Annotated in this window: 56 protein-coding genes and 1 riboswitch (2 of these 57 running past the window's edge); of the genes, 25 read left to right on the top strand and 31 right to left on the bottom strand. The window is 71.8% G+C overall.

The genetic code is table 11. From position 1 onward, the window contains the following. On the top strand, positions 1-990 hold the 3' portion of the coding sequence (locus ACH4RC_RS10300) for an S-adenosylmethionine:tRNA ribosyltransferase-isomerase (protein ID WP_398197773.1). Its footprint begins 93 nt before the window's first position; 990 of the gene's 1,083 nt are visible here — the last part of the coding sequence; its start codon lies off the left edge, out of view; its stop codon occupies positions 988-990. 322 nt (positions 991-1,312) lie between these two features. Next, the gene (locus tag ACH4RC_RS10295; RefSeq protein ID WP_398197770.1) at positions 1,313-2,065 is read left to right on the top strand and encodes a transglycosylase SLT domain-containing protein; all 753 of its coding nucleotides are present in this window, start codon (positions 1,313-1,315) and stop codon (positions 2,063-2,065) included. 104 nt (positions 2,066-2,169) lie between these two features. On the opposite strand, the gene ACH4RC_RS10290 is transcribed toward ACH4RC_RS10295, so the two are convergent. After that, positions 2,170-4,716 (bottom strand): FHA domain-containing protein, encoded by a 2,547-nt coding sequence (locus ACH4RC_RS10290; RefSeq protein WP_398197767.1) that lies wholly within the window; start codon positions 4,714-4,716, stop codon positions 2,170-2,172. A gap of 289 nt (positions 4,717-5,005) precedes the next feature. Between ACH4RC_RS10290 and ACH4RC_RS10285 the strand changes: the two genes are divergently transcribed. Further along, positions 5,006-6,883: a streptophobe family protein gene (locus tag ACH4RC_RS10285; RefSeq protein WP_398197910.1), complete on the top strand. Its 1,878-nt coding sequence runs from the start codon at positions 5,006-5,008 to the stop codon at positions 6,881-6,883. A gap of 380 nt (positions 6,884-7,263) precedes the next feature. Then, the gene (serB, locus tag ACH4RC_RS10280) at positions 7,264-8,535 is read left to right on the top strand and encodes a phosphoserine phosphatase SerB (protein WP_398197764.1); all 1,272 of its coding nucleotides are present in this window, start codon (positions 7,264-7,266) and stop codon (positions 8,533-8,535) included. Positions 8,536-8,727: 192 nt separating this feature from the next. Here serB and ACH4RC_RS10275 read toward each other — a convergent pair whose 3' ends face one another. From ACH4RC_RS10275 to ACH4RC_RS10260, 4 genes are all read right to left on the bottom strand, one after another. Then, positions 8,728-9,246: a SixA phosphatase family protein gene (locus ACH4RC_RS10275; protein WP_398197762.1), complete on the bottom strand. Its 519-nt coding sequence runs from the start codon at positions 9,244-9,246 to the stop codon at positions 8,728-8,730. Positions 9,247-9,319: 73 nt separating this feature from the next. After that, positions 9,320-9,526, bottom strand: coding sequence for a hypothetical protein (locus ACH4RC_RS10270; protein ID WP_398197759.1), 207 nt, complete (start codon positions 9,524-9,526; stop codon positions 9,320-9,322). Positions 9,527-9,726: 200 nt separating this feature from the next. Next, the gene (locus ACH4RC_RS10265) at positions 9,727-9,846 is read right to left on the bottom strand and encodes an SGM_5486 family transporter-associated protein (protein ID WP_361068298.1); all 120 of its coding nucleotides are present in this window, start codon (positions 9,844-9,846) and stop codon (positions 9,727-9,729) included. Positions 9,847-9,875: 29 nt separating this feature from the next. After that, on the bottom strand, positions 9,876-11,219 hold the full coding sequence (locus tag ACH4RC_RS10260; protein WP_398197756.1) for a CynX/NimT family MFS transporter: 1,344 nt from the start codon (positions 11,217-11,219) through the stop codon (positions 9,876-9,878). Positions 11,220-11,321: 102 nt separating this feature from the next. On the opposite strand from ACH4RC_RS10260, the gene ACH4RC_RS10255 reads away from it, so the two are divergent. Continuing rightward, positions 11,322-12,014, top strand: a complete 693-nt coding sequence (locus tag ACH4RC_RS10255; protein ID WP_398197754.1) for a FadR/GntR family transcriptional regulator — start codon at positions 11,322-11,324, stop codon at positions 12,012-12,014. On the opposite strand, the gene ACH4RC_RS10250 is transcribed toward ACH4RC_RS10255, so the two are convergent. The 3 genes from ACH4RC_RS10250 to fabG all read right to left on the bottom strand — a co-directional run bounded on the left by ACH4RC_RS10250 (position 11,963) and on the right by fabG (position 14,010). Continuing rightward, positions 11,963-12,391 (bottom strand): hypothetical protein, encoded by a 429-nt coding sequence (locus ACH4RC_RS10250; protein ID WP_398197753.1) that lies wholly within the window; start codon positions 12,389-12,391, stop codon positions 11,963-11,965. The two genes, ACH4RC_RS10255 and ACH4RC_RS10250, sit on opposite strands and share 52 nt — an antisense overlap. Positions 12,392-12,508: 117 nt before the next feature. Continuing rightward, positions 12,509-13,285: an enoyl-ACP reductase FabI gene (gene fabI, locus ACH4RC_RS10245; RefSeq protein WP_398197750.1), complete on the bottom strand. Its 777-nt coding sequence runs from the start codon at positions 13,283-13,285 to the stop codon at positions 12,509-12,511. Between the two features lie 5 nt (positions 13,286-13,290). Further along, positions 13,291-14,010: a 3-oxoacyl-[acyl-carrier-protein] reductase gene (fabG, locus tag ACH4RC_RS10240; protein WP_398197747.1), complete on the bottom strand. Its 720-nt coding sequence runs from the start codon at positions 14,008-14,010 to the stop codon at positions 13,291-13,293. Positions 14,011-14,299: 289 nt separating this feature from the next. On the opposite strand from fabG, the gene ACH4RC_RS10235 reads away from it, so the two are divergent. From ACH4RC_RS10235 to tyrS, 3 genes are all read left to right on the top strand, one after another. Next, a complete protein-coding gene (locus tag ACH4RC_RS10235) occupies positions 14,300-15,835 on the top strand; it encodes a TldD/PmbA family protein (RefSeq protein WP_398197745.1) in 1,536 nt (511 codons plus the stop codon). Beyond that, positions 15,832-17,226, top strand: coding sequence for a metallopeptidase TldD-related protein (locus ACH4RC_RS10230; protein WP_398197743.1), 1,395 nt, complete (start codon positions 15,832-15,834; stop codon positions 17,224-17,226). Before ACH4RC_RS10235 ends, ACH4RC_RS10230 begins: the two co-directional genes overlap by 4 nt. A 64-nt stretch (positions 17,227-17,290) precedes the next feature. Next, positions 17,291-18,562: a tyrosine--tRNA ligase gene (gene tyrS / locus ACH4RC_RS10225; protein WP_398197741.1), complete on the top strand. Its 1,272-nt coding sequence runs from the start codon at positions 17,291-17,293 to the stop codon at positions 18,560-18,562. Between the two features lie 85 nt (positions 18,563-18,647). Here tyrS and ACH4RC_RS10220 read toward each other — a convergent pair whose 3' ends face one another. Next, complete coding sequence (locus ACH4RC_RS10220; protein ID WP_398197739.1) at positions 18,648-18,923, bottom strand: GlsB/YeaQ/YmgE family stress response membrane protein; 276 nt, start codon at positions 18,921-18,923, stop codon at positions 18,648-18,650. Between the two features lie 226 nt (positions 18,924-19,149). Between ACH4RC_RS10220 and ACH4RC_RS10215 the strand changes: the two genes are divergently transcribed. Together ACH4RC_RS10215 and ACH4RC_RS10210 are read left to right on the top strand one after the other, a co-directional pair. Continuing rightward, on the top strand, positions 19,150-19,500 hold the full coding sequence (locus ACH4RC_RS10215; RefSeq protein WP_398197737.1) for a DUF3099 domain-containing protein: 351 nt from the start codon (positions 19,150-19,152) through the stop codon (positions 19,498-19,500). Between the two features lie 256 nt (positions 19,501-19,756). Next, complete coding sequence (locus tag ACH4RC_RS10210; protein WP_398197908.1) at positions 19,757-19,990, top strand: hypothetical protein; 234 nt, start codon at positions 19,757-19,759, stop codon at positions 19,988-19,990. Between the two features lie 26 nt (positions 19,991-20,016). Here ACH4RC_RS10210 and moaA read toward each other — a convergent pair whose 3' ends face one another. From moaA to ACH4RC_RS10195, 3 genes are all read right to left on the bottom strand, one after another. After that, complete coding sequence (gene moaA / locus ACH4RC_RS10205; protein WP_398197734.1) at positions 20,017-21,024, bottom strand: GTP 3',8-cyclase MoaA; 1,008 nt, start codon at positions 21,022-21,024, stop codon at positions 20,017-20,019. 156 nt (positions 21,025-21,180) lie between these two features. After that, positions 21,181-22,806, bottom strand: a complete 1,626-nt coding sequence (locus ACH4RC_RS10200) for a cation acetate symporter (protein WP_398197731.1) — start codon at positions 22,804-22,806, stop codon at positions 21,181-21,183. Then, on the bottom strand, positions 22,803-23,174 hold the full coding sequence (locus tag ACH4RC_RS10195) for a DUF485 domain-containing protein (protein WP_398197728.1): 372 nt from the start codon (positions 23,172-23,174) through the stop codon (positions 22,803-22,805). The genes ACH4RC_RS10200 and ACH4RC_RS10195 overlap by 4 nt, the downstream gene beginning before the upstream one ends. 316 nt (positions 23,175-23,490) lie before the next feature. Here ACH4RC_RS10195 and ACH4RC_RS10190 point away from each other — a divergent pair, with 316 nt between their 5' ends. The 3 genes from ACH4RC_RS10190 (at position 23,491) to ACH4RC_RS10180 (ending at position 27,624) form a co-directional block, all read left to right on the top strand. Continuing rightward, positions 23,491-25,029, top strand: coding sequence for a S8 family serine peptidase (locus ACH4RC_RS10190; protein ID WP_398197725.1), 1,539 nt, complete (start codon positions 23,491-23,493; stop codon positions 25,027-25,029). Between the two features lie 11 nt (positions 25,030-25,040). Next, the gene (locus ACH4RC_RS10185) at positions 25,041-26,546 is read left to right on the top strand and encodes a S8 family serine peptidase (protein WP_398197722.1); all 1,506 of its coding nucleotides are present in this window, start codon (positions 25,041-25,043) and stop codon (positions 26,544-26,546) included. Between the two features lie 88 nt (positions 26,547-26,634). Next, positions 26,635-27,624, top strand: coding sequence for a CopD family protein (locus ACH4RC_RS10180; RefSeq protein ID WP_398197719.1), 990 nt, complete (start codon positions 26,635-26,637; stop codon positions 27,622-27,624). 34 nt (positions 27,625-27,658) lie between these two features. Here ACH4RC_RS10180 and ACH4RC_RS10175 read toward each other — a convergent pair whose 3' ends face one another. The 8 genes from ACH4RC_RS10175 to ACH4RC_RS10140 all read right to left on the bottom strand — a co-directional run bounded on the left by ACH4RC_RS10175 (position 27,659) and on the right by ACH4RC_RS10140 (position 35,265). Further along, positions 27,659-28,705 (bottom strand): zinc-dependent alcohol dehydrogenase family protein, encoded by a 1,047-nt coding sequence (locus ACH4RC_RS10175; protein ID WP_398197715.1) that lies wholly within the window; start codon positions 28,703-28,705, stop codon positions 27,659-27,661. A gap of 41 nt (positions 28,706-28,746) precedes the next feature. Continuing rightward, positions 28,747-29,412 (bottom strand): lysoplasmalogenase, encoded by a 666-nt coding sequence (locus tag ACH4RC_RS10170; RefSeq protein ID WP_398197712.1) that lies wholly within the window; start codon positions 29,410-29,412, stop codon positions 28,747-28,749. Beyond that, the gene (locus ACH4RC_RS10165) at positions 29,409-30,296 is read right to left on the bottom strand and encodes a sterol desaturase family protein (protein ID WP_398197709.1); all 888 of its coding nucleotides are present in this window, start codon (positions 30,294-30,296) and stop codon (positions 29,409-29,411) included. The genes ACH4RC_RS10170 and ACH4RC_RS10165 overlap by 4 nt, the downstream gene beginning before the upstream one ends. A gap of 83 nt (positions 30,297-30,379) precedes the next feature. Beyond that, positions 30,380-30,847 (bottom strand): hypothetical protein, encoded by a 468-nt coding sequence (locus ACH4RC_RS10160; RefSeq protein ID WP_398197707.1) that lies wholly within the window; start codon positions 30,845-30,847, stop codon positions 30,380-30,382. Between the two features lie 198 nt (positions 30,848-31,045). After that, positions 31,046-32,281: an amidohydrolase family protein gene (locus ACH4RC_RS10155; RefSeq protein WP_398197705.1), complete on the bottom strand. Its 1,236-nt coding sequence runs from the start codon at positions 32,279-32,281 to the stop codon at positions 31,046-31,048. Continuing rightward, complete coding sequence (locus tag ACH4RC_RS10150; protein ID WP_398197702.1) at positions 32,278-33,561, bottom strand: amidohydrolase family protein; 1,284 nt, start codon at positions 33,559-33,561, stop codon at positions 32,278-32,280. Before ACH4RC_RS10150 ends, ACH4RC_RS10155 begins: the two co-directional genes overlap by 4 nt. Positions 33,562-33,583: 22 nt before the next feature. Further along, positions 33,584-34,468 carry an SDR family NAD(P)-dependent oxidoreductase gene (locus tag ACH4RC_RS10145; RefSeq protein ID WP_398197701.1) on the bottom strand — a complete coding sequence of 295 codons (885 nt, stop codon included), beginning with the start codon at positions 34,466-34,468 and terminating at the stop codon, positions 33,584-33,586. After that, the gene (locus ACH4RC_RS10140) at positions 34,468-35,265 is read right to left on the bottom strand and encodes an acetoacetate decarboxylase family protein (RefSeq protein ID WP_398197699.1); all 798 of its coding nucleotides are present in this window, start codon (positions 35,263-35,265) and stop codon (positions 34,468-34,470) included. The genes ACH4RC_RS10145 and ACH4RC_RS10140 overlap by 1 nt, the downstream gene beginning before the upstream one ends. 168 nt (positions 35,266-35,433) lie before the next feature. Here ACH4RC_RS10140 and ACH4RC_RS10135 point away from each other — a divergent pair, with 168 nt between their 5' ends. From ACH4RC_RS10135 to ACH4RC_RS10110, 6 genes are all read left to right on the top strand, one after another. Then, complete coding sequence (locus ACH4RC_RS10135; RefSeq protein ID WP_398197696.1) at positions 35,434-36,072, top strand: TetR/AcrR family transcriptional regulator; 639 nt, start codon at positions 35,434-35,436, stop codon at positions 36,070-36,072. Positions 36,073-36,139: 67 nt separating this feature from the next. Continuing rightward, positions 36,140-37,141, top strand: coding sequence for a DEDDh family exonuclease (locus ACH4RC_RS10130; protein WP_398197694.1), 1,002 nt, complete (start codon positions 36,140-36,142; stop codon positions 37,139-37,141). Between the two features lie 63 nt (positions 37,142-37,204). After that, positions 37,205-37,438: a hypothetical protein gene (locus ACH4RC_RS10125; protein ID WP_398197691.1), complete on the top strand. Its 234-nt coding sequence runs from the start codon at positions 37,205-37,207 to the stop codon at positions 37,436-37,438. A gap of 87 nt (positions 37,439-37,525) precedes the next feature. Beyond that, entirely contained in the window at positions 37,526-38,323 is a 798-nt protein-coding gene (locus tag ACH4RC_RS10120) for an SURF1 family protein (RefSeq protein WP_398197905.1), read from the top strand. Between the two features lie 107 nt (positions 38,324-38,430). Next, positions 38,431-40,224: a glycoside hydrolase family 15 protein gene (locus tag ACH4RC_RS10115; RefSeq protein ID WP_398197688.1), complete on the top strand. Its 1,794-nt coding sequence runs from the start codon at positions 38,431-38,433 to the stop codon at positions 40,222-40,224. A gap of 5 nt (positions 40,225-40,229) precedes the next feature. Then, the gene (locus ACH4RC_RS10110) at positions 40,230-40,985 is read left to right on the top strand and encodes an SDR family oxidoreductase (RefSeq protein WP_398197685.1); all 756 of its coding nucleotides are present in this window, start codon (positions 40,230-40,232) and stop codon (positions 40,983-40,985) included. A 54-nt stretch (positions 40,986-41,039) separates the two neighbouring features. Here ACH4RC_RS10110 and amaP read toward each other — a convergent pair whose 3' ends face one another. The 5 genes from amaP to ACH4RC_RS10085 are packed head-to-tail and all read right to left on the bottom strand — an operon-like array spanning position 41,040 to position 43,311. Then, a complete protein-coding gene (amaP, locus tag ACH4RC_RS10105) occupies positions 41,040-41,618 on the bottom strand; it encodes an alkaline shock response membrane anchor protein AmaP (RefSeq protein ID WP_398197682.1) in 579 nt (192 codons plus the stop codon). A gap of 4 nt (positions 41,619-41,622) precedes the next feature. Further along, a complete protein-coding gene (locus ACH4RC_RS10100; RefSeq protein WP_398197680.1) occupies positions 41,623-42,267 on the bottom strand; it encodes a DUF6286 domain-containing protein in 645 nt (214 codons plus the stop codon). After that, positions 42,264-42,605: a hypothetical protein gene (locus ACH4RC_RS10095; RefSeq protein WP_398197677.1), complete on the bottom strand. Its 342-nt coding sequence runs from the start codon at positions 42,603-42,605 to the stop codon at positions 42,264-42,266. The genes ACH4RC_RS10100 and ACH4RC_RS10095 overlap by 4 nt, the downstream gene beginning before the upstream one ends. Before the next feature lie 3 nt (positions 42,606-42,608). Continuing rightward, positions 42,609-42,794: a hypothetical protein gene (locus ACH4RC_RS10090; RefSeq protein ID WP_394435127.1), complete on the bottom strand. Its 186-nt coding sequence runs from the start codon at positions 42,792-42,794 to the stop codon at positions 42,609-42,611. 40 nt (positions 42,795-42,834) lie between these two features. After that, positions 42,835-43,311 carry an Asp23/Gls24 family envelope stress response protein gene (locus tag ACH4RC_RS10085; RefSeq protein WP_398197675.1) on the bottom strand — a complete coding sequence of 159 codons (477 nt, stop codon included), beginning with the start codon at positions 43,309-43,311 and terminating at the stop codon, positions 42,835-42,837. Positions 43,312-43,422: 111 nt separating this feature from the next. Between ACH4RC_RS10085 and ACH4RC_RS10080 the strand changes: the two genes are divergently transcribed. After that, positions 43,423-44,157 (top strand): nucleopolyhedrovirus P10 family protein, encoded by a 735-nt coding sequence (locus ACH4RC_RS10080; RefSeq protein ID WP_398197672.1) that lies wholly within the window; start codon positions 43,423-43,425, stop codon positions 44,155-44,157. Between the two features lie 187 nt (positions 44,158-44,344). On the opposite strand, the gene ACH4RC_RS10075 is transcribed toward ACH4RC_RS10080, so the two are convergent. The 6 genes from ACH4RC_RS10075 to ACH4RC_RS10050 all read right to left on the bottom strand — a co-directional run bounded on the left by ACH4RC_RS10075 (position 44,345) and on the right by ACH4RC_RS10050 (position 51,389). Then, on the bottom strand, positions 44,345-45,136 hold the full coding sequence (locus ACH4RC_RS10075; RefSeq protein WP_398197670.1) for an enoyl-CoA hydratase/isomerase family protein: 792 nt from the start codon (positions 45,134-45,136) through the stop codon (positions 44,345-44,347). A gap of 138 nt (positions 45,137-45,274) precedes the next feature. Then, positions 45,275-45,496 carry a helix-turn-helix domain-containing protein gene (locus tag ACH4RC_RS10070; protein ID WP_324772334.1) on the bottom strand — a complete coding sequence of 74 codons (222 nt, stop codon included), beginning with the start codon at positions 45,494-45,496 and terminating at the stop codon, positions 45,275-45,277. Between the two features lie 369 nt (positions 45,497-45,865). Next, complete coding sequence (locus tag ACH4RC_RS10065) at positions 45,866-47,464, bottom strand: ABC-F family ATP-binding cassette domain-containing protein (protein WP_398197667.1); 1,599 nt, start codon at positions 47,462-47,464, stop codon at positions 45,866-45,868. 279 nt (positions 47,465-47,743) lie between these two features. Next, complete coding sequence (locus ACH4RC_RS10060) at positions 47,744-49,132, bottom strand: hypothetical protein (RefSeq protein ID WP_398197664.1); 1,389 nt, start codon at positions 49,130-49,132, stop codon at positions 47,744-47,746. A 101-nt stretch (positions 49,133-49,233) separates the two neighbouring features. Next, positions 49,234-50,361, bottom strand: coding sequence for an alpha/beta hydrolase (locus tag ACH4RC_RS10055; RefSeq protein ID WP_398197661.1), 1,128 nt, complete (start codon positions 50,359-50,361; stop codon positions 49,234-49,236). Between the two features lie 386 nt (positions 50,362-50,747). Continuing rightward, a complete protein-coding gene (locus ACH4RC_RS10050) occupies positions 50,748-51,389 on the bottom strand; it encodes a class II aldolase/adducin family protein (protein ID WP_398197660.1) in 642 nt (213 codons plus the stop codon). 93 nt (positions 51,390-51,482) lie between these two features. On the opposite strand from ACH4RC_RS10050, the gene ACH4RC_RS10045 reads away from it, so the two are divergent. The 5 genes from ACH4RC_RS10045 to ACH4RC_RS10025 all read left to right on the top strand — a co-directional run. Continuing rightward, positions 51,483-52,226 carry a lysozyme gene (locus ACH4RC_RS10045; protein ID WP_398197658.1) on the top strand — a complete coding sequence of 248 codons (744 nt, stop codon included), beginning with the start codon at positions 51,483-51,485 and terminating at the stop codon, positions 52,224-52,226. 235 nt (positions 52,227-52,461) lie between these two features. After that, entirely contained in the window at positions 52,462-53,757 is a 1,296-nt protein-coding gene (locus tag ACH4RC_RS10040; protein WP_398197656.1) for an anion permease, read from the top strand. Positions 53,758-53,770: 13 nt separating this feature from the next. Continuing rightward, complete coding sequence (locus tag ACH4RC_RS10035) at positions 53,771-53,992, top strand: hypothetical protein (RefSeq protein ID WP_398197653.1); 222 nt, start codon at positions 53,771-53,773, stop codon at positions 53,990-53,992. Between the two features lie 159 nt (positions 53,993-54,151). Continuing rightward, positions 54,152-54,222, top strand: a riboswitch (cobalamin riboswitch). 80 nt (positions 54,223-54,302) lie between these two features. After that, a complete protein-coding gene (locus ACH4RC_RS10030; protein ID WP_398197902.1) occupies positions 54,303-55,265 on the top strand; it encodes a cobalamin biosynthesis protein in 963 nt (320 codons plus the stop codon). A gap of 8 nt (positions 55,266-55,273) precedes the next feature. Then, positions 55,274-55,925, top strand: partial view of a cobyric acid synthase gene (locus tag ACH4RC_RS10025; RefSeq protein WP_398197899.1) — the start only. The gene runs 860 nt beyond the window's last position; only the first 652 of its 1,512 coding nucleotides appear in the window; the start codon lies at positions 55,274-55,276; its stop codon lies beyond the right edge, outside the window.

Here is a 55,925-nt window from a genome sequence, read left to right as displayed (position 1 = left end):
CTGGTGTCGCGGGGGACCGAGGTCGCGCACCGCCGGTTCGCCGAGCTGCCGGGCGAGCTGCGGGCCGGGGACGTGCTCGTCGTGAACACCTCCCCCACGCTGGCCGCCGCCGTGGACGGAAGGCTCGGGCACGCGCGCGTGGTCGTGCATTTCTCGACCCGGGGCGATGACGGCCGCTGGGCGGTGGAGCTGCGGGAACCGGACGGGCGGGGCACCACGCGCCCGCGCGCGGGCGGACCCGAGGGAGCGGTCGTCTCGCTTCCAGACGGCGTGGAGCTCGTATACGAGGAGCCGGTCGCGGCGGGTTCGGGGCGGCTGTGGTGGGGGCGGGTGGCCGGGGACGTACCGGTGCTGCTGCGGCGGCACGGGCGGGCGATCCGGTACGCCTACACGGAGCGGGACCAGCCGCTGTCCGCCTACCAGACGGTGTTCGCGCTGCCGTACGCGGACGGGGCGGGCAGTGCGGAGATGCCGAGCGCGGCGCGGCCTTTCACGGCGCGGACGGTGGCGCGTCTGGTGAGCCGGGGGGTGCAGTTCGCGCCGGTCACGCTGCATACGGGGGTGGCGTCGGCGGAGGCGCACGAGCCGCCGTACGCGGAGCGGTACGAGGTGCCGGACGCGTCGGCCCGGCTCGTCAACGCGGCGCGGGCGGGCGGCGGGCGGGTCGTCGCCATCGGGACGACCGCCGTACGGGCCGTCGAGTCGGCGGCCGGTGCGGACCGGGTGGTGCGGTCGGCGGGCGGCTGGACCGGGCTTGTCGTGACACCGGAGCGCGGGGTGCGGGTGGTGGACGGGCTCCTGACCGGGCTGCACGAGCCCGCGGCGTCGCACCTGCTGATGCTGGAGGCGATCGCGGGGCGGGCCGCGGTGGACCGTGCGTACGAGGAGGCGGTGCGGGAGTTCTACCTGTGGCACGAGTTCGGCGACGTGCACCTCATCCTTCCGGAGGAGAACGCTCACGCAATGAGTTGCAGTGGCAACCACGCGTGAGAACGACAGTGAGGTGATGTGACGCCGCACATAGGGTGCGCGTCACGTACGAAGCGCCGTAGTGGGCTATAGCGGAGAGCGTTTGCCGAGGCTGTGCGGGGGCTGGGGGTCGAATGTCGACTTTCTGCCCCCTTTGGCATGCCCGTCCGCCACTAGGCGGCTTCGTACGTCACACCATTGCCACAGATTTTTGCGCCCGCTAACAATGGCCTCCGTCGCTCAACGCCGACCGGTTCTACCCACGGCGTCCGTGTTCGAAACACAAGCCCGTCCGGTTCGGTCGGCGAGCGGCTTCCCGTTCTTCGAGAGGTCCCCGTCTCCCATGCGCAAGTTCACCCTTCCCGGCCATAGTCAGCTGTCCCGTCCCCACAAGGTCTCGATGGCCGGTGTCGCCGCTCTCGGCGCCGCCGCTCTCGCCGTGACCCTCGTGCCGGGCCAGGACACGCAGGCACAGGCGTCCGAGACGGTCTCCGCCGCCCCCGTCGCGTTCACCACGGACGCCGGTGCGCAGCAGATCAAGGACGTGCAGGCCAGCGTCACGAACCAGCAGGCCACCGCGTCGGAGAAGGCCAAGCAGATCGCCGCGAAGCTCAAGGCGCAGCAGGACGCCGAGGCCAAGAAGAAGGCCGACGCCGAGGCGAAGGCCAAGGCCGACGCGGACGCCAAGGCGAAGGCCGAGGCCGACGCGAAGGCGAAGCAGGAGCGCGAGGCCAAGGAGGCCGCCTCCCGCGCCGCCGCCCGCAAGCCGGTCTACGCGAACAACCTGGACGGCTGGATCAAGCAGTCCCTGGACATCATGAAGGCCAAGGGCATCCCCGGCTCCTACAACGGGCTCTACAGCAACATCATGCGTGAGTCCACGGGCAACCCGAGCGCCATCAACGGCTGGGACATCAACGCCCAGAACGGCACGCCGTCGATCGGCCTGCTCCAGGTCATCCAGCCGACGTTCGACGCGTACCACGTCGAGGGCACCTCGTCGAACATCTACGACCCGGTCGCCAACATCACGGCCGCCGCGAACTACGCGGCCGACAAGTACGGCTCGATCGACAACGTGAACAGCGCGTACTGACACTCATTGACGGGACCTCTGGGTCCGGAACACGCTGAACCCCCATGCCAGTGAAGGGCGGCACCCGACAGGGTGCCGCCCTTCACTGGTTCACCAGAACACCGCTACTTGCGCATGACCTCGGGCTCGTGGCGGCGCAGCAGGCGGGCGACCACGAAGCCGCAGGCCACGCCGAGCAGGACCAGGATCGTGAGGTTGATGCCCCACTGGGTGGCGGAGTGCTCCCACAGCGGGTCGAGGTCGTTCGGGTTCTTCGGGTCCCACGGCGGCATCAGGTGGGAGAGGTCGAGCGTGGCACCGGCCGCGCCGACCGCCCAGCGGGACGGCATCAGATAGGCGAACTGCTCCAGGCCGATCGATCCGTAGATCTGGAAGAGGACGCCGGTGAAGACGACCTGCACGATCGCGAACATGACCAGCAGCGGCATCGTCTTCTCGCTGGTCTTCACCAGCGAGGAGATGACCAGGCCGAACATCATCGACGTGAAGCCGAGCGCGATGATCGAGATGCACAGCTCCGCCGCCGGCGGCATCAGCAGACCTTCCGCGGGAAGGTCGCGCGGGGCGAAGGCGATGGCGCAGATGATGACGCCCTGGATGGCCGTGATGAAGCCGAGGACGATGACCTTGGACATCAGGTAGGCGGAGCGGGAGAGGCCGGTTGCGCGCTCCCGCTCGTAGATGACGCGCTCCTTGATCAGCTCACGGACCGAGTTGGCCGCGGCCGAGAAGCACATGCCGACCGCGACGATCAGCATGATCGTTCCCGCGTCGCCGTTGAACTTGACCGGCGGTTTGGGCGGAGCAAGACCGAAATCGGCCGGAATGACGACGGAGACGATGCCCAGGACCGCGGGCAGGATCACCATCAGGCCCATGAAGCCCTTGTCGGAGGCGATCACCGAGACGTAGCGGCGCATCAGCGTGATGAGCTGGGCGGCCCACGGCTGCGGTTTGGGCGGCTTGATCGCGGCGGGGGGTGGCATCTGTATCGACTGCGCGGCCACGGCGTCGATGTCGGCCGCGTACATCTGGTAGTGCTGCGAGCCCTTCCAGCGGCCCGCCCAGTCGTAGTCGCGGTAGTTCTCGAAGGCGGAGAAGACGTCGGCCCAGGTCTCGTAGCCGAAGAAGTTGAGGGCTTCCTCGGGCGGACCGAAGTACGCGACCGAGCCGCCCGGGGCCATCACGAGGAGCTTGTCGCAGATCGCGAGCTCGGCCACGGAGTGGGTGACGACGAGGACGGTGCGGCCGTCGTCGGCGAGGCCGCGCAGGAGCTGCATGACGTCGCGGTCCATGCCCGGGTCGAGGCCGGAGGTCGGCTCGTCGAGGAATATCAGCGACGGCTTCGTCAGCAGTTCGAGGGCGACGGAGACGCGCTTACGCTGGCCACCGGAGAGGGAGGTGACCTTCTTCTCCTTGTGGATGTCCAGCTTCAGCTCGCGCAGCACCTCGTCGATGCGCTGCTGGCGCTCCTGCTCGCTGGTGTCCGCGGGGAAGCGGAGCTTGGCGGCGTACTTGAGCGCCTTCTTGACGGTCAGCTCCTTGTGCAGGATGTCGTCCTGCGGGACCAGACCGATGCGCTGGCGCAACTCGGCGAACTGCTTGTAGAGGTTGCGGTTGTCGTAGAGGACGTCGCCCTGGTTGGCGGGGCGGTAGCCCGTGAGCGCCTTCAGGAGCGTCGACTTCCCGGAGCCCGACGGGCCGATGACGGCGATCAGCGACTTCTCGGGGACGCCGAAGGAGACGTCCTTGAGGATCTGCTTCCCGCCGTCGACGGTGACCGTCAAGTGCCTTGCGGAGAAGGAGACTTCACCGGTGTCGACGAACTCCTCGAGGCGGTCGCCGACGAGGCGGAACGTCGAGTGGCCGACACCCACGATGTCGTTCGGGCCGAGCAGCGCCGTGCCGCCCTTGGCGATCGGCTGGCCGTTGACGTACGTGCCGTTGTGCGAGCCGAGGTCACGGATCTCGAAGCGGCCGTCGGGCGTCGCGTGGAACTCCGCGTGCAGCCGCGAGACCTGGAGGTCGGAGACGACCAGCTCGTTCTCCAGGGCGCGGCCGATGCGCATGACGCGGCCGAGCGCGAGCTGGTGGAACGTGGTCGGGCTGCGGTCGCCGTAGACCGGCGGGGCCCCCGCGACGCCGCCGGGTCCCTGGGGTCCTTGCTGGCTCGGCACCTTCTGCACGGGCGGCTGCTGCTGTTGCTGTTGCTGCTGCCATGCCTGCTGTTGCGGCTGGGGCGTCTGTTGCTGCCAGCCGGGCGCGCCGCTCTGCGGGTGCTGCTGCGGTGACGGCTGCTGAGTGAGCCCCGCGGCCTGCTGCTGGGCCTGGTGCGGCGTGGCCACCGCGGCGGCCTGGGCGCTGCCCTGCACGCTGACGCGCGGGCCGTCGGTCGCGTTGCCGAGGTGCACCGACGAGCCGGGGCCGATCTCCATCTGATGGATCCGCTGGCCCTGGACGAAGGTGCCGTTGGTCGAGCCGTGGTCCTGGATCACCCAGCTCCGGCCGCCCCAGCTGATCGTGGCGTGGCGCCAGGAGACCCTGGCGTCATCGAGCACGATGTCTCCCCCCGGATCACGGCCGAGGGTGTACGGCCTGGACGGGTCGAGCGTCCAGGTCCTGCCATTCAGTTCCAGTACGAGTTCAGGCACTCCATGCCCCACTGAGTTGTCCCCCGAAGTTGTGCCCCGTCATGGGGAGTCTAGGGATGTCGAACATCGTGAGGAACTATTTCAGGAACGGTCCCGTGACCGAAAGTCGGGCCTTGCGTCGGAGCTTGTGAAGACTCCCGGGCGCTCCCGGTGCCCGCGCCCGTTGACGTGACAGATGCGGCCCGGAAGGGTGGGAGGCGCCCACAACTCCCCACGGATCACGCTCATCGTGCTGATCATGCGCAAAGGTGTCATCCATGGGCGAGGCGGTACGGATCGGGGGGTCCTGATGGTGACCGGCCACGACACGGATCGGCGCGGCGGCATCCCCGTCGGCGATGTGCTGCTCTCCGCCGTAGCGGCGGTGAGCTGGGCTTTCATCGGAATGACGGGGGTCGCGGCGCTCGGCCTGCACCTTCTCGACGCCGACGAGGCGAGTTCGCTCGGCCCGATGACGGCCGCCGTGGTGGCGCTCGGCGTCGGCGGGCGCGTGACGCCGTCCGGCGACGTGTCGGCGTTCGGTCTGGACAGCGCGCAGGTGAACACCGCCGTCGATGTCGCGCCACTGGGCGTGGGGCTCGTGGGCGCGCTCCTGTTGAGCTGGTTCTTCCTACGTGGCCTGCGCGCGCGGGGGGTCGAGGTCTCGCCCGGCGAGCTGCTCGCACGCGCGGGAGCGGTGGTCGTGCTGTTCGTGGCGCTGCTCGGCGGGCTCGTGTGGGCGGGTCACGACATCATCACGATTGACGGTTCGAAGCTCGGGGTGAACGACATTCCGGGCGCCGGGGGGCTGCCCGGCGACATCGAGGACAAGCTGCCCGGCGGGGTCGGGGGTCTGCTGCCCGACCGGCTGAACGACCTGGTGAACGCGGAGGCGTCCGTCGGGTTCACGGTGCGGACGGGGGCGACGCTGCTCGGCGGGGCCGCGTTCGTCATCGGGGTGCTGCTGATCGCGTTGCTCGCGTCGCGGCGCACTCCCCTGCCGCGCGCGCTCGCGCCGGTGCACCGGGTGGTGCGGCCCGCCGTGTCGGCGCTCGTGACGGTGCTCCTGGTGGCGGTTCTCGCGGGGCTCGCCGCGGCGGTGTACGCGATGATCGGCGACGACCATCCGCGCCGGATCGCGGGCGCGGCGCTGCTCGGTGCGCCGAACGGGGTGTGGCTCGGGGTGCCGATCGGGTTGTTCGTGCCCTGGGACGGCAACGCGACGGGTGAACTGTCGAAGCTGCTCCCCGACCCGCTGGACGACCTGCTGCGGGCGGACGCGGGACCCGTGACACTTGGCCGCCTCGCCGAACTGGACGGCCGTGTCTGGCTGTTGGCCGTGGCGATGGCCCTGATGATGCTGTTCGCCGGGGTCCTGGCAGCGGCGCGAACGCCCTTCGTACGGGGTCGGGGTCAGGGCCTGCCCGGTTTCGCGGGGGCCTGCGCGCTACGGCTCGGTGCGGTCACGGCGCTGACGCTGCCGCTCCTGGTCTGGCTGACGGACATCTCGGCGAACGCGTCCCTGACGGTGCTGGGCTTCGACGCGTTCGGGGCGGGGATCGAGCTGCACGGGCGCGTGGGCATGGCGCTGTTGCTCGGCGCGGCGTGGGGCGCGGGCGCGGGCGCGCTCGGCGCGGCGCTGGCGTACGTGTCCGGCGCGGCGGGAAGCCGCGCGGCCCCGCTGGCGGTGGCCTCCGCGACACCCTCCGCGCCGAACGCACCCGGGGCCCCGTCGCCCGCCCCGGCCTCGAACCCGTCCGGCCCGTACCGGGAGAGCCGGCCGTACCGGCCGTCCAATGCGGATACGAATCCGTATATGCGGCCGTACGAAGGGGGCCGCGAGGAGTCGCCGGGGGCCGCGGGTGACGGCCCTGGGGCGCACGGTGCGGAGGGGTACGGGCAGGGAGCGCGGGAGCGGGGCGGGCCCGGGTGGGGCCGCGCGGAGCAGGGTCCGCCGGAGGGCGAGCGCCCCGGGTGGGGCCCGAGCGGTGATCCGGCGCAGGGCGATGACATGACCGGCGCCCCCACGGTCGCGGGCCCGATCCGGCCCGAGGCGTCACCCGGGCGCCCCAAGAACGGCGGCGACACCGGCTTCCCGCCCCCTCCTCCCCCGCCTCCCCCTCCTCCCCCGGCACCGGACCGGACCCGGGACGGGCGATGGCGCCGGGGGGACCGGGACGGACACTGAGGCCTCCGGCGGACCGGGTGGGCGGCGAGGCGCGGGGCCCGTGGTGGCGTACTCGGCCGGACGGGGCTGGCGGCGTCCCGGGCCGTAGAGCAGGCACGGGGGAGGGTGCGGTGCCCCGTGGCCGGGTGGACGCGCGGGCTACCGGACGGATCAGGGCCGCGGGGCGCTCGGCCACAGGACGGCGAGCCGCGCCGCCCGCAGGGAAGAAGACCGGAAGCCCCCAGCGCCCCCGGAACAGCGGCCCCACCAACCCCGGAACAAGTGGTGCGGAAGCCATGCGCGCCGGGGGCCCGGGACCCGTCGGCTCGGCGGAGCCGGTCGTGTCCGGTGGCTGGACCCGGGCCGCGATACGTACAGGCGCCCGATAACGTAAGGGCATCATGAGCGCCTCGCAGCCCACGCATCCCGCTGATGCCCCGCACGTCGACTCGGACGCGTACGTGCCGGCCGACGTCCCGACCCTCCTGGTCAAGATATTCGGCAAGGACCGGCCCGGTATCACCGCCGGGCTCTTCGACACTCTCGCCGCCTACTCCGTCGACGTCGTCGACATCGAGCAGGTCGTGACACGGGGCCGCATCGTCCTGTGCGCCCTGGTGACCGAGCCCCCGGCCGGCCTGGAGGGTGACCTGCGGGCCACCATCCACAGCTGGGCGGAGTCCATGCGGATGCAGGCCGAGATCATCTCGGGCATAGGGGACAACCGGCCGCGCGGCGTGGGCCGCTCCCTGGTCACCGTCCTCGGACACCCGCTCACCGCCGAGTCGACCGCCGCGATCGCGGCGACCATCACCAGGACCGGCGGCAACATCGACCGTATCTTCCGGCTCGCCAAGTACCCCGTGACGGCAGTGGAGTTCGCCGTGTCCGGCACCGGCACGGAGGAGCTGCGCACCGCGCTCGCCATAGAGGCCACGCGGCAGAGCCTGGACGTGGCGGTCGTCGCGGCCGGTCTGCACCGGCGCGCGCAGCGGCTCGTCGTGATGGACGTCGACTCGACGCTCATCCAGGACGAGGTGATCGAGCTGTTCGCGGCGCACGCGGGCTGCGAGGAGAAGGTCGCCGAGGTGACGGCGGCGGCGATGCGCGGCGAGCTGGACTTCGAGCAGTCGCTGCACGCGCGCGTGGCGCTGCTCGCGGGCCTGGACGCGTCGGTGGTGGACAAGGTCAGGAGCGAGGTGCGGCTCACGCCGGGCGCCCGCACCCTGATCCGTACGCTGAAGCGCTTGGGCTACCAAGTGGGCGTCGTCTCGGGCGGGTTCACCCAGGTCACCGATGATCTGCGGGAGCGGCTCGGCCTCGACTTCGCGCAGGCCAACACCTTGGAGATCGTCGGCGGCAAGCTGACCGGCAGGGTCACCGGCGAGATCGTGGACCGCGCGGGCAAGGCGAGGCTGCTTCGCCGGTTCGCGGCGGAGGCGGGCGTCCCGCTCGCCCAGACCGTCGCGATCGGCGACGGCGCGAACGACCTGGACATGCTGAACGCCGCCGGTCTCGGCGTCGCCTTCAACGCCAAGCCCTTGGTCCGCGCGGCGGCCCACACTGCCGTGAACGTGCCCTTCCTCGACACGGTCCTGTACCTCCTCGGCATCACGCGCGAGGAGGTCGAAGCGGCCGACGCCCAGGAGGAGGCGGGAAGCAGCGCCGTCTGAGCCATACACGTACGCGTTGTCATACACGTAGGCGTTGTCATACACGTAGGCGTTGTCATACACGTACGCGTAGACACATACGTTCGCGTAGTCATACACCTACGCCTAGCCGTACACGTACGCGTTCAGTACGTCGGAGGGCCCGGTACCGATCATTCGGTCCCGGGCCCTTTCGCGTGGCGGGCGCGCGTCTCAGGCGTTCGGCGACCAGTAGTCGACCAGCTTCGCCGCGCCCGGCTCCAGGGACTTCCACGGCCCGGTGAAGGTCAGCACGGCGAACGCCGCGGTGGAGAAGCCGGAGCGGCTCAGGCGCTGGGCGGCGTCCGGTGCGGAGTCGCCTGCGAGGACCTCGGCGAGGCCCTGCATGCCGGGGTTGTGGCCGACCATGACGGCGTTGGTCACGTCGTCCGGCACCTCGTTGAGGACGGCGATCAGATCGCCGGGGGAGGCCTCGTAGACGCGCTCCTCGTAGACGGTACGGGGGCGCTCCGGCAGTTCGGAGACGGCCAGTTTCCACGTCTCGCGGGTGCGGGTGGCGGTCGAGCAGAGAGCCAGGTCGAGGGCGATGCCGGAGTCGGCGAGCTTGCGGCCGGCGATCGGGGCGTCCTTGCGCCCGCGCTCGGCGAGCGGCCGCTCATGATCGGACACCTCAGGCCAGTCCGCCTTGGCATGCCGGAAAAGGACAATCCTGCGGGGTTCTGCGACGCTCATACGTCCCAGCTTCGCACGAAACCGGCCACGGGGCGCAGGGAGTTGGCGGTCCGGCCCGACTACGGCGCTCGGCCTAGCGGACCACCAGTTCCTTGGCGCGTTCCAGGATGTGGCCGAGGCTCGGGTCGCCCGCCGCGGCCTGCGCGTCGGCCGGGTTGAGGATCAGCAGCAGGAGCGCCACGAAGGCGACGGCCGGCAGCACGATCGCCCACCAGGGCAGCCGGATGTCGACGCCGCCCGTTGCTGCCGGGTGGGTCCGGGGGTGCGTGGGGGCCGACATGGTGTCCTCCGTGGTCCGCGAGGTCGTGGTTCCCGTCCGTGCGCCGACGCTGTCGGCGACACTTCGAACCTACGGATCCGGCGGCCCCGGACCCATCCGGTGATCCACCCACTCGACCCTGACACTGGCCCCCTAGGGGATGGTGGTGTTAACCCCACCCCGGGCCCCGTGCCGCGTCCCGGACCGGCCGGGCGCCGGTGTCAGGGCGAGGCGATCGTCGCGATGATCGCCACGACCACGGTGACGGCGAGCATCGCGCCGAGCACCAGGAGGAGCTTCTTCTGGCCGTTCTGGGGGTTCGGCTCGAGCACAGGCGACATGCGGCAAGTGTCGCACCTGTCCGCGGGCGTCAGGACGCCGGGGCGGCCTTGGGCGCGGCGGCCTCGTCCTCGACCGTACGGTTGCGGCCCGCGAGGACGCCGACGACGATCTGCGGCACCATGAGCGCGGCCATGAGCGCGATCGGCACGCCCCAGCCGCCGCTGCTCTGGTAGAGGACGCCGACGAGCAGCGGCCCGGGGATCGAGATCAGGTAGCCGGTGGACTGGGCGAACGCGGAGAGCTTGACGACGCCCGCGCCGGTGCGGGCCCGCATACCGACCATGGTCAGGGCGAGCGGGAAGGCGCAGTTGGAGATGCCGAGCAGGATCGCCCAGGCCCAGGCGCCGGAGGAGGGCGCGAAGTACAGGCCCGCGTAACCGGCGAGGCCGCAGACGCCGAGGACGACCACGATGGGGCCCTGCCTCGGCAGCCGGGCGGCGACGCGCGGGATGACGAAGGCGAGCGGGATGCCCATCGCCATGGTGACGGCGAGGAGGACGCCCGCGGTCGACGCGGAGACGCCTGCGTCGCGGAAGATCTGCGCCATCCAGCCCATGGTGATGTACGCGGCCGTGGCCTGGAGCCCGAAGAAGACGGCGAGCGCCCACGCGGTGCGGCTGCGGGTGATGCGCAGCTCGTCGCCGGTGCCGGTGCTGGTCGCGGCGCCCGCGGCGGTACGGGCCGGTTCGGCGGGGCCCGCGCCCTTGGCCCGTACGAGCAGGGCCCAGGGGACGACGGCGGCGACGCCGAGGGCGGCCCAGACGCTGAGGCCGGTCTGCCAGTTGCCGCCGAGCGCGTCGGTGACGGGCACGGTCGCGGCGGCCGCGAGCGACGTGCCCATGGCGAGGGCCATCGAGTAGAGGCCGGTCATGGAGCCGACGCGGTCGGGGAACCAGCGCTTGACGATGACCGGCATCAGCACGTTGCTGACCGCGATGCCCATGAGCGCGAGGGCGCTGGCGACGAGGAAGCCGACCGTGTTGCCCGCGTACGGCCGGATGATCAGGCCCGCGGCGATTGCGACCATGCCCGCGCAGACGACCGCGCTCGCGCCGAACCGCTTGGCGAGGCGCGGCGCCATCACACCGAAGACCGCGAAGCAGAGCGGGGGTACGGAGGTAAGGAGCCCGGCCACGCTGCCGCTCATGCCGAGCCCGTCGCGGACCTCTTCGAGGAGGGCGCCGAGGCTGGTGATCGCGGGGCGCAGGTTGAGGGCGGCGAGGACGATGCCGACGGTGACCAGACGTACGGCCCACGCGCGCGGGGCCGCAGTTTTCTCCTCCGTCGTGCGGGAGCCGGTGGGTATCGGGGTCTCGGGGGACGACGGCGGCACCATCGTCGGGGTCGGGGTCGGGGTTTCCTCACTAGCCATGACACCCATCTTAGAATCATGGGATGATTGGTTGTCCAGTCGTTCATCAGGAGCGGGACGACCACTGGGACGACAACCGGGACGACAAGGAAAGAAACGTCGATGCCACTGACCTCCCCGCGCCGCTCGGCCCTGTCCGAGCAGGTCATCTCCGCCCTGCGTGCCCAGATCTCCTCGGGCGAGTGGCCGGTGGGCTCCCGCATCCCGACCGAACCGGAGCTGGTCGAGCAGCTGGGTGTGGCCCGGAACACGGTGCGGGAGGCGGTCCGCGCCCTCGCGCACAACGGGCTGCTCGACATCCGGCAGGGTTCGGGCACGTACGTCGTGGCCACCAGTGAGCTGGCCGGTGTCATGCAGCGGCGGTTCGCGGACGCCGACCCACGGCACATCGCCGAGCTGCGCTCCACGCTGGAGTCGAGCGCGGCACGGCTCGCGGCCGAGCGGCGCACCGAGCGCGATCTGAAGCAGCTCGACGCCCTCCACGTACGCCGTGAGGAGGCGTGGGAGGCCGGTGACGCGGAGGCGTTCGTGGCGGCGGACGCGACGTTCCACCTGGCGGTCGTGGCCGCGTCGCACAACGACGTGATGACGGCGATGTACGCGGACCTCGGCGAGGTGCTGCGGGACTGGCTGCGCGAGGACGTGGGCGAGCGGCTCGTCGCCGAGAACCACATGGACCACGGGCGCCTGGTCGACGCGATCCGGGAGGGTGACGCGGAGACCGCGGGCGCGGAGGCGGCGTCCTATCCGTTCCTGTGCCGTCCGGGCAGGCTGGAGAGGCCCTCGTCGGACTGACGTGCCCGGTCCGCCTTCTCGTGGCTGACCCACGCCCTGCGCACGCTCTTCCAGCACCGCCCGTTCAAGCGGACCGTCTCGGCCGGGCCCACGTCGGTCGGGGCCGTGTCGGTGTCGATGTCCCACCAGGGATCGCACTCGATGTGCAGGGCCACCCGGTCGACGCCGGGGTACGGGTTGTGGCAGTCGGCGGTCGCGCGTACGCCCTCGACGAGGGTGCGGCAGCCCGCGCCGAACCGTTCGGGCTTCTTCGCCGCCACGCGCGCGTGGCCGGGATCGTGGCGGTGGGCGGTGGTGTCGGACACCGCGTCGCAGGGCAGCGCGGCCAGCAGGGCCGCGGCCGCGAGGGCGGGGGCTGCGCGAGAGGGCAGGCGCACGAGAAGGACCTCCTCGCACCAGAGTGCGGGGAGGCCCCTTCACCTCGCGCGGCCGGTGGGCCGAACGGGGTAAGCCGTGTTTCAGGCGGGTCAGGCGGGTCAGGCGCGTCGGACGGGTCAGGCGCCGATGGCGTGCAGGCCGCCGTCCACGTGGATGATCTCGCCCGTCGTCTTCGGGAACCAGTCCGAGAGCAGCGCGACGATGCCACGCCCGGCCGGCTCCGGGTCCTCCAGCTTCCACTCCAGCGGGGAGCGGCTGTCCCAGACCGAGGCCAGCTCGCTGAAGCCGGGGATCGACTTCGCGGCCATGGAGCCGATCGGGCCCGCAGAGATCAGGTTGCAGCGGATGTTCTGCTTGCCGAGGTCACGCGCCATGTAGCGGCTGGTGGCCTCCAGGGCGGCCTTGGCCGGGCCCATCCAGTCGTACTGCGGCCAGGCGAACTGCGCGTCGAAGGTGAGGCCGACGACGGAGCCGCCCTCGGTCATCAGCGGCAGCAGCGCCATGGTCAGCGACTTCAGGGAGAAGGCGGAGACGTTCATGGCGGTGGCCACGGACTCGAACGGCGTGTTCAGGAAGTTGCCGCCGAGCGCGTCCTGCGGGGCGAAGCCGATGGAGTGCACGATGCCGTCGAGCCGGTCGCCGAGGTGCTCGCGGACCTGGCCCTCCAGGCGGGCGAGGTGCTCGTCGTTGGAGACGTCGAGCTCCAGGACCTTGACCTTGTCGGGGTCGGGCAGCTTCTTGGCGATGCGCTCGGTGAGCGTCGGCCGCGGCCAGGCGGTGAGGATGATCTCCGCGCCCTGCTCCTGCGCCAGCTTCGCCGCGTGGAAGGCGATGGAGGACTCCATCAGCACACCGGTGATGAGGATCTTCTTGCCCTCGAGGATTCCAGCCATGATGTTCAGTGACCCATTCCCAGTCCGCCGTCAACGGGAATGACGGCACCAGTGATGTACGAAGCGTCGTCGGAGGCGAGGAACCTCACCGCGGACGCGATCTCCCCGACCTGCGCGTACCGGCCGAGCGGCACCTGCGCCATGATGCCCGCGCGCTGCTCGTCGGTGAGCGCCTGGGTCATGTCGGTGTCGACGAAACCGGGGGCGACGACGTTGAAGGTGATGTTGCGCGACCCCAGCTCGCGGGCGAGGGAGCGCGCGAAACCGACAAGGCCCGCCTTCGAGGCGGCGTAGTTCGCCTGCCCCGCCGAACCGAGCAGACCGACGACGGAGGAGATCAGCACGACGCGGCCCTTCTTGGCGCGCAGCATGCCGCGGTTGGCACGCTTCACGACGCGGAAGGTTCCGGTGAGGTTGGTGTCGAGGACGGACGTGAAGTCCTCCTCCGACATGCGCATGAGGAGCTGGTCCTTGGTGACGCCGGCGTTGGCGACGAGGACCTCGACGTTGCCGTGCTTCTCCTCGATCTCCTTGTAGGCCTGCTCCACCTGCTCCGTGTCCGTGATGTCGCACTTGACGGCCAGCGCGCCGGCGTCGGTGAGCTCCTTGGGGGGCTCGCCCGAGCGATAGGTGAACGCGACCTTGTCGCCCTGCTCCAGGAATTGGCGGGCGATGGCGAGGCCGATGCCCCGGTTGCCTCCGGTGACGAGAACCGAGCGGCTCAACGGATCACCCTTTCGATCGGCGGTCAGGTACCCGTCGAAACTATCCCGGCCCGGTACCGGGCGCCGAATCCGGGGGTGACAGGGCGAGGGGGCACTAACTGTGGGGTTTCGACATACAGCGCCCCTTGAGCCCCTTCCCTCGCCCGGTCGGTCCGCCACCCCAAGAGCGCAGGCTGAGCGGCGCCGCGCAGGCATCGCTCGACCTGAACCCGCGTAAGCACTCGCTGTCCCCGGACACGACGGGGCATGCTTCACTGCGGTCATCCGGACAGCAGACGGGAAGAGCTTCATGGCCCATCAGATCGATCAGTCGTTCCTGGATCTCCCCTTGCGCGCCCTGGCCGACGCCGCGCTCGCCCGCGCCCGCGCGCTGGGTGCCGACCACGCCGACTTCCGCCTGGAGCGGGTGCGCAACGGCGCGGTGCGGCTGCGGGACGCCAAGCCCGCCGGGTCGTCGGACAGCACCGACCTCGGGTACGCGGTGCGCGTCGTGCACGGCGGGACCTGGGGGTTCGCGGCCGGGGTCGATCTGACCATGGACGCCGCCGCCAAGGTGGCGTCGCAGGCCGTCGCGATGGCCAAGCTCAGCGCGCAGGTCATCAAGGCCGCAGGCAGCGACGAGCGCGTCGAACTCGCCGACGAGCCCGTGCACGCCGACCGGACCTGGGTCTCCTCCTACGAGATCGACCCGTTCTCGGTGCCCGAGGAGGAGCGCGCCGGGCTGCTCGCCGACTGGAGCGCGGGGCTGCTCGCCGCCCAGGGGGTCAGCCACGTCGACGCGTCCCTCCTGGTCGTGCACGAGAACAAGTTCTACGCCGATACGGCCGGGACCACCACGACCCAGCAGCGCGTCCGGCTGCACCCCTCCCTCAACGCCGTCGCCGTGGACGAGACGAGCGGCGAGTTCGACTCGATGCGCACGCTCGCGCCGCCGGCCGGGCGCGGCTGGGAGTACCTGACGGGCACGGAGGCGGGCACCGCCTGGGACTGGCAGCGGGAGCTCGACGAGATCCCCGAGCTGCTCGCCGAGAAGATGCGGGCGCCGAGCGTGCGGGCGGGCTCGTACGACCTGGTCGTCGACCCGTCCAATCTGTGGCTCACCATCCACGAATCCATCGGGCACGCCACCGAGCTCGACCGCGCTCTCGGCTACGAGGCGGCCTACGCGGGCACCTCGTTCGCCACCTTCGACCAGCTCGGCAAGTTGAAGTACGGCTCCGAGATCATGAACGTCACGGGTGACCGCACCGCCGAGCACGGCCTCGCCACCATCGGCTACGACGACGAGGGTGTCGCCGGGCAGTCCTGGGACCTCGTGAAGGACGGGACGCTCGTCGGGTACCAGCTCGACCGGCGCATCGCCAGGCTGACCGGGTTCGAGCGGTCCAACGGCTGCGCCTACGCCGACTCCCCCGGCCACGTCCCGGTCCAGCGGATGGCCAACGTCTCGCTGCGGCCCGATCCCGGCGGCCTGTCCACGGAGGACCTCATCGGGGGCGTCGACCGCGGTCTCTACCTCGTCGGGGACCGGTCGTGGTCCATCGACATGCAGCGCTACAACTTCCAGTTCACGGCGCAACGCGCGTACGAGATCCGGGGCGGGCGGCTCGCCGGGCAGGTGCGGGACTTCGCCTATCAGGCGACCACCACCGACTTCTGGGGGTCCATGGCCGCCGTCGGCGGGCCGCAGACCTATGTGCTCGGCGGCGCCTTCAACTGCGGCAAGGCCCAGCCGGGCCAGGTCGCGGCCGTCTCGCACGGCTGTCCCTCGGCCCTCTTCAAGGGCGTCAACATCCTCAACACGACGCAGGAGGCCGGCCGATGAGCCCTCGTACGAACAAGCCGCACGAGATCGTCGAGCGCGCCCTCGAACTGTCGCGGGCCGACGGCTGCGTCGTCATCGCCGACGAGACCTCCACCGCCAATCTGCGCTGGGCGGGCAACGCGCTGACGACGAACGGGGTCACCCGCGGGCGCACGGTCACCGTCGTCGCGACCGTGGACGGCAAGGAGGGCACGGCGTCCGGCGTCGTCTCCCGGTCCGCGGTCACCGCCGACGACCTCGAACCGCTGGTGCGGGCCGCCGAGGAGGCCGCCGCGAAGGCCGGGCCCGCGGAGGACGCGCAGCCGCTCGTGGACGGCGTACCGCACTCCCCCGCCTTCACGGAGGCGCCCGCCGAGACCTCGTCGGCCGTGTTCGCGGACTTCGCGCCCGCGCTCGGCGAGGCGTTCGCGCGGGCCAGGTCCGGCGGGCGCGAGCTGTACGGCTTCGCCAACCATGAGCTGACCAGCACGTATCTCGGTACGTCGACGGGTCTGCGGCTGCGTCACGACCAGCCCGACGGGACCCTGGAGCTGAACGCCAAGTCCACCGACCGCAAGCGCTCGGCCTGGGCGGGCCGCTCCACCCGGGACTTCAAGGACGTCGACCCGGGGGCGCTCGACGCGGACCTCGCGACCCGGCTCGGCTGGGCCGAGCGCCACGTGGACCTGCCCGCCGGACGGTACGAGACGCTGCTGCCGCCGACGGCCGTCGCGGACCTGCTGATCTACATGCTGTGGTCGGCGGGTGCGCGGGACGCGGCGGAGGGCCGGACCGTGTTCTCCAAGCCGGGCGGCGGCACGCGCGTGGGAGACCGCCTGAGCGAGCTGCCGCTGACACTGCGCAGCGACCCGAACGAGCCGGGGATCGAGTCCGCCCCCTTCGTCCTGGCGCACGCCTCCGGGGACGACGCGTCGGTGTTCGACAACGGGTTGCCGATGGGCGCCACCGAGTGGATCTCACAGGGTGAGCTGCGCCACCTGTCGACGACGCGGCACAGCGCCGCTCTGACCGGGCTCCCGGTGGCGCCCGCCGCCGACAACCTCGTCCTGGACGGCGGCTCCGGAAAGTCCCTGGAGGAGATGGTCGCCGGTACGGAGCGCGGGCTGCTCCTCACCTGCCTCTGGTACATCCGCGAGGTCGACCCGGCCACGCTGCTGCTCACCGGCCTCACCCGGGACGGCGTCTACCTGGTGGAGAACGGCGAGGTCGTCGGCGAGGTGAACAACTTCCGCTTCAACGAGTCGCCGGTCGACCTGCTCGGGCGGGCCACCGAGGCCGGGCGCACGGAAAAGACGCTGCCGCGGGAGTGGGGCGACTGGTTCACTAAAGCGGCGATGCCCGCGCTGCGCGTACCGGACTTCAACATGAGCTCGGTGAGCCAGGGCGTCTGACCCGTACGTTTCCGCCCATAGACTGGGCGGGACCCAACAGCATTGTTCAAGGAGACACGCAACCGTGACGGACATCGTCGACGAGCTGAAGTGGCGCGGCCTTATCGCCCTGTCCACCGACGAGGACGCGCTGCGCAAGGCATTCGCGGACGGTCCGGTCACCTTCTATTGCGGCTTCGACCCGACCGCGCCCAGCCTGCACCTGGGCAACCTGGTGCAGATCCTCACCATGCGGCGCATCCAGCAGGCGGGCCACCGCCCGCTGGGTCTGGTCGGCGGTGCCACGGGCCTGATCGGTGACCCGAAGCCGAACTCCGAGCGGACGCTGAACAGCCCCGACGTCGTCGCGGGCTGGGTCGAGCGGCTGCGCGCCCAGATCGCGCCGCTGCTCGACTTCGAGGGCCCGAACGCCGCGGTGATGGTGAACAACCTGGACTGGACGTCCGGGCTGTCGGCCATCGAGTTCCTGCGGGACGTGGGCAAGTACTTCCGCGTCAACAAGATGATCGCGAAGGAGGCCGTCTCGCGGCGGCTCAACTCCGACGCGGGCATCAGCTACACCGAGTTCAGCTACCAGATCCTCCAGGGCATGGACTTCCTCAAGCTGTACGAGCAGTACGGCTGTGTCCTGCAGACCGGCGGCACGGACCAGTGGGGCAACCTCACCTCCGGCACCGACCTGATCCACCGGGTCCACCCGGACGCCGTGGTGCACGCGCTCGGCATCCCGCTGCTGACCAAGGCGGACGGCACCAAGTTCGGCAAGACCGAGTCGGGCACCGTCTGGCTGGACCCGGAGATGCTCTCGCCGTACGCCTTCTACCAGTTCTGGCTGAACGCGGACGACCGGGACATCGCCAAGTACCTGCGGGTCTTCAGCTTCAAGTCCCGTGCGGAGATCGAGGAGCTCGACCGGCTGACCGAGGAGCGGCCGCAGGCGCGCGCAGCGCAGCGGGCGCTCGCCGAGGAGATCACGACGCTGGTGCACGGCGCCGAGCAGACCGCGGCCGTGATCTCCGCGTCGAAGGCGCTGTTCGGTCAGGGCGACGGCAACCTGGCGGATTTGGACGAGACGACGCTGGCCGCCGCGCTCTCCGAGCTGCCGAAGGTGCAGGTCAGCGAGGTGGGCCCGGTCGTCGACCTGTTCGCCGAGGTCGGCCTCGTCGCGAGCAAGTCGGCCGCGCGCCGGACCGTGAAGGAGGGCGGCGCGTACGTGAACAACGTCAAGGTCGCCGCCGAGGACCAGGTCCCCGGCGCCGACGAGCTGCTGCACGGGCGTTGGCTCGTGCTGCGGCGCGGCAAGAAGAACCTGGCCGCGGTCGAGGTCACGGCCTGACCGCTGTCCGTCAGAAGCGCCGAAGGGGCCGGATCCGCACCACGCGGGTCCGGCCCCTTCGGCGTCGTGTCCGTCGGCGTCCTGCTCAGGCGCGCCGCCGGTTGCCGCGGATCGCCGACCAGGCCGCGTCGCCGACACCGACGACGACGACCGCGCCGATCAGCTGCAGCAGATGGCGGATCCAGTCGATGCCCTTGGTGTCGTTGACCCCGAGGCCCGTGGCCGCCCAGTTGCCCAGGACGCTGCCGAGGATGCCGAAGATCACCGTCAGCCACAGCGGGATCTGCTGCTTGCCCGGCAGGATCGCCTTCGCGATCAGACCGAGCACGAGACCCACGATGATTGCCCACAACCAGTTCATGCCGTCGCCTCCTCATGCGGCGTGCGCATACGCGCGTGCGCACCGTCACCTCAGTCTCGGTCCGTACCCCGTACGGCGCATGTCGGGCAGGACCGTACGCGGTACGGCGCAGGCCACACACCCGGCTCCGGGCGCCCCCGGTCTCGTAGCCGACGCATCCCGGGCGTACCGTGGAGGCAGTCCGGTCCGGGGAGGGTCCGGCGCGACGGTCGGGTGGTGGAGTGTGATGCGGAAGCGCAGCGGTAACGGCGGAGCGCAGGTTTTCCGCATCACCGGGGCCCGGCAGGGGCTCGCGGACGATGTGCGTGGCCGGCAGCGCAAGTACGTCATCTCGATGGTGATCCGCACGGTGTCGGTGATCCTCACCGCCGTGCTGTGGAACGTCGAACGGCCGGTCGCCATCGTGACGCTGGTGTTCGGAGCCCTGCTCCCCTATGTCGCGGTGGTCATCGCCAACGCGGGCCGGGAGAACGCGCCGAACCTGCCGTCGACCTTCGTGCCCGCCGCGACGCGGCCGATGATCGCGCCGGCTCCCGCGGTCGCTCCGGCCGAACCGGGTCCGGAGGAGCGTGCCTGAGTACGCGCAGGCGCCCGTCCACGGATCCGGTCCGGGACCGGCCGTACTCAAAGCTCAAGAAAAGCTCAGATCAATCATGTAGTTCAGGTGCCGGGCGACGGGTCCCGCGTGACATACTGCGTACGCGCTCCGCATCCCCCGTCGGAGCGACGGACCGACGCCGGGCAGCTCCCCCCGTGGCTGCTCGGCGTCGCCATTTCCGGGCTCTTTCCGGTGCCTCTAGGCTGGGGGCGTGAACCTCGCGAACCTCTCCGGAATGTCCGGCCCGTCGTCGCCGGACCCCGCTTCTCCGCAGTGCTCGGCCAAGGGCTGTCGCGCCGACGCCGTGTGGGTGCTCGCGTGGAACAACCCGAAGCTGCACACGCCGGAGCGGCGCAAGACGTGGCTCGCCTGCGAGGAGCACCGTGAGCACCTCGCCCAGTTCCTCGGGGTGCGCGGCTTCCTCAAGGACGTGGTGAGCCTGGAGGAGTGGGACGCGCGCGTGGAGTGACGCGGCGCCCCGGAAGCCTTGCCGGGTCAGCCGCCGATCGCCGACATCGGGCGGTCGGGCTGGAGGAACGACGGGTCGTCGAGGCCCGAGCCCGCCTTCTTGCCCCACATGGCGAGCTTCCATATGCGGGCGATGTTCTCGTCGGCGCTCTCCGGGCCCTCCGGGGCCTCCGCCCTGAGCGCCGCGCGCAGATCCGTCTCCTCCGTGGCGAACAGGCATGTGCGGACCTGGCCGTCGGCGGTGAGCCGGGTGCGGTCGCAGGCGGAGCAGAACGGGCGGGTCACCGAGGCGATGACGCCGACGCGGTGCGGGCCGCCGTCGACGACCCAGCGCTCGGCCGGTGCGGAGCCCCGCTCGTCGGTACCTTCGGCGGTGAGCTCGAAGCGCGTACGCAGGGAGGCGAGGATGTCGCCCGCGGTGATCATCCCGTCGCGCTTCCAGCCGTGCTGGGCGTCGAGCGGCATCTGCTCGATGAAGCGCAGCTCGTAGCCGTGGTCGACGGCCCAGGCGAGGAGGTCGGGGGCCTCGTCGTCGTTGAGCCCCGGCATCAGGACCGAGTTGATCTTCACCGGGGTGAGGCCCGCCTCGTGGGCGGCGGCCAGGCCCTCGATGACGTCCTTGTGGCGGTCGCGGCGGGTGAGGGTCTTGAAGACGTCGGGGCGCAGGGTGTCGAGGGAGACATTGACCCGGTCGAGACCGGCTTCCTTCAGCGCCTTCGCGGTGCGCTTGAGCCCGATCCCGTTCGTCGTCAGGGACATTCTGGGGCGGGACGGCAGCGCGGCGACCCGCTCGACGATGCCCACCAGGCCCGGGCGGAGCAGTGGCTCGCCGCCGGTGAAGCGGACCTCGGTGATCCCGAGGTGGGTGGTGGCGATGCGGACGAGGCGGACGATCTCGTCGTCCGTCAGCAGGTCCGGCTTGGCCAGCCACTGCAGGCCCTCCTCGGGCATGCAGTACGTGCACCGCAGATTGCACCGGTCGGTCAGCGAGACCCGCAGGTCGGTCGCGGTTCGCCCGTAGGTGTCGATGAGCACGTGGGCCCCCTCCCTGGTACGTGGTCCTGCCTTGTACCGAACGAGCCTACGTGACGGGTCTGACAGAGGCAGGACGGTGATCCCACGAGCGTGCCCGGGGCCCGTCGTAGCTCTCTACGACGAGGCACGACGGGACCCGGGCACGGCGGGCACGGATCAGTGGGCTCCGGTGCCGGTGAGGGAACGGACCTCCAGCTCCGCGTACTTGCCCTTGTCGGCCTTCTCCTTGCCGAGGTAGGTGCCGATGACGCCGAGGGCGAAGCCGACCGGGATCGAGATGATGCCGGGGTTCTCGAGGGGGAACCAGTGGAAGTCGACGCCCTTGAACATGGACGTCTTCGGGTTGCCGGAGACGACCGGCGAGAAGAGGACGAGGAAGACGGCCGTGAAGAGGCCGCCGTAGATCGACCAGAGCGCCCCGCTGGTGTTGAACCGCTTCCAGAAGAGGCTGTAGAGGATCGTCGGCAGGTTGGCGGAGGCGGCGACGGCGAACGCGAGGGCGACCAGGCCCGCCACGTTGAGGTCGCGGGCGAGCGCGCCGAGGGCGATCGAGATGATGCCGATGAAGACGGTGGCCCAGCGGGCGGCCCGCATCTCCTGCTTCTCGGTGGCCTTGCCCCTCTTGATCACGTTCGCGTAGATGTCGTGCGCGAAGGAGGAGGACGAGGCCAGGGTGAGGCCCGCGACCACCGCGAGGATCGTGGCGAACGCGACGGCGGAGATCGACGCGAGGAGGATCGCGCCCCAGCTGGAGTCGACGCCGCCCAGATGGAGCGCGAGCAGGGGCGCCGCCGTGTTGCCCGCCGGGTTCGAGGCGATGATCTCGGCCGGTTTGATGAGGGCCGCCGCGCCGAAGCCGAGCGCGATCGTCATGAGGTAGAAGGCGCCGATGATGCCGATGGCCCAGTTGACCGACTTCCGGGCGGCCTTGGCGGTCGGCACCGTGTAGAAGCGGATCAGGATGTGCGGCAGTCCGGCGGTGCCGAGCACGAGGGCGATGCCCAGCGAGATGAAGTCGATCTTCGAGGTGGAGGTGGCGCCGTACTTGAGGCCCGGCTCCAGGAACGGTGAGCCCTTGCCGCTGTTCTCGGCGGCGGTGCCGAGCAGGTCCGAGATGTTGAAGTCGAACTTCAGCATGACGAGGAAGGTCAGCAGGATCGTGCCCGCGATCAGGAGCACGGCCTTGACCATCTGCACCCAGGTGGTGCCCTTCATGCCGCCGATCGTCACGTAGACGATCATCAGGACGCCGACGAGGGCGACGATGCCGATCTTCCCCGCGTCCGAGGTGATGCCGAGCAGCAGCGAGACGAGGACGCCCGCGCCCGCCATCTGCGCGAGCAGGTAGAAGATCGAGACGACGATGGTGGAGGTGCCCGCGGCCGTGCGGACGGGCCGCTGGCGCATCCGGTAGGCGAGGACGTCGCCCATCGTGTAGCGGCCGGAGTTGCGCAGCGGTTCGGCGACCAGGAGGAGCGCGACGAGCCAGGCGACCAGGAAGCCGATGGAGTAGAGGAAGCCGTCGTAGCCGAAGAGGGCGATGGCGCCGGCGATACCGAGGAACGACGCGGCGGACATGTAGTCGCCGGAGACCGCCAGGCCGTTCTGGAAGGCGGTGAACTGGCGGCCGCCCGCGTAGAAGTCCGCGGCGCTCTTGGTCTGCCGCCCCGCCCATACGGTGATGACGAGGGTCGCGGCGACGAACACCGCGAAGAGGGTGATGATCAGCGGCCGGTGCTCACTGGCTTCGGCGGCGGCGAGTACGTGCACTGCGGGGCTCATGCGCCGCCCTCCATACGGGACTTGATGGCTTCCGCCTTCGGGTCGAGCTTCGCGGCGCTGTACCGCGAGTACCACCAGGCGATGAGGAACGTGGTGAGGAACTGGGCGATGCCGAGCACGAAGGCGACGTTGATGTTGCCGAAGAGCTTGGTGCCCATGAAGTCGCCCGCGTAGTTGGAGAGCAGGACGTACACCAGGTACCAGGCGATGAACGCGATGGTCAGCGGGAAGGCGAACGAGCGGTGCGCCTTGCGCAGTTCGGCGAATTCCGCGCTCTGCTGCGCCGCGACGAACTCCTCGGTGGAGGGGAGGGCCGGACCGGCGTTGTCGGGGCTGCCCTTCTGGGGTGGTGGTGCGTCGGTGGCCACTGAGTCTCCTCGTGATGCGGGTGCTGTCGGGGACGGATGTCGATCGCAGTGACGTGAGTCACGTCAGCCGGGTCGCGATGGTAGGGCTCCCCGGCGTGATCCAACAGGGGGCCGGTTTCGGCCAGTGCCCCCTGCACAACGGCACGGAGGCACGCGCGCGTCGGTTCAACTCCGCTGCTTTCTTTCGGAAGCCGTTGCTGACCTGCGCCGACCGGGATACGTTCACACCGCAACACGCGTCATGTACCTGCCCGAGCATCACGTGTGTTCGGGCTTTCCGTATGCACCGAATATGCCCGGATGATGTGGAGACCCCATGGCTCATCTGCCCGCCAGACGCCGCCGCCTCGCTCTCGCCCTGCCGATCGGCATCGCGCTGACGGCCTCCTTCGGCTTCCTGCCGTCCGTGTCCGCCGCGCCCGCCGACACATCGGCAGTGACGGCGAGTGCGGCGGACGAGGCGGCTTCGCTCGCGTATGTGGTGAACACGCGCAGCACCGACGGCCGCACCCTCGCCTCCGTCGGCAAGGCGATATCCGAGGCAGGCGGCTCCATAGTCGAGACGTACGGGAAGATAGGCGTCTTCGTCGTCCACTCCTCGAACGCCGACTTCGGCAAGCAGATACGCAGGGCGAAGGGCGTGGCCACGGCGGGCGCGACCCGTACGGCTCCGCTCACCCCGGCCGGCACGACCGACGAGGGCGCCGTCCAGAAGCTCTCCAAGGCCGAGGCCAAGGCGCTGGCCGGCCAGGCCGCCGTGGCGCAGGAGCCCCTCGAGGCCGACCAGTGGGACCTGCGGGCGATCGGCGCCGACAAGGCCGCGAAGATCAACCCGGGCAGCCGCAAGGTCACCGTCGGCGTCATCGACACCGGCGTCGACGACACCCACCCCGACCTGGCCGCGAACTTCTCCGCCTCGCAGTCGGCGAGCTGTGTCGGCGGCAAGGCGGACACTTCGCCGGGCGCCTGGCGCCCCGCCAACCCCGACCACTACCACGGCACCCACGTCGCCGGTGAGATCGCCGCCGCGCGCAACGGGATCGGCGTCGCGGGCGTCGCGCCCGGCGTCAAGGTCGCGGGCATCAAGGTGGCCGACCCGGTCAGCGAGCTGTTCTACCCGGAGAGCGTCGTCTGCGCCTTCGTGTTCGCCGCCGACCACGGCATCGAGGTCACCAACAACAGCTATTACGTGGACCCGTGGCAGTACAACTGCCTGGGCGACCCCGACCAGCGGGCGATCGTCGACGCGGTGAACCGGGCCCAGCTCTACGCCACCAAGAAGGGCACTCTGAGCTTCGCCTCCGCGGGCAACTCCAACCACGACCTGGACTCGCACGCGATCCTGGACGACACCAGCCCGGACGACTCGACCGCGGTGGACCGCACGATCGACCCGCACACCTGCCTCGACATCCCGACGCAGCTCCCAGGGGTCGTCACGGTCAGCTCGACCGGCATCACCAAGGCCAAGGCGTACTACTCGTCGTACGGCAACGGCGTCATCGACATCGCGGCGCCGGGCGGCGACAAGTACCAGATCCCGGCCGACACCCCGTCGAAGAACGGCCGCATCCTCTCCACCCTGCCCGGCGGCGAGTACGGCTGGCTGCAGGGCACGTCGATGGCGTCGCCGCACGCCGCCGGTGTCGCCGCGCTCCTGAAGTCGACGCACCCGAAGGCGTCCCCCGCGCAGCTCCAGGCGCTGATGAAGGCCCAGGCCGACGAGGAGGTCTGCCCGGCGTCCTACGACGGTGACGGCGACGGTGTCGTCGACGCGGTCTGCAAGGGAGGCAAGCAGCGCAACGGCTTCTACGGCAACGGCATCGTCGACGCGCTCAGGGCGGTGAAGAAGTGACGGCCCCGCGTATGAGCAAGCGGCTCGTCCGCACCCTCGCGCTCCCTGCGGGCCTCGCCATGGCGTCCGCGCTCGCGGTCGTGCCCAACGCCGGCGCGGCGGAGGCGTCCGTCAAGGCGGACGGCCCCGAGCTCAGCTATGTCGTCAACGTCAAGGCGGGGCACGAAAACGCGGTCCGCGCCGAGCGGGCGGTGGACAAGGCGGGCGGCAGCGTCGTCATCGCGTACGACAAGATCGGCGTCCTTGTCGTCCACTCCGAGAACCCGGACTTCGCGAAGACGATCCGCGCCGTGAAGGGCGTCCAGTCGGCGGGGGCCACGCGCACCGCGCCGCTGGCCGCGCAGTCCAGCGACGACCTCGCCACCGAGCAGGTCCTGACCGCCGCAGAGGCGAAGCAGGCGGCCGGGCGGGCCACTTCGGCGCAGGACCCGCTGGAGCCGTTGCAGTGGGACCTGCCCGCCATGAAGGCGGACCGGGCCCACGAGAAGTCGCTGGGCAGCCCGAAGGTGACGGTCGGCGTCCTCGACTCGGGCGTGGACGACACCCACCCGGACATCGCGCCCAACTTCGACCGTAAGGCGTCGGCGAGCTGCCTGGGCGGTGTGCCCGTGCAGAAGGACGACGCCTGGCGTCCGGTCGCCGGTGAGTCCGATCACGGCATGCATGTGGCGGGCACCATCGCCGCCGCGAAGAACGGTGTCGGCGTCACCGGTGTCGCGCCCGGCGTGAAGGTGGCGAGCCTGAAGGTGGCCGAGCCTGCGACCGGCATGTACTACACGGAGGCCGTCGTCTGCGGCTTCGTGTGGGCGGCCGACCACGGCGTCGACGTCACCAACTCCAGCTACTACACCGACCCGTGGCTGTTCAACTGCAAGACGGACGCCGACCAGAAGGCGCTCGTCACGGCAGTCCAGAGGGCCTCGCAGTACGCGGAGCGCAAGGGCGCGGTGAACGTCGCCGCGGCGGGCAACGCCTCGACCGACCTCGCCCAGGACGAGATCGCCGACGACTCCTCGCCGGACGACTCGACGCCCGTACCGCGCACGGTGAAGACCAAGGACTGCATCGACATCCCGTCGCAGCTGCCCGGTGTCGTCACCGTCTCGGCGACCGGCGCCAAGGGCATCAAGGCGTCGTACTCGAACTGGGGCAGGAACGTCGTCGACATCACGGCGCCCGGCGGCGACAGCACCGCCTACCAGACGCCCGCTCCCCCGGCGACCAGCGGCCTGATCCTGTCGACGCTGCCGGGCGGCAAGTACGGCTACAAGGCGGGTACGTCGATGGCGTCACCGCACGTCGCAGGCGTCGCGGCCTTGATCAGGTCCACGCACCCGAGGGCGTCGGCGGCGCAGGTCAAGGCGCTGCTCTACCGGCAGGCCGACGCGACGGCGTGCACGAACCCGTACGACATCGACGGGGACGGCACGGTCGACGCGGTGTGCGAGGGCAGTAAGTACAAGAACAGTTTCTACGGAACGGGGACGGCGGACGCGCTGGACGCCGTCACCAAGTAGCGAGTAGCCGGCTGTAGCAGGCAAGGGCGGGGAGGGGCCGGTGGCCCCTCCCCGCCCTGTCGTCGTGGCCGTCCGGCATAGTGCTCGCATGACACCGTCGGCCGCCGAGATATCCACCCGCACAGGCGGCGCCGGACGCGCCACTGCCGTACTCGTCCTCGTCGCGGCGGCCGCGCTGATCCCCATGTTCGGGCCGCGGGCCGCGCTCGACGGGACCGGTGAGGCGGCGGCGCCCGGCGTCGGCGGGATCGCGCTCCTTCGGACCGTGCTGTTCTGCGCGGTGTGCGTGCAGGCGGGCGAGGTGTTCGCGGGGCGCCTCGCGCGCGAGGTGGCCTGTTCGGGACCGGCGCCGCGTGCGTGGTCGGCGTACGCGGCCTGGGCAGGGTTCGTCGCCGCGCTCGGGCTCGCCTCGGTCGTCGCCGCCGGGAACCTGATCCCGCACAGCCTCGCCGCCGTCGACATCGGCGGTCTGTACGGAACGCGGGACGGCACGCTCGCCCTGGTGGAGGTCAACGCCTTCCTGGTCGCCGCGTTGTGCGCGCGCTCACGGCGCCCGGCGTACGCCCTGCTGCCCCTGGCCGCGGTCGCCGTCGCGGAGGCGCTGCGCGCCCATCCGGGCACCGAGGACACGCCGCTCGTCGGCGCGGCGCTCACGTTCGCCCATCTGACGTGCGGGGCGCTGTGGGCGGGCGGCCTGCTCCACGTACTGCGCACGCAGCGCGCCTGGCGGACGAGCGACCCGGAGGCGGGCGCGGCTCTTCTGGGCCGCTACGCACGCGTGGCGGCGTACCTGCTCGCTGCGCTCACCGTGACGGGGGTGTGCAGCACACTGCGCCGGATGCCGTCGAACACGGTCCTCGACCAGCTGACGACGACGGCCTACGGGCGCACCCTGCTGGCGAAGGTGCTGCTCGTGGCCGTCGTCGCGGCGTTCGCGGTCGTGGCGCGGCTGCGGCTGCGCCGGGCGCGGGACCGGACGTCCGCTTACGCTCCCGCGCGCGCGGAGGTCGTGGTCCTGGGCGTGGTGGTGGCGGTGTCGGCCGTGCTGACGGCGGTGCCGGTGCCGATCCGCTGGTGATGACCTGCTGGTCGGTGGCCTACTGGTCGGTGACCTACTGGTTGGTGACCATGACCTTCAGGGCGGTGCGCTCGTCCATCGCCTTGTAGCCGCCGGGCACGCCTTCGACGTCGACCGTCATGTCGAACACCGGCGAGGGGTCGATCGTGCCGTCCAGGACGTCGGGCAGCAGCTCGGGGATGTAGGCGCGGACGGGGGCGACGCCGCCGCGCAGGGCGATGTTCCGGCCGAACATGACGCCGAGGTCGAGGCCGGTGCCGCTGCCGTGCGGGACGCCGACGTAGCCGATGGCGCCGCCGGGCCGGGTGATGTTCACGGCCGTCTGCATGGACTGCTCGGTGCCGACGGCCTCGATCACGGAGTGCGCGCCCCGGCCCCCGGTGAGCTCACGCACCGCCTCGACGGCGGCCTCTCCGCGTTCGGCGACGACGTCGGTGGCGCCGAAACGGCGCGCGATGTCGGTGCGTACCTCGTGGCGGCCGAGCGCGACGATCCGCTCGGCGCCGAGCCGCTTGGCCGCGAGGACCCCGCACAGGCCCACCGCGCCGTCCCCGACGACGGCGACCGTGACGCCCTCGCGGACGCCCGCGCCGAGAGCCGCGTGGTGGCCGGTGCCCATCACGTCGGAGAGCGTGAGCAGGGCGGCGAGCAGCCGGTCGTCGGAGGCCGCGTCGGCGGGCAGGCCGACCAGGGTGCCGTCGGCGTAGGGCACGCGCACGGCCTCGCCCTGGCCGCCGTCGTAGCCGACCGCGCCCCAGAAGCCGCCGTGCTCGCACGACGTGGTCAGGCCCTCGCGGCAGAAGTCGCACACGCCGTCCGACCACATGAAGGGCGCGACGACGAGGTCGCCGCGGCGCACCGAGGACACCTCGGAGCCGATCTCCTCCACGATGCCGAGGAACTCGTGCCCGATGCGCTGCCCCGGCTGCCGTGCCGCCTCGCCGCGGTAGGCCCACAGGTCGCTGCCGCAGATGCAGGCGCGCAGCACGCGCACGACGGCGTCGGTGGGCAGCTTCACGACGGGGTCCGGGACGTCCTCCACCCGCATGTCGAACGGGGCGTGGATGGTGGTGGCGCGCATGAGAAGGTTCCTTTGTGCAGGTCAAAGCGGGGTGTGCCGGGTCAGTGCTGAGTTCCGGCACACTTTTCACCGTACGCCGCCGCAGGCTCGGCGCGCGCACCGAGCACCCCTCGCACCAGTAGGTACTGCGCGGCGACGTACGTCAGCATGATCCAGAAATCGGCGGGCGGCAGGCGCGGCCGGTCGGCGACGCCCATGGCGATGAGCGCGTCGGAGAGCAGGAACAGCGCGCCGCCCGTACCTGCGACCGGGCCGAGCCACGAGGCGCCGTACGCCATGGCGGTGAGGAGCACGCTGTACGCGGCGACGGGCCCGCGCATGTCCGCGGGCAGGCCGGGCCAGAGCGCGGCGACCACGGCGACGAGCGCGACGCAGTAGAGGGCGCCGAGCAGGCGGCCACGCGCGCGTAGCGCCCCGTACCGCTTGAACAGCACGAGATAGCAGACGTGGCCGGCGGCGAAGCAGCCCATCCCGGCGAGGAACGCGGCGTCCTGGTCGAACAGGAGCAGCACGTCGCCGCCCCACCCGCACAGCAGGGCGGCGCACAGCAGCCGCGGCCCGCCGGAGACGACGACGTACGCCGCGAGCAGGGGCATGAGGAGTGGCTTGGCGACGGTGTGCGCCATGCCGGCTCCGGCGAGGAGCGCGCCGAGGTCGACGGCGCAGACGACGAGGAACCCGGTGCGCAGGGCCCGCGGCAGGGTCACGCGGCGCCCTCGGTGACCTTCCGCGGCGGGTTGTTCGGCACGCTCACCGGCGCGGGCTGCCAGCCGGGCCCGCGGAAGACCCGCCCGGCCCGCTCGCGCCAACTGGTCGCGGCCCTCAGGTCCCTGGCGATCGCCGCGTACTCGTGGGTGGCGACGCGCAGCGGGTTGAACGTGTCGATGTTCTTGGTCAGACCGAACACCGGCCGCTCCTCCTCCGCGACCCACGAGCCGAACACGCGGTCCCAGACGATGAGGATGCCGCCGAAGTTCCGGTCCAGGTAGCCGCCTTGCGAGGCGTGGTGGACGCGGTGGTGGGAGGGCGTGTTGAAGACGAACTCGAAGGGGCGCCCCAGCTTGTCGATGCGTTCGGTGTGGATCCAGAACTGGTAGACGAGGTTGGCCGACGAGCAGAACGCGAGCGCCGCCGGGTGCACACCGCACGCGATGAGCGGCAGATAGAACGGCCACACGGTGAGGCTCGTCCAGGGCTGGCGCAGCGCGGTCGACAGGTTGAACCTACGGCTGGAGTGGTGCACGACGTGGCAGGCCCACAGGATGCGGACGACGTGGTGCCCGCGGTGGGACCAGTAGTAGAAGAAGTCCTGCCCGAGCAGTATCAGCGGGACCGTCCACCACAGGACGGGCACGCGCAGCGGCGTCAGTTCGTGGACCGCCGCGTAGATCGCGACGATCGGTATCTTCCACAGGAAGTCGAAGACGAGGCTCCCGAGCCCCATGCCGATGCTGGTGGCCGCGTCCTTGGTCTCGTAACCGGCGGCGTCCTCGTCGGGATGGATCCGCACGCTCACGATCTCGACGATGGTGAGCAGCACGAAGGCGGGTATCGACCACAGCACGACATCGGGCAGGTTCGGCGACGACATGCGTGCACCGTAAGGGCGGGTGACGGGCGTCGGCTAGGGGTTGTTACCGACAAGTATTACCGGCGGTATCCCATGGTCCGCCGTCAGCAGGCCCGCACCGGCACCACGGCCCGGACGTCGCCGAGCGGGATCGTCCGCCGCTGCTGACGCTCCGCCCGGCCGGTGCCCACGCGCAGGGTCACACCGTGCCGGTCGCTGAGGACGAGTTCGCCGCACTGGTCGCCGTACTCGGTGCTCACCAGCGCGTACGGCTTCGCCGACGACGTCGGCCTGTCGGGGTCCGCTGTGTCCACGGGCACGGCCCACGTGACCGCGACCGCCGCGACGATCAGGCACAGCCCGGCGACCGATGCCCACCTGGCGGCCGTCAACGCCCGTTGCGTGCGTTCGACTTCGTCGAGCATCTCAGTCATCAGTTCGTCGGCGGACAGCCAGACCCGCGAACCGAGCGCACCGTGCGCCGCCCGCACCGCGACGAGCGTCCCGGCCAGCAGCAGCGCGAACGCGCACACGAGCAGGGCCGCGGTGGTCCACCGCCAGGCGTCGGTCATGCCCGCCACGGACTCCCTGCCCTTGAGCACGAAGACCGCCCCGACCAGGCCGGTCAGTGCTGCTGGCCGTGCTGGGCGAGGAGGCAACCGGGGCCCTGCACCGGGTCGATCACCATGTTCTGCCAGTGCGGCTACCCGCACCCGGACAAGCCCAGGGTGGGCGGCCCGCGCCACGGCGGGACCGTGCCTCGGCCCGTGTCACCACACCCGTACCGACCCTCCCTTCGCGAACACGGGACTCGTCGCGCCGGCGGGCGGCTCTTTCAAAGGCTCCGCGATCTCCGCGACCGTCGGCCCCACGCGCGCGGCGATCGGGTCGAGGAGGGCGAGGTCGAAGCCGTAGACGCGGGCCGTGTTCCCGCCGGTCATCGCGGTGACCTCGTCGCGTGGCAGGCCCGCGTAGGCGATGCGCAGGCCCTCGCGGCTGTAGGGGTACGTGCCTTCGTCGTGCGGGTAGTCGCTGCCCCACATGATCTTGTCGAGGCCGATGCGGTCGCGCAGCGGGACCTCGTGGGGGCGCATGAAGCTGGCGCCGACGTAGCAGTTCTCGCGCCATACGGTGGAGGGGCCCTTGCCCATCGAATCGGCGAGGCCCGCGCCGAACTTGGACTCCGCCGTGTTCGCCCTGGAGGCCGCCGCGACGAGGCGGCCGTGGTAGTAGTCCAGCATGTCGAGGACGCCGGGGATCCAGCCCGAACCCTGCTCGGTGAGGACGAGCCTGAGGTCCGGGTGCTTGCGGAAGGCGCCGCCGAAGACCAGGTGCCACAGGGCGCGGTGCGAGAACCAGGTCGTCTCGACCATGAAGACGGCGCGGGCGGCCGGTTCGTCGCCGAGCGGCGGGGACGCGGAGCCTGCGTGGTGGTTGACCGGGACGCCCAGTTCGGCGCAGGCCCGCCAGATGGGGTCGTACGCCGACGAGTAGAGCTCCGGGAGGCCCGAGCCGGGTGGGGTGCCAGGGAGCAGCAGGCCGCCCTTCAGGCCCGCTTCCGCCGCCCAGCGGATCTCCTTCACCGCCTCCTCCACGTCGTTGAGGAGGATCTGGAAGACGCCCGCCCTGCGGCCGGGCGCGGCGGCGCAGAAGTCGGCGAGCCACCGGTTGTGGGCGCGCAGGCCCGCCCAGCGCTGTACGAACTCCGCGCGCGTGGGCGCCGGTGCCATCAGGGACGCCGACGGGAAGAAGGGCGGGATCGTGTTGGGGAAGACGACCTCGGCGACGATGCCGTCGCGCTCCAGCTCCTCGATGCGGCGCTCGGAGTTCCAGTTGCGGTCGGCGGTGTCGGCGAGCAGGTCCTCGTACGGGTTGACGTAGGTCGCGGCCCAGGCGTCGAAGTCGTCGTGGTGGGCGCGGTCCAGGTAGGGCCTGTAGTCGAGGAGATCGGCGCCCGCGTGGCAGTCCGCCGAGATCACCGTGTACCGGTCCGGTGGTGCGTTCACGGGGTCACCCCCAGGGTCGGGAAGTCGTGGTCGGTCAGCCAGTGCCTGCCCACCTCGCGTGAGCGCGCCCAGGACGCCTCCACGGCGCTCTGGTCGGCGTCCTGGCCGAGGTCGGCGGGGGCCGGGCCGATGCGGGCCGCGAGCGGGGCGAGCGCGGCGGTGTCGAAGCCGAAGACCTCTGCGGCGGCGAGGCCGAGCATGCGGCGGGTCTCGGTGACGGGGATGTCGTGGAACGTTCTGCGCAGCCACGCGCGCGTGTCGGGCCACGTTCCCTCGGGGTGCGGGAAGTCGCTGCCCCAGAGGATGTTGCCGACGCCGATCTCGTAGCGCTGCGCCAGTTCGCGGCGTTTGGTGTTGGTGGCGCAGACGAAGACCTGCCGGTCCAGGTATTCGTGCGGGGGCCGCTTCAGTTCGGCGAACGGGGAGAGCTTCTTGCCGCCGTGGGCGCCCAGGTAGAGGCGGTCCATGAACCAGAGCAGGTTGGGCAGCCACCAGCAGCCGGACTCGGCGACGCCGAACCTCAGCCCCGGGTGGCGTTCGAAGACGCCGGACCACAGCAGGAACCAGAGCGGGCGCGCGGGCCACCAGGTGACCTCGCTGACGTAGATGCCGAGGTGGTCGCCGTACTCGTGGCGCGGCGCCGCTCCCGAGTGGGTCACGACCGGCATCGCGCACTCGGCCGCCGCCGCCCACACGGGGTCGTAACGGCTCGCGTGGTACGGGTCCTTGTCGACCCACATGGACGGGATCATCAACGCGCCGAGCCCGGACTCCTTGGCGCGGTGGATCTCCGCCACCACCTTGTCCGGGTCGGCCGTGATGGGCAGCAGGGCCACGCCGCAGTGGCGCTCCGGGTGCTGTCCGACGAAGTCGGCGAGCCACCGGTTGTGGGCCTGCGCGCCCGCCATGCCGAGTTCGGGGTCCTGGTCGCCGGAGAGGCCGAGGCCGACGCCGAAGGGGGCCGCCGTCCGGCTGTCGACGGCGTCCGCGTCGGGGAAGACGACCTCGGCGGCGACCCCGTCGCCGTCGAGCTCCTTGAGGCGCTGCGTGGCGTCCCAGCCGCCGCGCAGGCCCTCCTCGTTGTCGGCGAACCACTTCGCGGCGAAGGCGTCGTTGCGGATGCCGAGCCGGGTCGCCTCCTCGCGGCGGGCGTCGCGCTCGCCGAGGAAGCCGTCGAAGGCGCGGTGGAAACGGCTGTCCAGGTAGGGCCGGTACTCCTCGGTGGGGAGTCCGGCGTGGCAGTCGGAGGAGATGATCAGGTACGGGTCCCGGTCGCTCATCGTGCATGCCTCCTCGGATGTGTCAGTCGAGAATGAAGCTCTCCAGGTACGCCGGGTCCGCCCGGTCCAGCATCGACCGCGCCCTGGCTCTGATCTGCCGGTCGCTGTGCTCGCTCGCGGGAAGCAGCCAGAACCGGTCCGCCGCGATGCCCTCGGCGACGAGGTCCGCCACCTCCTCGACCGGGGTGAACTCGACCTCCCGCCCGGCCTCCTTCATCGCCGCCTCCCACTGGTCGAGGCTGCGGTAGGGCGTCTTGCGGGGGCGCTCCTTGGCGTACCGGCCGGGCCGGTTGCGGTGCGACTCCCACAGCCCGGTGCGCAGCATGTGGGGTCCGGGGAAGAGCACCGACGCGCCCACGCGCGCGTGCTCCGCCTTCAGATGCGCGTACAGCGACTCGGTCATGGTCACGACCGCCGCCTTGGTGACGGCGTACACGGACGCGGTCGGCAGCGGCGCGATCCCGCCGTCCCCGGAGGACGTGTTGACGACGTGGCCGGGCTCGCCGGCCTCGATCATGCGCGGCACGAACGCCTGGATGCCGTGGAAGACGCCCCAGACGTTGACGGCGAACGCCCACTTCCAGTCGTTGGGTTCGTGGTCCCACATGCGGCCCTCGGCGCCCGAGCCGACGCCCGCGTTGTTGCACAGCACATGGCAGTGGCCGAACGTCGCGTACGTGTCCTCGGCGAGGGCCATGACCTCCTCGCGCTCGCCGACGTCGACCACGCGCGCGTGCACCGTCGCCCCGTCCGCCCGCAACCCCTCGGCGGCGCTCTCCAGGGCGCGCTTCTCCACATCCGCGAGGACGACCTTGAGGCCGTCGGCCGCGAACCGGCGCGCCATGGCGAGCCCGATGCCGCTCGCCGCGCCCGTGACGACGGCGACCTGTCCCGCCGCCAGGCGCATCAGGCGCTCCCCTCGGGCGGCCCGTCGAGGATCTGCTGCGGGTCGTCGTAGCGCTGGTGGATGTACGGGAGCAGGGCCTGGCCGTCGACGCGCTCGACGACCCTGCCCTTCTGGTCGGTGGTCTTCTCGCCGACGGTGATCTCCACCAGGGTGCGTACGGGCAGGTCGGCGACCGGGTCGTACATGGACTCGCGGAGGACCACGTCGCCGGTGACCCGCTCCAGCTTCCTGACCTTCTCGTTGCGTACGCAGTGCACGAGGACCGGGTCGGCGTCGAACCCCGAACCGTCCACCGCCGGCAGGAACTTGAAGTAGAAGTCGGTCTTCTGCGTCGGCTCCGGCAGGGGCAGGGCCCCGCCGACCGCGCCCCGCACCTCCACGAACGCGATGCCGTGCCGGGCCAGGGCGGCCCGCACCACAAGGCCGTCACGCTCCACCGTGACGTCGCCGAGCTTCTTCGGCTCGCCGAACACCTCACGGCCGCCGGTCAGGGCCCGCTCGTGCGTCATCGGCATGACCAGCGGATACCAGCCCGCCACCCCCGCGTGCTCGGCGGCGACCGCGACCGACCCCGCGCCCAGGGGGTAGCCCGGCAGGTCGACCTTGCTGATGGCGACCCGTACGAGCGGACGCGCTGTCGGCTTCAGCGGGGGCGGCAGCACCGCGGCGACCGTGTCCGGGTCGGACTCCCACACGGCGACCACGCCGGTGGACCAGATGTCGGGGAGCTTGCCGCTCGCCGCGCGCGCGGCGGCGATCTCCGCCTCGGTGCGCGCTCCGTACCGTACGCGTGCCATGTCGTACCGCCCTTCGTCCTGGACGTGCGGGGGTCGTTCGCGTGGCGCATCGAGCACCTGCACGGCCCTGGGGCCGCCGGTTCTGTAACACAGTTACACCGGCGGCGATGAAGGGTAAAGAGACGTGCGCCGGCCACGAGGCGCGTACGTACACGAAGGGGGCGCTCCATGGCCCGCCCACCCCTCACGCGCGACGAGGTCCTCACCACCGCCGCGAACCTGGTCAAGCAGTACGGCCCGGACGCGCTGACCATGCGCAAGCTCGCGGCCGAACTGGGCACGGCGGTCACGTCGATCTACTGGCACGTCGGCAACCGCGAGTCGCTGCTCGACGCGCTGGTGGAGCGCACGGTCGCCGACCTCGGGGAGATCCGGCCGAGCGGCGCGACCCCGCACGCGCGCGTGGTCTCGGTCGCGCGGGCGCTGCGCCGTCGGCTGCGTGCCCATCCGCATCTGGTGGCGATGGTCCACGAGCGCGGTCTGACCGAGCGCATGTTCCTGCCCGCGCAGCAGGCCCTGGTGCGCGAGGTGCACGCGGCCGGGCTGCGTGGGGCCCGTGCCGCCGAGGCCGTGCGCGCGGTGCAGTTCCTGGTCGTCGGGCACGTCCTTGTCGAGCGGAACCGGGAGCGGTCCCCCGTTCAGCGGCCGGGCGAAGGGGATTTGTGGGGCGAACCGGGCACAACCGGCGCGGCGGTCGGGGACGATCAAGCGCTCGCCAGGGCGCTCGCCGCACCTGTGGACCCTGAGCGGCTCTTCACGACCTCCGTGAGCGCGCTGGTGAAGTCGCTGCTCGGGCCCGGCACTTGACCACGGCTGCGGCGCACGGGGCGGGTGGCGACCGCGCTGTCAGTCGTGGGCCGTATCCTCAGGGACCATGCTCGAAGACCGCCCGACCGTATCGTCCGCCACCGACTGGCCGACCGCGTACCCGAAGGGATACGCGGTCGTCGACGTCGAGACCACCGGCCTCTCCAGGGACGACCGGATAATCTCGGCCGCCGTCTACCGGCTCGACGCGCGGGGCACGGTCGAGGACCACTGGTACACGCTGGTCAACCCCGAGCGCGATCCGGGCCCGGTGTGGATCCACGGCCTGACGAGCGACGTGCTGTCCGGCGCCCCGCTGTTCCCGGAGATCGCCGAGGAGTTCGCGGCTCGCCTGGACGGCCGTGTCCTGGTCGCGCACAACGCGGTCTTCGACTGGTCGATGATCGCCCGCGAGTACGCGCGCGCGAAGCGCACCGCCCCGGTCCGCCAGCGCCTGTGCACCATCGCGCTCTCCAAGGAGCTGGGCCTGCCGCTGCCCAACCACAAGCTGGAGTCGCTCGCCGCGCACTTCGGTGTCGTGCAGGAGCGCGCGCACCACGCGCTGGACGACGCGCGCGTGCTCGCGGAGGCGTTCCTGCCGAGCCTGCGCGCGGCGGCCGCGGGGAACGTACGGCTGCCGCTCCTGGAGTGCCGTCCGCTCACGGAGTGGTCGGAGCCCGCGGTGCCGCGCCAGCCGAGCGCCTCGTACGGGTCGCCGTACCGGGGCGGCGGCGCGGGCAGTTGGCGGCCGTCCCGGAAGCGGCCGGCGTGCCCGCATCCGAACCCGGGCCGTTACGAACCGGGCAAACGGCTCAAGCAGGGCATGCGGGTGGCGTTCTCCGGGGACACCTCGGTCGACCGGGAGCTGCTCGAGGACCGGGCGGTCGAGGCGGGGCTGCATGTGGCCACGAGTCTGTCGCGGCTGACCAGCCTCCTGGTGACCAATGACCCGGACTCGTACACCTCGAAGGTCGTGAAGGCGAAGCAGTACGGGACGCCGGTCATGGACGAGGCGGCGTTCGGTCAGCTGCTCCGGACGGTGGAACCCGCGGACGCGACAGACGGGTGATTACGGGGCGACTCGCCCCGCAACCACTCGCCCGGCGCCACCTCGCGGCCCACCCTGTGGCGCATGGCACGTTGTGAAGTCTGCGGAAACGACTACGGCATGACCTTCGAGGTGCACGCCCAGGGAGCGGTGCACGTCTTCGACTGCTTCTCCTGCGCCATCCACCGCATGGCGCCGATCTGCGAGCACTGCCGGTGCCGCATCATCGGGCAGGGCGTCGAGGTCGAGGGCCACTGGTTCTGCGGGGCGCACTGCTCCCGCGCGGAGGGGATGGTGGGCATCGTCGACAACGTCTGACCCGGTCCCCGCCTTCGCAGGGGGCGTCCGCCCCAATCGGGTGCACCCCCCTGAAATCACCCCATGCCCGAGCGGTACGGTCATGGGGTGTACCGCTTCCTGTTGACCCGGCAGTGGGTGATCCTCACCCTGGTCGCCCTCGTCCTCATCCCCACGATGATCAGGCTGGGCATCTGGCAGATGCACCGCCACGACGAGCGCGCCCACCGGAACCAGCTGGTCACGGACGCGCTGGCCGCCGACCCCGTACCCGTGCAGAGCCTCACATCCCCCGGGCACACCGTCACCAGCGCCGAGCGGTACCACGCCGTGACGGCGAAGGGCCGCTTCGACACCGACGACGAGGTCGTCGTGCGCCGCCGCGTCAACTCCGACGACGAGGTCGGCTACCACGTCCTCACCCCGTTCAAGCTGACCGACGGCAGGATCGTGCTCGTCAACCGCGGCTGGATCCCGGCGAACGGGCCGAGCCAGACCGCCTTCCCCAAGATCCCCGCCCCGCCGCGCGGCGAGGTCACCGTCACCGGGCGCCTGATGCCCGACGAGACGACCGAGGCCAGCGGCATCAAGGACCTCAAGGGGCTGCCCGACCGGCAGATCATGCTGGTCGACAGTGAGGAGCAGGCCGAGCGGCTGCACGCCGAGGTGCTCGGCGGCTACCTCGCGCAGACCGCCCCCGAGCCCGAGGGCGACACCCCGGAGCTGATCGGCAAGCCGGGCCAGGAGGACGCCGCGCTGAACTTCGCGTACGCCTACCAGTGGTGGCTGTTCGCCGCGGCCGTGCCGGTCGGCTGGGTGGTCCTGCTCCGCCGCGAGCTGCGCGAGCGCCGCAAGAAGGCGGAGTCCGAGCAGGAGACACAGGAGACGACGCCGGCGGCGGTCTGAGCCGCCCCGCGGTCCGGACACCCCCCGCGCTCCGAGCGGCCCCGGTCCGGTCACTCACCCGGTCGCGTCCTGGATTGCCGGACGGGAGCGCCGGGAACGCGGACCGCGTGCACCCCTATATCGAGGACTACGCCCTCATCGGCGACGAACAGACCGCGGCCCTCGTCGGAAAGGACGGCTCCGTCGACTGGCTCTGTCTGCCCCGCTTCGACTCCCCCGCCTGCTTCGCCGCGCTCCTCGGCGACGAGGAGAACGGCCACTGGCGCCTCGCCCCCAAGGGCGCCGGCGACTGCACGCGCCGCTCCTACCGGCCCGGCTCCCTCGTCCTGGACACCGAGTGGGAGACGGACGAGGGCCACATCCGGATCACCGACTTCATGCCGCAGCGCGACAAGGCGCCCGATCTCGTCCGCATCGTCGAGGGCATCAGCGGCCGCGTCACCGTCCGCGGCACCCTGCGGCTCCGGTTCGACTACGGCAACGTCGTGCCCTGGGTGCGGCGCTGCGACGGACACCGGGTGGCCGTCGCCGGACCGGACGCGGCATGGCTGCGCAGCGAGCCCGAGGTGCACACGTGGGGCGAGGCCTTCGGCACCCACTCCGAGTTCACCGTGGAGGCGGGCGAGACGGTCGCCTTCGTCCTCACCTGGCACCCCTCGCACCACGCGCGCCCCGAACTCATCGACCCGCACGAGTCGCTGCGGCACAGCCTCGCGGACTGGCAGGCATGGGCGGACCGCTGCCGCTACGAAGGACCGCACCGCGAGGCCGTGCTCCGCTCCCTGCTGACGCTGAAGGCGCTCACGTACGCGCCGACCGGCGGCATGGTCGCGGCCCCCACCACCTCGCTCCCCGAGGAGATCGGCGGCGTACGGAACTGGGACTACCGCTACTGCTGGCTCCGCGACTCCACCATGACGCTGAACGCGCTCGTCGGCGCGGGCTACCTGGACGAGGCCGAGGCGTGGCGCGACTGGCTCGTGCGCGCGGCCGCCGGCGACCCCGCCAAGCTGCAGATCATGTACGGGCTCGCGGGCGAGCGGCGGCTGCCCGAGGAGGATCTGGTCTGGCTGGACGGGTTCCGCGGCTCACGCCCCGTACGCACCGGCAACGACGCGGTGCAGCAGTTGCAGCTCGACGTGTACGGGGAGGTCGTCGACTCGCTCGACCTCGCGCGCCGGGCCGGGCTGCGGGACAAACCGCACGTGTGGCGGCTCCAGCTGGCGCTGCTCGACTTCCTCCAGGACGCCTGGCGCGAGCCCGACGAGGGGCTGTGGGAGGTGCGCGGGCCGCGCCGCCACTTCGTCCACTCGAAGGTCATGACCTGGGTCGCTGTCGACCGCACGGTGCGCGCCATGGAGGACGACCCGAGCCTGCCCGGCGACCTCGACCGGCTGCGCGCCCTGCGGGACACCATCCACCAGGAGGTGTGCGAACGCGGCTACGACGCCGAGCGCGGAACCTTCACCCAGCACTACGGCTCGACGGAGCTGGACGCGGCGACGCTGCTCATCCCGCGCGTCGGGTTCCTGCCGCCGGACGACCCGAGAGTCGTCGGCACCGTCGACGCGGTCCGCGCCGAACTGGCCCAGGACGGGTTCGTCCGCCGCTACAGCACCGACCGCACCACCGTCGACGGCCTGCCGGGCGAGGAGGGCGCCTTCCTCGTCTGCTCGTTCTGGCTGGCGGACGCGCTGCACATGACGGGGCGCACGAAGGAGGCGGTCGAGCTGTTCGAACGCCTGTGCGCGCTCAGCAACGACGTGGGGCTGCTCGCCGAGGAGTACGACCCCGTGGCGGGCCACCAGCTCGGCAACTTCCCGCAGGCGTTCAGCCACATCGGCCTGGTGACCACCGCGCTGACCCTGTTCGGCACCGGCGACGCCGGAGAGGCAGGATAGGGGCCATGGATCTTGGACTGAAGGACCGTGTCTACGTAGTCACCGGCGCCACCCGTGGCCTCGGCAACGCCGCCGCCCGTGAACTCGTCGCCGACGGCGCGAAGGTCGTCATCACCGGGCGCGACGAGCGCAAGGCCAAGGACGCGGCGGCCGAGCTCGGCCCGAACGCCGTCGGCATCGCCGTCGACAACGCCGATCCGCAGGTCGCCGAACGGGTGATCACCGCCGCGCGGGAGCACTTCGGCTCCTTCGACGGCATCCTCGTCAGCGTCGGCGGTCCCACGCCCGGCCTCGTCGCGGACAACACGGACGAGCAGTGGCAGTCCGCGTTCGAGTCGGTGTTCCTCGGCGCGGTGCGGCTCGCGCGCGGCGCGGCGGCCGAGCTCGGCGAGGGCGGCGTCATCGGCTTCGTGCTCTCCGGCTCCGTGCACGAGCCGATCCCGGGCCTGACCATCTCCAACGGGCTTCGCCCCGGCCTCGCCGGGTTCGCCAAGTCCCTCGCCGACGAACTGGGCCCGCGCGGTATCCGCGTCGTCGGGCTCCTCCCGGCCCGCATCGACACCGACCGCGTGCGCGAGCTGGACGGCATGTCCGCCGACCCGCAGGCGACGCGGGTGGCCAACGAGTCGCGGATCCCGCTGCGCCGCTACGGGACGCCGGCCGAGTTCGGCAGGGCGGCCGCGTTCTTCCTGTCACCGGCCGCGTCCTACCTGACGGGCGTCATGCTGCCGGTGGACGGCGGATTCAGGCACGGGTTCTGAGCACATGGCTGTGCGGGGCGACGGAAGGCCGCCCCGCACGCCTGTGAGGCGCCCTCAGCTGACGCGCTCCGCACGGTGCTTGACCGCCCGCAGCCGGACCTCCGCCGGGAGCGAGTCGAGGCCCGCCGACCTCTTCGCCTGCGCGAGGGTGTCCTCGCCGAGCTGCCGCAGCGCCTCGCCGGGGGTGGCGTGCGGCGCCAGGGTGAGGGTGGCGCGGGCCCGCGGCGAGGAGCGGCGGCCGGTCAGGACGGCGCCCGCCTGCTCCACCCCGTCCAGCGACTCGGCCCCGTCGACCAGGGCACTCTCCAGGGCACGGCCACGCAGCCGCGCGCCCTCGCCGTCCCCGGTGTCGACGAGCACCTCGGAGAGCCGGTGGCGCCGCAACTGCGCCACCAGCCACCACAGCGCGAGCAGCAGGAGGACGGCGAGCGCGGCGATGACCACCGGCCACCACCAGCCCTCGTCGCGCCAGCGGTCGCGGTCGGCGACGCTGAGCAGCACGTCCTTGCGCCCGTCGTGGATCCACCAGGACGGCGGCTTCACCCCGAGGCCGACGGCGAGCACCGAGCCGCCGACGACCACCAGGACGATGCCGAGCAGCGCGAGCACGATCCGGTTCACTGTTCTCAGCACGCCGTCATCCCTTCTTGCCGGGGCGCGCCACCCGCACGGAGAGGCGCGGGTCACGGCTGAGCCCGAGGCCCCGGACGCTGTCGCCCAGCGTGGAGTCCAGGTCGCCCCGTACGTCGTCGAGTTCACGGAAGTGCGAGACCGCCCGCACCTTCGCCTTGGCGCGCTTCACGCGGACCTTGGCGGACTGCACGCCCGGCACCTCCATGGCCCGGTCGCGCAGCACCATCGCGGCGGCGTCCCGGTGCAGCCCCGCACGTACTTCCGGGTGGACGCGGCGCATCGGCAGCACCCCGCGCAGGCCCGGGGTCAGCGCGAGCAGGAGCAGCCAGAGCCCGAGCACGGCGGCGACGCCCGCGCCGATCAGGACGGGGGTGTCGTCCAGCGGGCGCTGCGCCAGCTCGCGGGCGAGGGTGCGGCGCCACTCCATGCCCGGACGCCCGGACCGTACGGACGCGATGTCGTAGAGCAGGATGCCGATGCCGCCGAGGAGCACGAGCGCGGCGAGGATCGCCGGGACGCGGCGGGCCGACCAGAACCGGCCGGTTTTCCTGCCGCGCTCCGGTGGGCGCGTTGCCGTCTCCTCCGGCCGGTCCCCGGGACCGGTCCCGGCGCGCTCGGCGACGGGCAGCCGCCGGGTGGGTTCGCTCACCGGATCCTCCCGCGGTCGGCGCCCGTGCGCTCCGGGTGCAGCCGTTCGACCTGTACGGCCACTTCCGGCACCTCCATGCCCGCCAGCGTCTTCACTCGATGGGCGACTTGACGCCGTACGGCGCCGCACTGTCCGCCGATGTCCGCGGGGTAGCCGAGCTCCAGGCTGATGCGGACCCGGGCGGTGCCGTGGTGGACGGCGACCGTGGCGTGCGGCGGCGATCCGCCGGCCGGGACGGTGTCCAGCGCCTCTCGTGCCGCGTACGCGGCGATCTTCGCGACGACCCGGTCGGCGATCCGGGTCGCGCCGCGGTCGGCGGACGCGACCTGTGTCGCCACAGGTCACCTCCGCCGGTCGCCGCGCGTGCGGAAGAACTCGCCGGGCTGCATGTCCCCCTCGAGGAACCGCCCGGCGATGAAGCCGATGGCGCCGAGCGCCGCCACCAGCAAAAAGGCCCCGAAACCGCCGAAGTATCCGGCGAATGCGAGGGCCATGCCGGCGATCATGCCGACCACGGCCAGATTCATCCTGCGCTCCTCTTGCCTACGTCGCGGGCGGGTGCGGGTCTCACTGGAGCTTCGACTCCGGCTCGTCGTCCTCCTCGTCCGGCAGCTTCACGTCGCTGACGGCGATGTTCACCTCGACGACCTCGAGCCCGGTCATGCGCTCGACGGCCACGACGACGTTCTCCCGCACGGCGCGCGCGGTGTCCGCGATCGAGACGCCGTACTCGACGACGATCTCCAGATCGAGGGCCGTCTGTACCTCGCCGACCTCGGCCTTCACGCCGCGCGTCACGGACTTGCCGCCGCCCGGCACCCGGTCGCGCACGGCGCCGAAGGTACGGGAGAGGCCGCTGCCCATCGCGTGGACGCCGTCCACGTCACGCGCCGCGAGTCCGGCGATCTTCTCGACGACGCCGTCGGCGATGGTGGTCCTGCCCCGGCTGCCGGGGTCGCCGCCGCCCCGCTTGGTCACGTTGGTCCGCGCGGCGCCTGCCGCCGCCGTCGCTCCGCCGGACTGCTGGTGCGTGGTCTCGCTCATCGGGCCGTCCCCTCTGTCCGTTGAGGTCTGATCTCGGTGGGGTGTGCTTTCTTTCGACCACATTAAGTGCGGTTACCCCGACTCGCGCCCGGGATGGGGCAGCCTGGGGGAATGACGGTAGATCGATGGGCACAGGCGGTACGGCACCAGCTCGGCATCGGCAGGCTGGTTCCCTTGGGCGGGCCGGGTGACGGGGCGTGGATCGCGGAGTCGGCGGCACGGGACGTACTGCGCCTGGCGGCGGCCCCGTTGCGCGGGGTGCGCCTGGGTTCGCTGCGCCTGGAACAGGCCGACCCGGAAGGCACGTACGAGGCCGCGGTGCCCGCCCCGCCGGGCGCGCTGCCGCCGGGGCCGCTGCGGATCGTGGCGGACTGCGCGGCGGCCGCCGACGAGCCGTTGCCGGTGGTCACGACGCGGCTGCGGATGACGCTCGCGCGGGTGGCGGGTGACGAACTCGGCCTGGTCGTCGAGGCGGTGGACCTCCAGGTCACGGAGTTGCTGGAGGCCGGTTCCGAGGGGCCCGCGGGCTCGGAACCGGCCCCTGACGAGCCGTCGGAGCCGCGCCCCCTGTCCGGGGACGAGGCGCGCGCGGCCCAGGCGGCGCGGTCCGTGCCCGGCGTGGCCGCGCTGACGGGCGCCCTGGGCGGGATGAGCCGCGCGGTCCACATCGAGGAGCCGGAGGGCGGTACGGGAGCACTGCCGCGCCGTCACGTCCGGGTGGAGCTGGCGGTGTCGGCGCGGGCCCGCGCCCTGGACGTGGCCCGCCAGGTCCGCCGGGCGGTGACGACGGCGTTCCCGGACGCGCCGACGGTGGCGGTTCTGGTGACGGGGGTCGAGCGGCCGTAGACGGAACTGCCGAACGGACTGCCGGACCGATTGCCGGACCGACTGCCGGAACTACCAGACGGACTGCCAGACGGACTGCCAGACGGACTGCCGGGCGGACGGCTGTTCCGGCGGTCGAGCGGCCGCAGCGGATGCGGGGCCGCAGCGCCGCCGGGTCGGTCGCCCAGGCCCGCCCCGCCCCGCCGAATCAGTCGCCCAGGCCCGCCAGGTCCCGGAGGCGGCGGCCCTGGGCGGCCCGTTCGGCCGTGCGCTGCTCGTCCAGGGTGCGGCCGGCCACGCCCTGGAGGAGGGCCTTGGTCTCGATGACGGCGTCGCGCGGGGCGGCGAGGAGGGCGGCGACCAGGTCGTCGGTGGCGGCGGTCAGCTGGTCGCCGGGCACGGCGACGTTGGCGAGGCCCGCGGCGACCGCCTCGTCGGCGTGCACGTAGCGCCCGGTGACACAGATCTCCAGGGCGCGCGCGTACCCGACGAGCGAGACGAGCGGATGCGTGCCCGTGAGGTCGGGGACGAGGCCGAGGCTGGTCTCGCGCATGGAGAACTGCACGTCGTCGGCGACGACGCGCAGGTCGCAGGAGAGGGCGAGCTGGAACCCGGCACCGATCGCGTGCCCCTGCACGGCGGCGACGGACAGCAGGTCGCTGCGGCGCAGCCAGGTGAACGCGGACTGGTACTCGGCGATGGTGGAGTCGAGGAACTCCGCACCGCCGCGCGCCATGTCGATGAAGGACGGCTCGCCGTCGAACCCCTCGGGCGTGAACGCCTTGCGGTCGAGGCCCGCGGAGAAGGACTTGCCCTCGCCGCGCACCACGACGACGCGCACGGAGCCCGGCAGGGCGCGCCCGGCCTCGGTCAACGCCCGCCACAGCGCGGGACTCTGGGCGTTTCGCTTGTCCGGGTTGCTCAGGGTCACCGTGGCGATCGCGTCGTCGACGGTGAGCCGGACGCCGTCCTTGTCGAGGAGCGGTGCGGGCTGAGTCATCGGGGCCTCCGAGTCTGCGCGGTCATAAGTGACTGCACAGTAACCACCCGGCCGGTCAGTCGACCGGCCGGGTGGTCACCGAAGGAACCAGTGTGCCGAACAGGCCCGTTGCCAGGCCCTGAGAACAGGTCGGCCGCGTCAGTTCGCCGCGGCCTTCTTGCCTCGTGTGGCCCCGCCGCGACCTCGCAGCGTGACCCCGGACTCGCTCAGCATCCGGTGCACGAAGCCATACGAGCGACCGGTCTCCTCGGCCAGTGCCCGGATGCTCGCACCGGAGTCGTACTTTTTCTTCAGGTCTGCCGCGAGCTTGTCGCGCGCGGCGCCGGTAACCCGGCTGCCCTTCTTCAGAGTCTCGGCCACCCGTGCCTCCTCATGGGAAGTGCGCTCTGGAATTCCCATGATCACCCCTTGCGGCGCTCCTGGCCACCCATTCGGCAAGGTCCGTAGCCGCACAATTCCAGTTGGGAAGGTGATCCACCCGACCGGAACAGGGAATTCCGGATGCCTTTTTTGCCGCCCGCCACCGCCTTTTCCGGGGAACCGGCAGGTCAGCGGCGGGCCCGCGGGACAAGGGCGGTGCGGCTCAAGGGGCGGCGAAATCCGTGTATGACACACCGCAGTACGAGGCGATCTCACTCATATGATGGATCACGGATCGGCCGAATGATCCATACTCAGTGGATCAGCCATTCGATCAAGCGGTGCTGACGCCCCGGAGGATCCGCGAGATCACGCGAGGGCGACGAGGTCCGCGTACCCCTGGCCCCACAGGTCCTCGACGCCGTCCGGGAGCAGGATGATGCGCTCGGGCTGGAGCGCGTCCACGGCGCCCTCGTCGTGCGTGACCAGGACGACCGCGCCCTTGTACGTGCGCAGGGCGCCGAGGATCTCCTCGCGGCTCGCCGGGTCGAGGTTGTTCGTGGGCTCGTCGAGGAGCAGGACGTTCGCCGACGAGACGACCAGGGTCGCGAGGGCGAGACGGGTCTTCTCGCCGCCGGAGAGGACCCCGGCCGGCTTGTCGACGTCGTCGCCGGAGAACAGGAACGAGCCGAGGGTCTTGCGCACCTGGATCAGATCGAGGTCGGGGGCGGCCGAGCGCATGTTCTCCAGGACCGTGCGCTCCGGGTCGAGGGTCTCGTGCTCCTGCGCGTAGTAGCCGAGCTTGAGGCCGTGCCCCTCGATGACCTGCCCGGTGTCGGGCTTCTCGGCGCCGCCGAGCAGCTTGAGCAGGGTCGTCTTGCCCGCACCGTTGAGGCCGAGGATGACGACCCTGGACCCCTTGTCGATGGCCAGGTCGACGTCGGTGAAGATCTCGAGCGAGCCGTAGGACTTCGACAGGCCCTCGGCCATCAGCGGCGTCTTGCCGCACGGCGACGGGTCGGGGAAGCGCAGCTTGGCCACCTTGTCGGACTGGCGCACCTCCTCCAGGCCCGCGAGGAGCTTGTCGGCGCGCTTGGCCATGTTCTGCGCGGCCACCGTCTTGGTGGCCTTGGCGCGCATCTTGTCGGCCTGCGCGTTCAGCGTGGCGGCCTTCTTCTCGGCGTTCTGGCGCTCGCGCTTGCGGCGCTTCTCGTCGGCCTCGCGCTGCTGCTGGTAGAGCTTCCAGCCCATGTTGTAGACGTCGATCTGGGAGCGGTTGGCGTCCAGGTAGAAGACCTTGTTGACGACCGTCTCGACGAGCTCGACATCGTGGGAGATCACGATGAAGCCGCCGCTGTACGTCTTCAGGTAGTCGCGCAGCCAGACGATCGAGTCGGCGTCGAGGTGGTTGGTCGGCTCGTCAAGGAGCAGGGTGTCCGCGTCCGAGAAGAGGATGCGGGCCAGCTCGACACGGCGCCGCTGACCACCGGAGAGCGTGTGCAGCGGCTGGCCGAGGACGCGGTCGGGCAGGTTCAGCGCGGCGGCGATGGTGGCGGCCTCGGCCTCGGCGGCGTACCCGCCCTTGGTGAGGAACTCCGTCTCCTGGCGCTCGTACTGCTTGAGCGCCTTGGCCTGGGTGGCGCCCGAGCCGGTCGCGATGCGCTGCTCGTTCTCGCGCATCTTGCGCATCAGCGTGTCGAGGCCACGGGCGGAGAGGATGCGGTCGCTGGCCAGGACGTCGAGGTCCCCGGTGCGCGGGTCCTGCGGCAGATAGCCGACCTCGCCGGAGCGCGTGATGGTGCCGCCGGCCGGGATGCCCTCACCCGCGAGGCACTTGGTCAGGGTGGTCTTGCCCGCCCCGTTACGGCCGACCAGACCGATGCGGTCGCCCTTGGCGACACGGAAAGAGGCGTTCTCGATGAGGATGCGGGCGCCGGCGCGCAGTTCGATACCGGATGCGGTGATCACGGGGGTGCTCCAGGACAGGTTTACGGCTAGTTGACAGGGCGAGGGCCAGGGTGAGGGCCGGTCGGCGCCGCTAAACCACCCAGAGAGAAAACGTCATACGAGCCAGTTTAACGGGGTGATGCAAGCGGATTGTCCGGGGCGCCCGCGCGCGGGCGCCCCGCAGGTCATCGCCCCGGGGCGGGCGTCCGGGGCACCCGGAGCGGACCCCTCGTCACCCTCGGTGCCGGTGAGCATGCCGTCGGCTCACGAGACGACGGCTTCCTCCGATGGGCCGTACGGTCACGCGCCGCCCGTGTGCACCTGGAACGCCGCGCGGCGCACCGCCTTCGCCAGGGCCGGGTCCGGGTGGGCGGCTGCCAGGGCGACCAGGACCTGGACCGTGCGGGGGTGGTCGACGGCGCGGACCTCTTCGAGCAGGGCCGGGATCGTCGGCTGGACCGCGGACTCCAAGTGGCGTACGAGCAGCGGCGCCTCGCCGTGGTCGGCGACGGCCGCCGCCGTGTCGACCCAGAGCCACGTGGCTTCCTCGCGGGTGAGGACCGTGTGCACGTCCTCGGGGTCGGCGCCCTCGTACTCGGCGAGCCAGAGCAGGGCGTAGGCGCGCAGGCCGGGTTCGTCCGCGCAGCGGCGTACCTCCGGCTCGGCGGGGGCTCCGACGACGCGGAGCGCTTCGAAGGCCAGGCCGCGCAGCAGGGCGTCCTCGCCGCGGGCCGCCACGAGGAGCTCGGTGACAGCGTTGCCGATGTCGCGGGCGGCGAGCCAGGCGCGGTACTCGGCGCGGGCCGCGTTCGGCCGCAGGCGGGCGCAGCCGCGCAGCATGTCCTCGGCGGAGACCTCGATGTTCCCGGCCGGGGACTGGGCCGCGACGCAGATCTGCTCCAGCTTGACCCAGACCGCCCAGCTGCCGAGCGGGGTCAGCGTGGCGTGGCCGTCGGCGTACGTCAGGGCGCCCACGGCGGTGAGCCCGGCCAGCGTCCAGTCGAGGAGCGGCAGGAGCGGGGTGTCCTGCGGCGGCACCGGTTCGGGCTGCGGGCCGTAGGGGATCTCGCAGCGCTCCGTGCGCAGTTCGGCGACGCGCTGGGCGAGGAGGTCGAGGAGCTGGGCGGCCGGTACCGGGCCCGCCATCAGCTGGCAGAAGGAGAGCAACTGGGGCACGGCTTCGACGACTTCGGCGACCGCCGCCGGTTCCAGGGAGTCCGGCGCCGGGTGCACCAGGGACCAGGCGTCGAACAGGGCGACCCAGCCGCGCAGCACGGCGGTGTCGTCGCGGTCCCAGACGCGCAGCCGCCAGCCGGGCCGGGCGACGTCGCCGTGCACCTCGACGAGTCCAGCGAGGCGCGCGGTGTCCCAGTCGGCGCGGACCTGCGCGACGGTGAGCCCCAGATCGGCGGCCGCGCGGCGCGCGGTGGCGTCCGCGAGAGTGCCTTTGCCGTCGCGCGCCCCCGTGCCGTTGCCGGGGCTCAGCGTGGTGTCCGCCCAGCGCGCCACGCGCACGGCGGCGGCGAGGCCCTGCCGGGCTGAGCGGGCCAGTTCGGCGGGGGGCGGGGTGCCCTCCGGGGGGCGCGGCGCGGGCCTTCGGACCGCTGCGCGTGGGGCGGCAGCGGCGAGGGGCCGGTGGCGCGGGCTGACGAGTCGGAGCCTGGAGTCGCGCGGAGTACGGGACGTCACTTGAGCAGTCTCCAGGGTGACCCCGCGAATTCCCAAACGGGAGCCCTTGTTCGGAGTTCGCGTCGCCATTCGCAGCGTCCGGGCGCTCCGCCGCCCGCGGCTCACATCAGCGGTGTCAGGAAGCGCCGGAGCGTCTCCTCGTACGCCTTCGGGTCGGCGTTCCACATCGCGTTGTGCGGGGCGTCGTCGACCGTGTGCAGCGCGATGAGGTCGGGGCGGCGGTTAGCGAGGCGGCGGGACAGCTCCCAGGGCGCCACCTCGTCGTCGGGGCCGTGCACGATGAGCGTGGGGACGGCGAGCGTGCCCGGCACGGCCGCCTCGCCGAACCGGTCGGCCGTCAGCTCCGTGCGGCCCTGCGCGGCGCGGACCGCGAGCGGCAGGAGCGGGGACGGCGTGTGCCGGGCTCTGGCCAGGGCGCGCACGGTCGCCTGCCAGCTGAGCACCGGGGAGTCGAGGACCAGGCCGCTGACGCGGTCGCGCAGCGCGGAGTACGTGGCGGCGCGCAGGGCCATCGCGGCGCCGGTGGACCAGCCGTGGAGGATGACGTCGCGGGCGCCGTGGCGCACGGCGAAACGGATCGCGGCGTCCAGATCGCGCCACTCCGTCGTGCCGAAGTGGTTCAGGCCGTCCGGGGCGAGCGGCGCGCCGGGGTCGCCGCGGTAGGCCGGGGCGAGCACCGGGAACTGCTGGTGGCGCAGGAACCCCATGAGGTTCATGGCGTGTTCGCGGGTGGTGCCGAGCCCGTGCACGGTGATGATCCAGGTCTCGCGCACGCCGGGCAGGAACCAGGCGGGCAGCGTCCCGAGCTCGCCCGGCACGTGGACGTCGGCGTGGTCGAGGCCGAGCGCGGTCTTGGGGTCGCCGATGTGCACCTGCGGCGTGAGCCACGCCTTGGCGCCGGGCTCGGGTACGCCGTGCGTGACGCGCTCCAGGCGGCGTACGACGGTGTCCGCGGGGTGCGCCGCCGACTCGATCACGGGTCCGACGACCGCGTGCCAGTCGTCGCCGACGAGCCCGTACGTGCCCGGACGCAGCGACGCCAGGTCGCGGGTCAGGGTGATGTGCCCGGCCGCGGTGGTGTGGACGGTGAGCCGGGGTTCGGTGGGCAGGGGGCGGCCCGCGGGCGCCTTGAGCGCGGCGTCGCTGGCCAGCCGGCCGGCGGCGATCGCGGCTGCGGAGGCCCCGAGGACGGCGGTGACGGCAGCGGCCGTCGCTCTGGCGATACGCACCCGTCCAGTGTCGGCGTCCGGGCCCGCGCGGGCCAGTGGGGCGGGGGGTCGGGGTGACGCCTGTCGGGCCGTGGTCCCCATGTGTCGGGATTTGTCGCCGCAGGAACGAGAAGCCCGTACAGATCTGGAGCCCGCATGGGTCCGGAGGGCGTACGGATCCGGGGCCCGTACGGGACCGGGGCCCGTATAGGAGCGGGGCCCGTACGGGACCGGGGCCCGTATAGGAGCGGGGCCCGTACAGGACCGGGGCCCGTGCAGGACCGAGGCCCGTACAGGACCGGGACCCGTACAGGACCGGGACCCGTACAGGACCGAGGCCCGTACAGGACCGGGACCCGTACAGGACCGAGGCCCGTACAGGACCGGGACCCGTACCGGACCGGGCGTCAGGGTTGCCCGTATTCGTTCAGGCGCTCGCCCGTCTCCCGCAGCTGCGCGTCGGACAGGAGCGACGGGGCGCGGCCCGGGACGGAGTGGGCGGTGAGCCAGAGGCGGCACATCCACTCCAGCTGCGCGGTGCGGTCGTAGGCGGCGGCGAGCGTGTCCCCGTAGGTGAGGGTGCCGTGGTTGCGCAGGAGGCAGCCGGTGCGGCCGGCCAGGGCGGCGAGCACGCTGTCGGCCAGCTCCTGAGTGCCGTACGTGGCGTAGGGGGCGACCCGGATCCGGCCGCCCAGGGCCGCCGTCATGTAGTGGATGGCGGGCAGCTCGGTGACGAGCGTGGAGACGGCGGTGGCGTGCACGGCGTGGGTGTGCACGACGGCGCGCGCGTCCGTGTGCCGGTACACGGCGAGGTGCATCGGCAGCTCACTGGTGGGCGCGAGGGCGCCGGTGTGCCGCTCACCGTCGAGGCCGACGGCAACGAGGTCGTCCGGGCCGAGCCGGTCGTAGGGCACGCCGCTGGGGGTGGTGAGGACGGTGTCCCCGACCCGTATGGAGACGTTGCCGGAGGTGCCGACGACGAGGCCGTCGCGGACGGTCCTGCAAGCCGTCTCCACCAATTCTTGCCACGCCTGCTCGAGTTGCGTCATGCGGAGCATCCTGTCAGGCATCCTAAGTCGCATATGGGTACAAAACGACCACAGACGCCGATGCGGGCTGTGCCGAGCAGATACGGGGGAAACATGGCTCGTGATCACCGACCGTCCCATCGCCGCGCCCGCCTCGCCGTGGCGACCTCGGTGGCCGCTCTCACGCTGGGGGCGGCCACTCTCGCCGAGCCGCCCGCGCAGGCGGCGGCCAAGCCGAGGGGGCACGACGTGTCCTCGCACCAGAAGAAGGTGAACTGGGCGAAGGCCAGGAAAAAAGGGTCCCGGTTCGTCTACGTGAAGGCGACCGAGTCGACCTCCTACAAGAACCCCTACTTCACCCAGCAGTACAACGGCGCCCGCCGCGCGGGCATCATCCGGGGCGCCTACCACTTCGCCCTGCCGAACAGATCCTCCGGCAGGGCGCAGGCCTCGTACTTCGTGCGCAACGGCGGCGACTGGTCGCGGGACGGGTGGACGCTGCCGCCCGCGCTCGACATCGAGTACAACCCGTACAGCAAGGCCAAGTGCTACGGCATGAGCAAGGCCGGGATGGTGTCGTGGATCAAGTCCTTCAGCGCCGAGACCCGGCGCAGGACCGGCCGGTATCCGGTGATCTACACCAATGCCCGCTGGTGGAGGCTGTGCACCGGCAACAGCCGCGCCCTCGCCGCCAAGCATCCCCTCTGGCTCGCGCACTACAGCAGGAGCGCGGGCCCGCTGCCCGCCGGATGGTCCTTCTACACGTTCTGGCAGTACGACAACGGCGGCAGGCTGCCGGGTGACCAGAATCTCTTCAACGGGTCGATGACCCAGTTGCGGCGTTTCGCCAAGGGGTAGGAGGGCGGGGATCCGACGCCGCGCCAAGCCCTCCGGAACCCGCGATTCCGGGCCTTTCGGAGGGCCGGCGGGGGCCCGGCGGGAGGCCGATCCGGAACCGCGCACACCGCGCCGCGCGAAGCAGGGTGAGATCACTCCGGATCGGGTCACCATGACGCCCCGCCCAGTTCATCTTCCGTTCACCCTGCTTACTTACGTTCAGCTTGCCACTGACGTCCAACCGAAGCCTGGGTAAATGGAACACATCACGCTGCTCCTGGCGATCGTGATCGTTACCGCGCTGGTCTTTGATTTCACCAACGGTTTCCACGACACGGCCAACGCGATGGCGACGACCATCTCGACGGGCGCCCTCAAGCCGAAGACGGCGGTGGCCATGTCCGCCGTACTGAACCTCGTCGGAGCGTTCCTCTCCGTGGAGGTCGCCAAGACCATCTCCGGCGGCATCATCAACGAGGACGGACTCAAGACAGAGGTCATCTTCGCGGCGCTCGTCGGCGCCATCCTCTGGAACCTCGTGACCTGGCTGGTCGGGCTGCCGTCCAGCTCGTCGCACGCGCTGTTCGGCGGCCTCATCGGCGCGGCGGTCATGTCGATGGGCTGGTCCTCGGTGAACGGCGGCACCGTCGTCACCAAGGTGCTGCTCCCCGCGGTCGCCGCACCGCTCGTCGCCGGTCTCGCCGCGATGCTCGCCACGCGCCTGACCTACCGCATCAGCAGGCACACCGACGAGAGGGCCACCTCGAAGGGGTACCGCGCCGGGCAGATCGCCTCCGCCGGGCTCGTCTCCCTCGCCCACGGCACCAACGACGCGCAGAAGACGATGGGCATCATCACCCTCGCCCTGATCACCGGCGGCGTCCTCGCGCCGGGCGCCAACCCGCCGCTGTGGGTCATCGTCTCGGCCGGTCTCGCCATCGCGATGGGCACCTACCTGGGCGGCTGGCGGATCATCCGCACGATGGGCAAGGGCCTGACCGAGCTCGCGCCGCAACAGGGCTTCACCGCCCAGACCAGCGCCGCGACCGCGATCCTCGCCTCCTCGCACATCGGCTTCTCCCTCTCCACCACCCAGGTCTGCTCGGGCGCCGTGATGGGGGCCGGGCTCGGCCGCAAGGGCGGTGTCGTCCGCTGGTCGACCGCCACCCGGATGTTCGTGGCGTGGGGCCTGACCCTGCCGGCCGCCGGTCTGGTCGGCGCGGGCGCCGAGTACCTCACCAAGCAGGGGCCCTGGGGCATCGGCCTGACGGCGGCGCTCCTCATCGGCGGCTCCGCGGTCATCTGGAAGCTGTCCCGCCGCGAGACCGTCGACCACACCAGCGTCACCCCGGACACGCCGGGCGCCGCGGAGGAGCCCGCCGGGGTCATAACCACGGCCATCGCCGCGGTCTCCCCGCCGCCGGTCGCCGCGGTCGCGGAGGCCGGGACCCCGGTCCCCGTCGACCTGAAGTCCACGATCCCCGCGATCCCCTCCCCCGCCACGGCCCCGGCCGCGGCCGACCCCGCGCGCCCCGCCGGCGCCACGCTGTAAGGAACCGACAGCCATGAACATCGACTGGGCGGCCCTCGGCTCCGTCTTCGGCGTCAGCCTCGCGACCACGGTGGCCCTGGTGGGCCTGTTCACCCTCGGCATCGTCGGCCTCTCCAAGCGCGAGGCGGCGACCCGGCGCGGCGCCTCGGCGACGGCGCTCACATCGGGCGCGTACGTGTGCTTCGCGCTGTGCGCGGCGGCCGTGGCGTACGGGATCTTCCTGATCGTGGCCTGAGATCGCCTGGTGGTGAGGGGCGGGGCGCATCGCGACCCGCCCCTCACCCTTGTCCGCGTCCTGTGGGTCTCCCCACACTGCGCTCACCCAGGTCAACAGCAAGTTGACGCGCCTTCGCGCTGCGTGGTGGACTTCCCAGGCCATATTCGGCAGCAGTCCGAGGAAGCCGGTGCGAATCCGGCGCGGTCCCGCCACTGTGAGCCCTCTGTCGGGGGGCGAGCCAGGAACTCTCTGCTGCCGGTCTCGTCGAACCAGGGCGTGGACACCCTGAGTGAGGACAACTACCACCATGTTCGCCCCGCGCGGCACGGTGCGGGCCGAGCGCGTGTTCGCGTACGGGGCCGCAGCCGGACTTGTAGCCGACCAGTTGTTCGGTGATCCGCGTCGAGGGCACCCCGTCGCCGGTTTCGGCCGGGCCGCGGGGGCTGTCGAGCGAACGCTGTGGCGGGACCACCGTGGGTGGGGCGCCGCGCATGCCGTGGTCTGTGCAGGCGGCGCCGCCGCATTGGGCGCCTTGGCCGGTCGGGCGGCCCGGAGATCCTCCGTCGCCTCTGTCGCGCTGACCGCCGTCGCCACCTGGGCCGTCGTCGGCGGGACCTCGCTCGGCCGGGAGGCCCGGGGCGTCGGGGCCGCCCTGGAGGCCGGGGACGTGGAGCTGGCCCGGGAGCTGCTGCCGCGTCTGTGCGGGCGGGATCCGCAGGGGCTCGACGCGGACGGGATCGCGCGCGGGGTCGTCGAGTCCGTCGCCGAGAACACCTCGGACGCCGTGGTCGGCGCGCTGGTGTGGGGGGCCGTGGGCGGTGTGCCGGGGCTGCTCGCCTTCCGGGCCGTGAACACGCTCGACGCCATGGTCGGGCACAAGTCCGCCAGGTACCGCCGGTTCGGGTGGGCCTGCGCCCGCCTCGACGACGTCGCCGGATGGCCCGGGGCCCGGCTGACCGGCGCCCTCGCCGTGCTCACCGGCGGGCGCCCCCGGGAGGCCGCCCGCGCCTGGCGTGCCGACGCGGGGCGCCATCCCAGCCCGAACGCGGGCGTCGTCGAGGCGTCCTTCGCGGGCGCGCTCGGGGTACGGCTCGGCGGGACGCTCGCGTACGGGGGCCGGGTCGAGCACCGGCCCGTCCTCAACGCCGCCGGGCGTCCGGTGCGGGTGGAGGACGTCGAACGGGCCGCGCGGCTGTCGCGGCGGGTGAGCTGGACGGCATGGGGAGTGTGCGTGGGCGGGCGGTTGTGGTGGGCGCGGCGTCGAGCGGCGAAGGCGGGTGCGGGCCGATGAGCAGGTCGATGACAGGGGGCGGGCTGCTCGTCGCGGGCACGACCTCCGACGCCGGGAAGAGCGTGGTCACGGCGGGGATCTGCCGGTGGCTCGTACGGCAGGGCGTGAAGGTCGCGCCGTTCAAGGGGCAGAACATGTCCCTGAACTCGTTCGTGACGCGCGAGGGCGCCGAGATCGGCCGGGCGCAGGCCATGCAGGCGCAGGCCGCCCGGGTCGAGCCGACCGCGCTCATGAACCCGGTGCTGCTCAAGCCCGGCGGCGACCGCAGCAGCCAGGTCGTGCTCATGGGCAGGCCGGTCGGCGAGATGAGCGCGCGCGGGTACCACGGGGCGCGGCAGGGCGCGCTGCTCGACACCGTCGTGGGGTGCCTGGAGGAGTTGCGGGGCAGCCATGACGCTGTGATCTGTGAAGGCGCCGGCTCCCCGGCCGAGATCAACCTGCGCCGTACCGACATCGTGAACATGGGCATCGCGCGGGCGGCCCGGCTGCCCGTGCTCGTCGTCGGCGACATCGACCGGGGCGGGGTCTTCGCCTCCTTCTTCGGGACGACGGCGCTGCTCGCGCCCGAGGACCAGGAGCTGCTCGCCGGGTATCTGGTGAACAAGTTCCGGGGCGATGTCAGTCTGCTCGAACCGGGCTTGGACATGCTCAAGTCCCTGA

This window comes from Streptomyces sp. NPDC016845, from assembly GCF_044332585.1.
Classification (GTDB): domain Bacteria; phylum Actinomycetota; class Actinomycetes; order Streptomycetales; family Streptomycetaceae; genus Streptomyces.
The sequence above is the reverse complement of the archived record's forward strand: the minus strand, read 5'-3'. Positions and strand labels throughout refer to the sequence as shown.

Bases quoted from the DNA above. Each gene is read 5' to 3' on its own strand.
- ACH4RC_RS10265 (WP_361068298.1), bottom strand. From the start codon at position 9,846: ATGTCGCCTGTGCTCGAGCCGAACCCCCAGAACGGCCAGAAGAAGCTC.
- ACH4RC_RS10035 (WP_398197653.1), top strand. From the start codon at position 53,771: ATGAACATCGACTGGGCGGCCCTCGGCTCCGTCTTCGGCGTCAGCCTC.
- ACH4RC_RS10075 (WP_398197670.1), bottom strand. From the start codon at position 45,136: ATGACTCAGCCCGCACCGCTCCTCGACAAGGACGGCGTCCGGCTCACC.
- ACH4RC_RS10260 (WP_398197756.1), bottom strand. From the start codon at position 11,219: ATGGCTAGTGAGGAAACCCCGACCCCGACCCCGACGATGGTGCCGCCG.
- ACH4RC_RS10130 (WP_398197694.1), top strand. From the start codon at position 36,140: ATGCTCGAAGACCGCCCGACCGTATCGTCCGCCACCGACTGGCCGACC.
- ACH4RC_RS10050 (WP_398197660.1), bottom strand. From the start codon at position 51,389: ATGACGCAACTCGAGCAGGCGTGGCAAGAATTGGTGGAGACGGCTTGC.
- ACH4RC_RS10200 (WP_398197731.1), bottom strand. From the start codon at position 22,806: ATGAGCCCCGCAGTGCACGTACTCGCCGCCGCCGAAGCCAGTGAGCAC.
- ACH4RC_RS10085 (WP_398197675.1), bottom strand. From the start codon at position 43,311: ATGAGCGAGACCACGCACCAGCAGTCCGGCGGAGCGACGGCGGCGGCA.
- ACH4RC_RS10045 (WP_398197658.1), top strand. From the start codon at position 51,483: ATGGCTCGTGATCACCGACCGTCCCATCGCCGCGCCCGCCTCGCCGTG.
- ACH4RC_RS10080 (WP_398197672.1), top strand. From the start codon at position 43,423: ATGACGGTAGATCGATGGGCACAGGCGGTACGGCACCAGCTCGGCATC.
- ACH4RC_RS10090 (WP_394435127.1), bottom strand. From the start codon at position 42,794: ATGAATCTGGCCGTGGTCGGCATGATCGCCGGCATGGCCCTCGCATTC.
- fabI (WP_398197750.1), bottom strand. From the start codon at position 13,285: ATGGCTGGAATCCTCGAGGGCAAGAAGATCCTCATCACCGGTGTGCTG.
- ACH4RC_RS10235 (WP_398197745.1), top strand. From the start codon at position 14,300: ATGGCCCATCAGATCGATCAGTCGTTCCTGGATCTCCCCTTGCGCGCC.
- ACH4RC_RS10210 (WP_398197908.1), top strand. From the start codon at position 19,757: ATGTCCGGCCCGTCGTCGCCGGACCCCGCTTCTCCGCAGTGCTCGGCC.
- ACH4RC_RS10295 (WP_398197770.1), top strand. From the start codon at position 1,313: ATGCGCAAGTTCACCCTTCCCGGCCATAGTCAGCTGTCCCGTCCCCAC.
- ACH4RC_RS10135 (WP_398197696.1), top strand. From the start codon at position 35,434: ATGGCCCGCCCACCCCTCACGCGCGACGAGGTCCTCACCACCGCCGCG.
- ACH4RC_RS10110 (WP_398197685.1), top strand. From the start codon at position 40,230: ATGGATCTTGGACTGAAGGACCGTGTCTACGTAGTCACCGGCGCCACC.
- ACH4RC_RS10185 (WP_398197722.1), top strand. From the start codon at position 25,041: ATGAGCAAGCGGCTCGTCCGCACCCTCGCGCTCCCTGCGGGCCTCGCC.
- ACH4RC_RS10190 (WP_398197725.1), top strand. From the start codon at position 23,491: ATGGCTCATCTGCCCGCCAGACGCCGCCGCCTCGCTCTCGCCCTGCCG.
- serB (WP_398197764.1), top strand. From the start codon at position 7,264: ATGAGCGCCTCGCAGCCCACGCATCCCGCTGATGCCCCGCACGTCGAC.
- ACH4RC_RS10220 (WP_398197739.1), bottom strand. From the start codon at position 18,923: ATGAACTGGTTGTGGGCAATCATCGTGGGTCTCGTGCTCGGTCTGATC.
- ACH4RC_RS10160 (WP_398197707.1), bottom strand. From the start codon at position 30,847: ATGACCGACGCCTGGCGGTGGACCACCGCGGCCCTGCTCGTGTGCGCG.
- ACH4RC_RS10040 (WP_398197656.1), top strand. From the start codon at position 52,462: ATGGAACACATCACGCTGCTCCTGGCGATCGTGATCGTTACCGCGCTG.
- ACH4RC_RS10230 (WP_398197743.1), top strand. From the start codon at position 15,832: ATGAGCCCTCGTACGAACAAGCCGCACGAGATCGTCGAGCGCGCCCTC.
- ACH4RC_RS10145 (WP_398197701.1), bottom strand. From the start codon at position 34,468: ATGCGCCTGGCGGCGGGACAGGTCGCCGTCGTCACGGGCGCGGCGAGC.
- ACH4RC_RS10270 (WP_398197759.1), bottom strand. From the start codon at position 9,526: ATGTCGGCCCCCACGCACCCCCGGACCCACCCGGCAGCAACGGGCGGC.
- ACH4RC_RS10275 (WP_398197762.1), bottom strand. From the start codon at position 9,246: ATGAGCGTCGCAGAACCCCGCAGGATTGTCCTTTTCCGGCATGCCAAG.
- ACH4RC_RS10215 (WP_398197737.1), top strand. From the start codon at position 19,150: ATGCGGAAGCGCAGCGGTAACGGCGGAGCGCAGGTTTTCCGCATCACC.
- ACH4RC_RS10125 (WP_398197691.1), top strand. From the start codon at position 37,205: ATGGCACGTTGTGAAGTCTGCGGAAACGACTACGGCATGACCTTCGAG.
- ACH4RC_RS10255 (WP_398197754.1), top strand. From the start codon at position 11,322: ATGCCACTGACCTCCCCGCGCCGCTCGGCCCTGTCCGAGCAGGTCATC.
- ACH4RC_RS10175 (WP_398197715.1), bottom strand. From the start codon at position 28,705: ATGCGCGCCACCACCATCCACGCCCCGTTCGACATGCGGGTGGAGGAC.
- ACH4RC_RS10285 (WP_398197910.1), top strand. From the start codon at position 5,006: ATGGTGACCGGCCACGACACGGATCGGCGCGGCGGCATCCCCGTCGGC.
- ACH4RC_RS10180 (WP_398197719.1), top strand. From the start codon at position 26,635: ATGACACCGTCGGCCGCCGAGATATCCACCCGCACAGGCGGCGCCGGA.
- ACH4RC_RS10140 (WP_398197699.1), bottom strand. From the start codon at position 35,265: ATGGCACGCGTACGGTACGGAGCGCGCACCGAGGCGGAGATCGCCGCC.
- ACH4RC_RS10150 (WP_398197702.1), bottom strand. From the start codon at position 33,561: ATGAGCGACCGGGACCCGTACCTGATCATCTCCTCCGACTGCCACGCC.
- ACH4RC_RS10165 (WP_398197709.1), bottom strand. From the start codon at position 30,296: ATGTCGTCGCCGAACCTGCCCGATGTCGTGCTGTGGTCGATACCCGCC.